At 71.4% G+C, this 55,217-nt stretch carries 52 protein-coding genes and 2 pseudogenes (2 of these 54 cut by a window edge); 29 read left to right on the plus strand and 25 right to left on the minus strand.

The features are described 5' to 3' along the window. Together BLW17_RS14015 and BLW17_RS14020 are read left to right on the plus strand one after the other, a co-directional pair. Positions 1-485 carry the 3' portion of an ActR/PrrA/RegA family redox response regulator transcription factor gene (locus tag BLW17_RS14015; RefSeq protein WP_036732341.1) on the plus strand. The gene continues 70 nt to the left of window position 1, outside the view, so the window shows 485 of its 555 coding nt (coding positions 71-555); its start codon lies off the left edge, out of view; its stop codon occupies positions 483-485. A 74-nt stretch (positions 486-559) separates the two neighbouring features. Further along, entirely contained in the window at positions 560-907 is a 348-nt protein-coding gene (locus BLW17_RS14020) for an H-NS histone family protein (RefSeq protein ID WP_036732320.1), read from the plus strand. Positions 908-935: 28 nt separating this feature from the next. Here the strand turns inward: BLW17_RS14020 and BLW17_RS14025 are convergent, their stop codons facing one another. The 3 genes from BLW17_RS14025 to BLW17_RS14035 form a co-directional block, all read right to left on the minus strand. Continuing rightward, on the minus strand, positions 936-1,517 hold the full coding sequence (locus BLW17_RS14025; protein ID WP_036732322.1) for an HD domain-containing protein: 582 nt from the start codon (positions 1,515-1,517) through the stop codon (positions 936-938). Positions 1,518-1,723: 206 nt separating this feature from the next. Continuing rightward, a complete protein-coding gene (secB, locus tag BLW17_RS14030; RefSeq protein WP_036702211.1) occupies positions 1,724-2,257 on the minus strand; it encodes a protein-export chaperone SecB in 534 nt (177 codons plus the stop codon). Between the two features lie 118 nt (positions 2,258-2,375). Continuing rightward, entirely contained in the window at positions 2,376-2,924 is a 549-nt protein-coding gene (locus BLW17_RS14035; protein ID WP_036732324.1) for an FxsA family protein, read from the minus strand. Positions 2,925-3,042: 118 nt separating this feature from the next. Here BLW17_RS14035 and BLW17_RS14040 point away from each other — a divergent pair, with 118 nt between their 5' ends. The 6 genes from BLW17_RS14040 (at position 3,043) to pnp (ending at position 10,154) form a co-directional block, all read left to right on the plus strand. Then, entirely contained in the window at positions 3,043-3,696 is a 654-nt protein-coding gene (locus BLW17_RS14040; RefSeq protein WP_036732326.1) for a Tim44/TimA family putative adaptor protein, read from the plus strand. A 93-nt stretch (positions 3,697-3,789) separates the two neighbouring features. Next, positions 3,790-4,371, plus strand: coding sequence for a Smr/MutS family protein (locus BLW17_RS14045; RefSeq protein WP_139306035.1), 582 nt, complete (start codon positions 3,790-3,792; stop codon positions 4,369-4,371). A gap of 126 nt (positions 4,372-4,497) precedes the next feature. Next, complete coding sequence (locus BLW17_RS14050) at positions 4,498-5,475, plus strand: calcium-binding protein (RefSeq protein WP_139306036.1); 978 nt, start codon at positions 4,498-4,500, stop codon at positions 5,473-5,475. A 224-nt stretch (positions 5,476-5,699) separates the two neighbouring features. Next, positions 5,700-5,969, plus strand: coding sequence for a 30S ribosomal protein S15 (gene rpsO, locus BLW17_RS14055; protein ID WP_036705206.1), 270 nt, complete (start codon positions 5,700-5,702; stop codon positions 5,967-5,969). A 229-nt stretch (positions 5,970-6,198) separates the two neighbouring features. Then, positions 6,199-7,332, plus strand: coding sequence for an alpha-D-ribose 1-methylphosphonate 5-triphosphate diphosphatase (locus BLW17_RS14060; RefSeq protein ID WP_036732329.1), 1,134 nt, complete (start codon positions 6,199-6,201; stop codon positions 7,330-7,332). A 674-nt stretch (positions 7,333-8,006) separates the two neighbouring features. After that, entirely contained in the window at positions 8,007-10,154 is a 2,148-nt protein-coding gene (gene pnp, locus BLW17_RS14070; RefSeq protein WP_036705200.1) for a polyribonucleotide nucleotidyltransferase, read from the plus strand. Between the two features lie 285 nt (positions 10,155-10,439). On the opposite strand, the pseudogene BLW17_RS18975 reads toward pnp, so the two are convergent. Beyond that, positions 10,440-11,105: pseudogene (locus tag BLW17_RS18975) on the minus strand (copper homeostasis protein CutC); the annotation flags it as partial. Here BLW17_RS18975 and BLW17_RS14080 point away from each other — a divergent pair. The 3 genes from BLW17_RS14080 to BLW17_RS14090 all read left to right on the plus strand — a co-directional run bounded on the left by BLW17_RS14080 (position 11,083) and on the right by BLW17_RS14090 (position 16,799). Continuing rightward, complete coding sequence (locus BLW17_RS14080; protein ID WP_074826929.1) at positions 11,083-12,012, plus strand: ROK family protein; 930 nt, start codon at positions 11,083-11,085, stop codon at positions 12,010-12,012. The pseudogene BLW17_RS18975 and the gene BLW17_RS14080 sit on opposite strands and share 23 nt — an antisense overlap. A 117-nt stretch (positions 12,013-12,129) precedes the next feature. Beyond that, positions 12,130-13,659, plus strand: a complete 1,530-nt coding sequence (locus tag BLW17_RS14085) for an efflux RND transporter periplasmic adaptor subunit (RefSeq protein WP_139306037.1) — start codon at positions 12,130-12,132, stop codon at positions 13,657-13,659. Then, on the plus strand, positions 13,659-16,799 hold the full coding sequence (locus BLW17_RS14090) for a multidrug efflux RND transporter permease subunit (RefSeq protein ID WP_052176592.1): 3,141 nt from the start codon (positions 13,659-13,661) through the stop codon (positions 16,797-16,799). Before BLW17_RS14085 ends, BLW17_RS14090 begins: the two co-directional genes overlap by 1 nt. Before the next feature lie 54 nt (positions 16,800-16,853). Here BLW17_RS14090 and BLW17_RS17900 read toward each other — a convergent pair whose 3' ends face one another. The 3 genes from BLW17_RS17900 to BLW17_RS14110 form a co-directional block, all read right to left on the minus strand. After that, positions 16,854-17,813 carry a calcium-binding protein gene (locus BLW17_RS17900; protein ID WP_052176593.1) on the minus strand — a complete coding sequence of 320 codons (960 nt, stop codon included), beginning with the start codon at positions 17,811-17,813 and terminating at the stop codon, positions 16,854-16,856. A gap of 261 nt (positions 17,814-18,074) precedes the next feature. Further along, the gene (locus BLW17_RS14105; protein ID WP_083388384.1) at positions 18,075-19,826 is read right to left on the minus strand and encodes a DUF4139 domain-containing protein; all 1,752 of its coding nucleotides are present in this window, start codon (positions 19,824-19,826) and stop codon (positions 18,075-18,077) included. Positions 19,827-19,974: 148 nt separating this feature from the next. Next, positions 19,975-20,997, minus strand: coding sequence for an aspartate-semialdehyde dehydrogenase (locus BLW17_RS14110; protein ID WP_036703142.1), 1,023 nt, complete (start codon positions 20,995-20,997; stop codon positions 19,975-19,977). A gap of 129 nt (positions 20,998-21,126) precedes the next feature. Here BLW17_RS14110 and BLW17_RS14115 point away from each other — a divergent pair, with 129 nt between their 5' ends. The 5 genes from BLW17_RS14115 (at position 21,127) to BLW17_RS14135 (ending at position 26,943) form a co-directional block, all read left to right on the plus strand. Next, complete coding sequence (locus BLW17_RS14115; protein ID WP_036735548.1) at positions 21,127-22,548, plus strand: leucyl aminopeptidase family protein; 1,422 nt, start codon at positions 21,127-21,129, stop codon at positions 22,546-22,548. Beyond that, positions 22,548-23,408 (plus strand): C40 family peptidase, encoded by an 861-nt coding sequence (locus BLW17_RS14120; RefSeq protein ID WP_052176555.1) that lies wholly within the window; start codon positions 22,548-22,550, stop codon positions 23,406-23,408. The genes BLW17_RS14115 and BLW17_RS14120 overlap by 1 nt, the downstream gene beginning before the upstream one ends. 71 nt (positions 23,409-23,479) lie before the next feature. Continuing rightward, positions 23,480-24,541, plus strand: a complete 1,062-nt coding sequence (locus BLW17_RS14125) for a saccharopine dehydrogenase (protein WP_036735550.1) — start codon at positions 23,480-23,482, stop codon at positions 24,539-24,541. Further along, positions 24,538-25,680: a saccharopine dehydrogenase C-terminal domain-containing protein gene (locus BLW17_RS14130; protein WP_036735552.1), complete on the plus strand. Its 1,143-nt coding sequence runs from the start codon at positions 24,538-24,540 to the stop codon at positions 25,678-25,680. Before BLW17_RS14125 ends, BLW17_RS14130 begins: the two co-directional genes overlap by 4 nt. A 75-nt stretch (positions 25,681-25,755) precedes the next feature. After that, positions 25,756-26,943, plus strand: coding sequence for a PQQ-dependent sugar dehydrogenase (locus tag BLW17_RS14135; protein ID WP_036703149.1), 1,188 nt, complete (start codon positions 25,756-25,758; stop codon positions 26,941-26,943). A 101-nt stretch (positions 26,944-27,044) separates the two neighbouring features. Here the strand turns inward: BLW17_RS14135 and BLW17_RS14140 are convergent, their stop codons facing one another. Both BLW17_RS14140 and mutL read right to left on the minus strand, forming a co-directional pair. After that, positions 27,045-27,392 (minus strand): DUF3775 domain-containing protein, encoded by a 348-nt coding sequence (locus BLW17_RS14140; protein ID WP_036703151.1) that lies wholly within the window; start codon positions 27,390-27,392, stop codon positions 27,045-27,047. Positions 27,393-27,538: 146 nt separating this feature from the next. Next, entirely contained in the window at positions 27,539-29,359 is a 1,821-nt protein-coding gene (gene mutL / locus BLW17_RS14145; protein WP_036735554.1) for a DNA mismatch repair endonuclease MutL, read from the minus strand. Positions 29,360-29,495: 136 nt separating this feature from the next. Here mutL and BLW17_RS17470 point away from each other — a divergent pair, with 136 nt between their 5' ends. Further along, complete coding sequence (locus tag BLW17_RS17470) at positions 29,496-29,672, plus strand: hypothetical protein (RefSeq protein WP_197055303.1); 177 nt, start codon at positions 29,496-29,498, stop codon at positions 29,670-29,672. A gap of 70 nt (positions 29,673-29,742) precedes the next feature. Here BLW17_RS17470 and BLW17_RS14150 read toward each other — a convergent pair whose 3' ends face one another. The 5 genes from BLW17_RS14150 to purH all read right to left on the minus strand — a co-directional run bounded on the left by BLW17_RS14150 (position 29,743) and on the right by purH (position 35,696). Further along, positions 29,743-31,044 carry a M16 family metallopeptidase gene (locus tag BLW17_RS14150; protein ID WP_036735557.1) on the minus strand — a complete coding sequence of 434 codons (1,302 nt, stop codon included), beginning with the start codon at positions 31,042-31,044 and terminating at the stop codon, positions 29,743-29,745. Continuing rightward, positions 31,041-32,681 carry a M16 family metallopeptidase gene (locus BLW17_RS18845; RefSeq protein WP_083388385.1) on the minus strand — a complete coding sequence of 547 codons (1,641 nt, stop codon included), beginning with the start codon at positions 32,679-32,681 and terminating at the stop codon, positions 31,041-31,043. Before BLW17_RS18845 ends, BLW17_RS14150 begins: the two co-directional genes overlap by 4 nt. Before the next feature lie 141 nt (positions 32,682-32,822). Further along, on the minus strand, positions 32,823-33,323 hold the full coding sequence (locus BLW17_RS14160; RefSeq protein WP_036712932.1) for a DUF3035 domain-containing protein: 501 nt from the start codon (positions 33,321-33,323) through the stop codon (positions 32,823-32,825). Between the two features lie 124 nt (positions 33,324-33,447). Then, positions 33,448-33,966, minus strand: a complete 519-nt coding sequence (lspA, locus tag BLW17_RS14165; protein ID WP_074826959.1) for a signal peptidase II — start codon at positions 33,964-33,966, stop codon at positions 33,448-33,450. A 143-nt stretch (positions 33,967-34,109) separates the two neighbouring features. After that, the gene (purH, locus tag BLW17_RS14170) at positions 34,110-35,696 is read right to left on the minus strand and encodes a bifunctional phosphoribosylaminoimidazolecarboxamide formyltransferase/IMP cyclohydrolase (RefSeq protein WP_036736306.1); all 1,587 of its coding nucleotides are present in this window, start codon (positions 35,694-35,696) and stop codon (positions 34,110-34,112) included. 151 nt (positions 35,697-35,847) lie between these two features. Here purH and hslU point away from each other — a divergent pair, with 151 nt between their 5' ends. The 3 genes from hslU to BLW17_RS14185 all read left to right on the plus strand — a co-directional run bounded on the left by hslU (position 35,848) and on the right by BLW17_RS14185 (position 38,673). After that, a complete protein-coding gene (gene hslU, locus BLW17_RS14175) occupies positions 35,848-37,146 on the plus strand; it encodes an ATP-dependent protease ATPase subunit HslU (RefSeq protein ID WP_036702590.1) in 1,299 nt (432 codons plus the stop codon). Between the two features lie 81 nt (positions 37,147-37,227). Next, entirely contained in the window at positions 37,228-37,422 is a 195-nt protein-coding gene (locus tag BLW17_RS14180; RefSeq protein WP_197055311.1) for a PLD nuclease N-terminal domain-containing protein, read from the plus strand. Between the two features lie 51 nt (positions 37,423-37,473). Further along, on the plus strand, positions 37,474-38,673 hold the full coding sequence (locus BLW17_RS14185) for a PDDEXK family nuclease (protein WP_052176622.1): 1,200 nt from the start codon (positions 37,474-37,476) through the stop codon (positions 38,671-38,673). Here BLW17_RS14185 and BLW17_RS14190 read toward each other — a convergent pair. The 7 genes and pseudogenes from BLW17_RS14190 to hslV form a co-directional block, all read right to left on the minus strand. Continuing rightward, complete coding sequence (locus tag BLW17_RS14190; protein WP_036736308.1) at positions 38,635-39,198, minus strand: lipocalin family protein; 564 nt, start codon at positions 39,196-39,198, stop codon at positions 38,635-38,637. The two genes, BLW17_RS14185 and BLW17_RS14190, sit on opposite strands and share 39 nt — an antisense overlap. 69 nt (positions 39,199-39,267) lie before the next feature. Continuing rightward, positions 39,268-39,912, minus strand: coding sequence for an RluA family pseudouridine synthase (locus BLW17_RS14195; RefSeq protein WP_036736310.1), 645 nt, complete (start codon positions 39,910-39,912; stop codon positions 39,268-39,270). Further along, entirely contained in the window at positions 39,909-40,532 is a 624-nt protein-coding gene (locus BLW17_RS14200) for a LysE family translocator (RefSeq protein ID WP_074826962.1), read from the minus strand. Before BLW17_RS14200 ends, BLW17_RS14195 begins: the two co-directional genes overlap by 4 nt. Continuing rightward, the gene (locus BLW17_RS14205) at positions 40,529-40,912 is read right to left on the minus strand and encodes a GFA family protein (RefSeq protein WP_036737073.1); all 384 of its coding nucleotides are present in this window, start codon (positions 40,910-40,912) and stop codon (positions 40,529-40,531) included. The genes BLW17_RS14200 and BLW17_RS14205 overlap by 4 nt, the downstream gene beginning before the upstream one ends. A gap of 112 nt (positions 40,913-41,024) precedes the next feature. Beyond that, positions 41,025-41,333 (minus strand): annotated as a pseudogene (locus BLW17_RS17475) (GFA family protein); the annotation flags it as partial. Then, entirely contained in the window at positions 41,314-41,766 is a 453-nt protein-coding gene (locus BLW17_RS14215; protein ID WP_036737071.1) for a GAF domain-containing protein, read from the minus strand. The pseudogene BLW17_RS17475 and the gene BLW17_RS14215, both read right to left, overlap by 20 nt. A 60-nt stretch (positions 41,767-41,826) precedes the next feature. Continuing rightward, positions 41,827-42,384 (minus strand): ATP-dependent protease subunit HslV, encoded by a 558-nt coding sequence (gene hslV / locus BLW17_RS14220; protein ID WP_036711517.1) that lies wholly within the window; start codon positions 42,382-42,384, stop codon positions 41,827-41,829. 128 nt (positions 42,385-42,512) lie between these two features. On the opposite strand from hslV, the gene BLW17_RS14225 reads away from it, so the two are divergent. Together BLW17_RS14225 and BLW17_RS14230 are read left to right on the plus strand one after the other, a co-directional pair. After that, a complete protein-coding gene (locus tag BLW17_RS14225) occupies positions 42,513-43,406 on the plus strand; it encodes a hypothetical protein (protein ID WP_036734422.1) in 894 nt (297 codons plus the stop codon). Positions 43,407-43,482: 76 nt separating this feature from the next. Next, entirely contained in the window at positions 43,483-44,700 is a 1,218-nt protein-coding gene (locus tag BLW17_RS14230; RefSeq protein ID WP_036734419.1) for an NAD(P)/FAD-dependent oxidoreductase, read from the plus strand. A 4-nt stretch (positions 44,701-44,704) separates the two neighbouring features. Here the strand turns inward: BLW17_RS14230 and BLW17_RS14235 are convergent, their stop codons facing one another. From BLW17_RS14235 to BLW17_RS14250, 4 genes are read right to left on the minus strand one after another with little or no spacing between them, the layout of a single operon-like run. After that, on the minus strand, positions 44,705-45,649 hold the full coding sequence (locus tag BLW17_RS14235; protein ID WP_052176462.1) for a YihY/virulence factor BrkB family protein: 945 nt from the start codon (positions 45,647-45,649) through the stop codon (positions 44,705-44,707). Then, the gene (gene dnaQ, locus BLW17_RS14240) at positions 45,646-46,359 is read right to left on the minus strand and encodes a DNA polymerase III subunit epsilon (protein ID WP_036734416.1); all 714 of its coding nucleotides are present in this window, start codon (positions 46,357-46,359) and stop codon (positions 45,646-45,648) included. The genes BLW17_RS14235 and dnaQ overlap by 4 nt, the downstream gene beginning before the upstream one ends. After that, a complete protein-coding gene (gene coaE, locus BLW17_RS14245) occupies positions 46,352-46,948 on the minus strand; it encodes a dephospho-CoA kinase (RefSeq protein WP_036734413.1) in 597 nt (198 codons plus the stop codon). Before coaE ends, dnaQ begins: the two co-directional genes overlap by 8 nt. Next, the gene (locus tag BLW17_RS14250; RefSeq protein WP_081969166.1) at positions 46,945-47,826 is read right to left on the minus strand and encodes a shikimate dehydrogenase; all 882 of its coding nucleotides are present in this window, start codon (positions 47,824-47,826) and stop codon (positions 46,945-46,947) included. Before BLW17_RS14250 ends, coaE begins: the two co-directional genes overlap by 4 nt. 450 nt (positions 47,827-48,276) lie before the next feature. Between BLW17_RS14250 and BLW17_RS14255 the strand changes: the two genes are divergently transcribed. The 7 genes from BLW17_RS14255 to BLW17_RS14285 form a co-directional block, all read left to right on the plus strand. Then, on the plus strand, positions 48,277-48,729 hold the full coding sequence (locus BLW17_RS14255) for a CopD family protein (protein ID WP_414811501.1): 453 nt from the start codon (positions 48,277-48,279) through the stop codon (positions 48,727-48,729). A 136-nt stretch (positions 48,730-48,865) separates the two neighbouring features. Beyond that, positions 48,866-50,137 (plus strand): transcription termination factor Rho, encoded by a 1,272-nt coding sequence (rho, locus tag BLW17_RS14260; protein ID WP_036702603.1) that lies wholly within the window; start codon positions 48,866-48,868, stop codon positions 50,135-50,137. Between the two features lie 7 nt (positions 50,138-50,144). Beyond that, positions 50,145-51,398 (plus strand): tRNA uridine-5-carboxymethylaminomethyl(34) synthesis GTPase MnmE, encoded by a 1,254-nt coding sequence (gene mnmE, locus BLW17_RS14265; protein WP_036734411.1) that lies wholly within the window; start codon positions 50,145-50,147, stop codon positions 51,396-51,398. 9 nt (positions 51,399-51,407) lie between these two features. Continuing rightward, the gene (gene mnmG / locus BLW17_RS14270) at positions 51,408-53,264 is read left to right on the plus strand and encodes a tRNA uridine-5-carboxymethylaminomethyl(34) synthesis enzyme MnmG (protein ID WP_036734409.1); all 1,857 of its coding nucleotides are present in this window, start codon (positions 51,408-51,410) and stop codon (positions 53,262-53,264) included. Next, positions 53,261-53,833 (plus strand): 16S rRNA (guanine(527)-N(7))-methyltransferase RsmG, encoded by a 573-nt coding sequence (gene rsmG / locus BLW17_RS14275; RefSeq protein ID WP_074826938.1) that lies wholly within the window; start codon positions 53,261-53,263, stop codon positions 53,831-53,833. The genes mnmG and rsmG overlap by 4 nt, the downstream gene beginning before the upstream one ends. Further along, positions 53,830-54,618 (plus strand): ParA family protein, encoded by a 789-nt coding sequence (locus BLW17_RS14280; RefSeq protein ID WP_036734405.1) that lies wholly within the window; start codon positions 53,830-53,832, stop codon positions 54,616-54,618. The genes rsmG and BLW17_RS14280 overlap by 4 nt, the downstream gene beginning before the upstream one ends. After that, a protein-coding gene (locus BLW17_RS14285; RefSeq protein ID WP_036734403.1) for a ParB/RepB/Spo0J family partition protein crosses the window boundary here: on the plus strand, positions 54,611-55,217 show its 5' portion. It continues 272 nt past the right edge of the window; the window shows 607 of its 879 coding nt (coding positions 1-607); it begins with the start codon at positions 54,611-54,613; its stop codon lies off the right edge, out of view. The genes BLW17_RS14280 and BLW17_RS14285 overlap by 8 nt, the downstream gene beginning before the upstream one ends.

Genomic DNA, 55,217 nt, shown 5'->3' on the forward strand with positions numbered 1-55,217 from the left:
TCGTGACCCGGCTGGCCCGCGCGATGGAGCGGCGGGGCTTCCAGCCGCGCATCGCCACCAGCGTCGCCGCCGCGCGCGAGGCGCTCGCCGCGGGTTGCCCGGCCTATGCGGTGGTGGACCTGCGGCTCGAGGATGGCAGCGGGCTCGACGTCGTGGATGCGCTGCGGTCGGGGCGCGAGGATGCGCGGATCGTCGTGCTCACGGGATATGGCGCGATTGCGACCGCGGTGGCGGCGGTGAAGATGGGGGCCACGGATTACCTGTCGAAACCCGCCGACGCCGACGAGATCACGACTGCATTACTGACCGAGGAATCCGCATTGCCGCCGCCGCCGGAAAATCCGATGTCGGCCGATCGGATTCGCTGGGAACATATCCAGCGGGTGTTCGAGCAATGCGACCGCAATGTCAGCGAAACCGCGCGGCGGCTGCATATGCACCGCCGGACATTGCAAAGAATACTTGCGAAACGCAGTCCGCGCTGAAATACGTTAATTAAGGCAATGTCGGATGGTCCGATATTGTCTGCATTAATGAACAGCCAGACAGGTGAACCAGCTTGGAAGATTTCGATATCGACTCGCTGTCGCTCGAGGATCTTCGCGGACTTCGTGCCCGTGTCGATCGGGCGATCAGCTCGTTTCAGGACCGCAAACGCAAGGAAGCGATGGCCGCCGTCGAGCAGGCGGCGCGCGAACATGGTTTTGCGCTCAACGAGCTGACGGGGAAAACCGGCGGGCGCAAAGGCCGCCGCACGTCCGAAGGGGCCGCGTCGCGCCCCGCCGGAGAGGCGAAATACGCCCACCCCGAGGACAATACGCAAACCTGGTCGGGGCGCGGACGCCGCCCGCGCTGGGTGAGCGAGCATCTCGACGGCGGCGGATCGCTGGAGGACCTGGCGCTCTGAGCGCGCCCATGGCGGGCGCCTGAGGCGCTCAGGGCTGGTGCCGCCGGTCGGCGCCAGCCATCAACTCGGCGAACCGCGCGAGATAGGCGGCGCGGGTCTCGACCGGGGGACGCAGGCGGATCTTGAGCCCGGCGGTGTCCACCCCGCGCGGCAGCGGGAACAGCCGGTCCGCTTCGGCGGGGCTGAAGCCCGCGATCTCGACCGCCTCGAGCCGGGCGGAAATGCGGTCGGCGGTCTTGATCCGCTTGCGGATTAGCGCGGGAATGGCGGCGGGCAGGCCGAAACGGCGATGCACGGCGGCGGAAATCCGCGCATCCATTTCCCCGTATTCCACCCCGAGCGCCGCCTTGACCGGCGAGATCATGTCGCCGATCACATATTCCGGCGCATCATGCAGCAGCGCCGCCAGACACCAGCGCGGATCGGCGCCGGGATCGAGCCGGGCGAATATCTCTTCCACCAGCAGCGAATGTTCGGCGACCGAATAGGCCCAGTCGCCGCGGGTCTGGCCATTCCAGCGGGCGACGAATGAAAGCCCGTGGGCAATATCGGCGATTTCGATATCGACCGGCGTCGGATCGAGCAGATCGAGGCGCCGTCCCGACAGCATTCTTTGCCACGCCCGTTTCGGCGGACGTTTCAGCGGCAATTTCCCGGTAGGCCCCGAGGGCGCACTCATGAAACTTCCCCCGTGGGCGCGCAGGGCCGAAAGACGGCCCTGCACAGACCATATGATGTTCGCTTGATGTTCATGCAGCGTTCATGCACAGTTCATGCGAACGCCGTTCGCACAACGAACGGCCGCGCCATCGCCGCTCAGGACAGCGGCGCGCCCTCGGGGCGGGTGGCCTGGGCGGCGGCGCGGCGCTGCGCCTCTTGCCGGTAGAGGGCCACGAAGTCGACCGGGTCGAGGTTGAAGGGCGGGAAGCCGCCGTCGCGGGTCACGTCCGACAGGATGCGGCGCACGAAGGGGAACAGGATGCGCGGGCACTCGATCATCAGGAACGGGTGCATCTGCTCTTCCGGCACGCCCTCGATGTGGAACACCCCGGCGTAGTCCAGCTCGCACAGGAACAGCTTGGCCTGGTCGTTGGTGTTCACCGAGGTGACGCGGTACTTGCAGATCACCTCGTACTGGTGGTCGGGCTGGCGCTTGCGGGCGTCGAGGCTGACCTGCACCTGGATCTCGGGCGAGACCTCGCCGGCGATGCCCTTCTGCGCGACGATGTTCTCGAACGAGAGGTCGCGGATGAACTGGGCGAGGATGTTCAGCCGGACCTGGGGCTCTTGCTGGGCCTCGGTCTCGGCGGGGGCGGCGGTCGCGGCGCCGTTGGCGGTTTCGTCGGTCATCGGTCGATCCTTGCTGCGAGTTGGGGCCTTCCCGGGCGGGGGCCATCCTGGGCAGGGGCGACCCCTGCCGGGCGTGCGGGACAGTCGCGCCGGGTGTTAGCACCCGCGCCCGCGCCGCTCAATGCCGCGTCCACCCCGAGGGCGGTTGCGGGCGGCCCGAGGGGCGCGGGGGCGGCGGCGCCGCGTCGTCGTCGATCACCACGTAGTCGGCGTCGATCACCGTGCCTCTATAGGGGCCGCGGGGTGCGCCGCCCGGCGGCCCGGCGCGGTGCCAGTCGGCCGCCGGGCCTGCGCCGCCGTAGCCGAAGCCCGCCCCGGCGACCCGGATGCGCCGCCCCAGCCGGCCGATGACCCAGCCCCGCACCGCCGGGATCAGCAGCGCGATCCCCATGAGGTCGGTCACGAACCCCGGCGTCACCATCAGCGCCCCGGCCAGCAGGATCAGCGCCCCGTGCGCCAAGGGCGCGGTCGGGTCGCGCAGGTCGCGGAAGGCGCGCTGCAGGTCGGCCAGCGCCGCCGCCCCCTGCTGGCGCATGAGCCAGCTGCCCGCGACCGCCGACAGCACCACCAGCCCGATCGTGGGCCACAGGCCGATCAGCCCGCCCATCTGGATGAACAGCGCGATCTCGACGATCGGCAGGACGAGAAAGGCAAGCAGAAGCCACATCGGCGAAACCCTCGGAAACCTTGGCGCATCGGGCGCGCAACTGGACTCGTGCACCGCTCGTCCCTACATAGTCTGACGTCCCCGCGCCACCAATGCCCACCCAGTCCGAAGGCCGCCCATGTCGAACTCGCTGATCCAGATCCTCGTGCTCGGGGCCATCGCCGTCTTCCTGATCATGCGGCTGCGCAACGTGCTGGGCACCCGCGACGGGTTCGAGCCGCCGCGCGAGGCCGCCCAGCCGCAGGCGCTGCCGCGCCGGGCCGGGCCGGTCCCGGTCGAGCCCGAGGCGGGCGACGTGCTGGACCACGCCGAGCCGGGCAGCCCCGCCGCCGCCGCGCTGACCGAGATGCAGCGGACCGAGCCGGGGTTCGCGGTCGGGCCGTTCCTGTCGGGCGCGCGGCAGGCCTATGAGATGATCCTGACCGCCTTCGAGCGCGGCGACCTGACCGAGGTGCGGGCCTTCCTCGCCCCGCAGGTGGCCGAGGCCTTTGAGGCGGTGATCGCCGACCGCAAGGCCCGCGGGATCGTGACCGAGGTGCAGTATCTGGGCACCCGCGAGACGGCGCTCGACGGGGCCGTGTTCGACCCGCAGAGCCGGGTGGGCGAGGTCTCGGTGCGCTTCGTGGGCGAGCTGATCGCCGCCCACCGCGACGCCGAGGGCAACGTCGTCGACGGCGACCCCAAGGCGGCGCGCAAGCAGCGCGACGTGTGGACCTTTGCCCGCCGGATGGGGCAGGACGACCCCAACTGGCAGCTCGTCGCCACGGCCTGAGCCGTGGCGCGGCGGCGCGGAAGCCGGTCCGGCGGCGGTTTGTCGGACGAGGATGCCGCCCTGTGGCGTCAGGTCGCCGCCAGTGTCACCCCGATGGAACGCGCCGCGCGCGACAAGCTGCGCCAGCGGGCCGAGCCGTTCGGCGCGCCGGTCGATGGCGTGCCCGCGCCGGTGCCGGTGGCGCCGCGCCTTGCCCCTCCGCCGGCGGTGACGCGGGCGCCGGTGCCGGCGGGGTTCCGGGTCGGGGCGCTGGCGCCGGTGGCGCGGACGGCGAAGCCCTCGGCTGCGGCGGCGACCTCGCCGGGTGAGCGTTTGCGCGCCGAGCCGTTGCGGATGGATGCGCGGACGCACCGCGACCTCGTGCGCGGCAAGCTGAAGCCGCAGGCGCGGCTGGACCTGCACGGGCTCACGCTGGCCGCCGCCAAGGGCGAGCTGGCCGGGTTCATCCTGTCGGCGCGCTCGGCCGGGCTGCGGCTGGTGCTGGTGATCACCGGCAAGGGGCGCGGCGACCTGGGGCCGCTGCCGACCCGCTCGGGCGCGCTGCGCCATGAGGTGCCGCACTGGCTGGGGATGGCGCCGATGGCCGGCGCGGTGATGCAGGTGGTGCCCGCCCATGACCGGCACGGCGGCGGCGGGGCCTATTACGTCTGGCTGCGGCGGTTGCCTCAGGGCTGAGGCGGCGGGCGGGCGGTCGGGGCGGATGTTAACGCTTTTCTAACCTTTGGCTCGGCGGCGGGCGGCGGGGCGGCTATAACGGCGGCAAGGGCCGTCTGTTTCCGGCCGCGACTCGGGGTGTTCACGATGCTGCTGTTGATGGGGTGCGCGGGCCTGATGCTGCTGGCCCTGACGTTCGACCACGCCGCCGGGGACGAAGCCGACGACGACGCCGATCACGACGCGGGCGAGGCGACCGACCCCGGCGCTGCCGAGGGCGGGGCCGATGGCGGGGCCGACGGCAGCGATCCCGACCCGGATGGCGGGGCCGGCGAGGCCCCCGGCGACGCGCCGGGCGGGGCGCCGGACGGGCCCGAGGCGCCGATCCTCGGCAGCGACGACAGCGACTGGCTGGCCGGGACCGACGCCGACGAGCGGCTGGACGGGCGCGGCGGCGACGACGACATCCGCGCCGGGGCCGGCGACGACCTGATCGCCGGCGGGGCGGGCGATGACGTGATCTACGGCGACTACAGCCTCGGCCAGTTCGGCGACGACACGCTGCGCGGCGGGCACGGCGACGACCTGCTGGCCGGCGACGGCGGCGACGACTGGCTGCAGGGCGGGACCGGCGACGACACGCTGCTGGGCGGTGACGGCGACGACCGGGCCGAGGGCGGGGTCGGGGACGACTGGCTGTCCGGGAACGCCGGGGACGATACGCTGCACGCGGGCGCGGGGGCGGACGACCTGTCGGGGGATGCGGGCGACGACGTGCTCGACGCGGGCGAGGCCGACGGGGTGCGCGACTGGCTGCACGGCGGCGAGGGCGACGACACGCTGACCGGCCACGCCGACGACTGGCTCGAGGGCGGGGCGGGGGCGGACCGGTTCACCCTGCCCGGCGATGCGGTGGGCAGCGGTCCGGCGACGCTGGCCGATTTCCGCGCCGACGAGGACCGGATCGAGCTGGTGGTGCCGCAGAACCGCCTGGCCGATGCGCAGGTGACGGTCGAGCCGCAGGATGACGGCACGGCGCTGGTCTTGCTGAACGGCGAGCCGGTGGCGATGGTGCTGGACGGCCGCGGGCTCGAGGCCGGGATGATCGGGGTGCGGGCGGCGTGAACGCGGCCCCGGCGGGGCGCCCGGCCCGGCCGCCGGCGGGCACTCGGGCCAGACAGACGCCGGGCGCGGGAAGGGCGGACGGGCGCGAATCGGCTTTCCTTTGCGGGCCCGCTGCCCTATAGCCGCGCGATCCGCGATCGGCGCATCGCGGCCAACCCTCCACGGGCCAGCGCTGGACGACATCCCGGGCTGTGCCATTCACCTTTCGTCAACAGGAGACCCCGATGTCGATCACCGTCGAGGACAAGGCCCGCGTCATGGGCGAATATGCCACCAAATCCGGCGACACCGGCTCGCCCGAAGTGCAGGTGGCCATCCTCAGCTCGCGCATCGCGACGCTGACCGAGCACTTCAAGACCCACAAGAAGGACAACCACTCGCGGCGTGGCCTTCTGAAGCTGGTGGCCCAGCGCCGCAAGCTGCTGGACTATCTGAAGAAGAAGGACGAGGCGCGCTACACCGCGCTGATCGGCCGCCTGGGCCTGCGTCGCTGAGCGCTGCCGCAAGGTTTCCCGGAAACGCCCCGCCGCAAGGTCGGGGCGTTTTGCTTTTTGGGGGGTGTGTGGGGGGCGTCGCCGGCCGGGGCTGTGCCCCGGGCCCCGGGATATTTGGGTCCAGCCCGAGAGGGGACGGGATTTTCGCCGTCGCCGCGTCAGGTCGCGTCTGGGCGGCGGCGTTGACAAACCCGCGTGCGGCCCGCAGTCGGGTGTCGCGTCCTGTGGAGTGGCCATGACCATCCTTGCCAACGCCCGGCTGATCCTGCCCGACCGCGTGCTGCGCGGCGGGGTCGAGATCGACGGCGACCGGATCGCGCGGATCACCGAGGGGGACCGGGTGCCGGCGGGCGCCATTGACTGCGGCGGCGACCACCTTTCGCCCGGGCTGGTCGAGCTGCACACCGACAACCTCGAGCGTCACATCCAGCCGCGGCCCGGCGTGGACTGGCCGCACGCCGCCGCTTTCCTCGCCCATGACGGAGAGCTGGCGAGCGTCGGGATCACCACCGTCTTCGACGCGCTCAGGGTCGGCTCGATCGGCAAGCCGGGCACCCCCTCTGGTCCCTATGCGCGGGCGCTCTCGCGCGAGATCGCGGCGCTGTCGGGCGAGACGCGGATCAGCCACGCCCTGCACCTGCGGGCCGAGATGTGCTCGGAAACGCTGGTCGAGGAGCTGGCGGCCTTCGGCCCCGGCGACGGGGTGCGGCTGGTCAGCCTGATGGACCACACGCCGGGGCAGCGGCAGTTCCGCGACATCGGCAAGCTGAAGGAATACGAGCAGGGCCGGAACGGCCTGAGCGACGCGGCCTTCGCGGCGCTGGTCGAGCGGCTTGGCGCGATCAGCGCCCGGCACGGGGACGAAAACCTGCGCGCCGCGGTGGCGGCGGCGGGCGCGCTGGGCGCGGTGCTGGCGAGCCACGACGACACCACCGCCGGGCAGGTCGCCGACAGCGCGGCGCTGGGCGTCCGCCTGGCCGAGTTTCCCACCACCCTCGAGGCGGCGCAGGCCTGCCGCGACCACGGGATCCTCACCATCCTCGGCGGACCGAACCTGATCCGGGGCGGCAGCCATTCGGGCAACGTCGCGGCCGAGGCGCTGGCGGGCGAGGGGCTGCTGGACATCCTGTCCTCGGATTATGTGCCGGGCAGCCTGATCCTCGGGGCGGCGCGGCTCGCGCAGTTCTGGGGGGACGTGCCGCAGGCCTTCGCCACGGTGACGGCGACCCCGGCGCGGGCGACGGGGCTGGCCGACCGCGGGGCGCTGGCGGAGGGGCTGCGCGCCGACATCGTGAGGGTGGCGGGGCTCGAGACAACCCCGCGGGTGCGCGGAGTCTGGGCCGGCGGTAGACAGGTCGGGTAGGACTGCTGGGAATGCTCGAAGGTGTCCGATTTCGGCCCAACAAGAAATGGCCGGACAGCCTATCTTGTGTTCATTTACCCGAACACAACAAGTGCTGGACTCAGAAAAATGAGTCGATGTAAAAGGATAGCCGCAGGGTGGACTAGACCCTGCGGCTTTAGCAACCCGCCGTTGGCTGGCGGTGATTTAGGATATCCTCAGGCGCTCTTGCCATACGGGGAGTCCGACTGTCAAGCGTCATGCCAACGGTCCCATAAGGACTACTAAGATGCGAACTTCACCCGAAGTTACGTTCGATATGGCGACTCAGTTCTGGTTGATGCGTTGGTCGGGCATGAATCAGCACGACATTGCTGCGAAGTTTGGTGTGAACCAAGGCCGAGTCAGTGAAGTGCTTTGCGGACATCGCCAACCCGGCAGCGAGAGCGCAGCCCGACACGTGGCGTAGTTGAGATTGGGGCGGCTTCGGTCGCCCCTTTCTCTTTCTAGATTTAGACGAAGAGATTGCTCTCGTCTGCGCCGTGCTTTCCAAGCGGGCCATTTTCCTGTACACCCCGCCAATCTGTGACGTGAGGCCCGCCCCCGGCCTCGTGCAAAGGATAGGGGGCGGCGGCAATGGGGCCGCCATGCACACACGGGCGGCCGCAGGGGCGGCGCGTCCATGAGGAAACCAGATGTTTGATGAAATTCGGAAATCCATCCAGTGGGGTCAGGAAACCCTGACGCTGGAAACGGGCAAGGTTGCCCGCCAGGCGGACGGCTCGGTGATCGCCACGCTGGGCGAGACCAGCGTCATGGCCAACGTGACCTACGCCCGCGAACCCAAGCCGGGGCAGGATTTCTTCCCGCTGACCGTGCACTACCAGGAAAAATACTATGCCGCCGGCAAGATCCCGGGCGGCTTCTTCAAGCGCGAGGCGCGGCCGACCGAAAAGGAAACGCTGACCTCGCGGCTGATCGACCGCCCCGTGCGGCCGCTCTTTGCCAAGGGCTTCAAGAACGAAGTGCTCGTCATGTGCACCGTGCTGAGCCATGACCTCGTGAACGACCCCGACATCGTGGCGATGATCGCGGCCTCGGCGGCGCTGACCATCTCGGGCGTGCCGTTCATGGGCCCAATCGGCGCGGCGCGCGTCGGCTTCTCGAACGGCGAATACGTGCTGAACCCCGAGGTTCAGGACATGGACAACCTCAAGGGCAACCCCGACCAGCGCCTCGACCTCGTCGTGGCCGGCACCCGCGACGCGGTGATGATGGTCGAGTCCGAGGCCTATGAGCTGACCGAGGAAGAGATGCTCGGCGCCGTCAAGTTCGGTCACGAGCAGATGCAGCCGGTCATCGACCTGATCGTCGAGCTGGCCGAGGCCGCCGCGAAAGAGCCCTTCGACTTCCAGTCGCCGGATTATTCCGAGCTCTACGCGCGCGTGAAGTCGCTGGGCGAGACGGACATGCGCGCCGCCTATGCCATCAAGGACAAGGGCGAGCGCCGCGACGCCATCGAGGCGGCGCAGGTCAAGGTCCGCGAGGGTCTGACCGAGGACGAGCTGGCGAACCCGAACCTCGGGTCGGCGATGAAGAAGCTCGAATCGGGCATCCTGCGCGGCGACATCATCCGCGGCGGCACCCGCATCGACGGGCGCGATACCAAGACCGTGCGCCCGATCGACACCGAGGTCGGCATCCTGCCGCGCACCCACGGCTCGGCGCTGTTCACCCGCGGTGAGACGCAGGCGCTGTGCGTGACCACGCTGGGCACCGGCGACGATGAGCAGATCATCGACGCGCTGCACGGCAACTTCCGCTCGAACTTCCTGCTGCACTACAACTTCCCGCCCTATTCGGTGGGCGAGGTGGGCCGCGTGGGCAGCCCCGGCCGGCGCGAGATCGGCCACGGCAAGCTGGCCTGGCGGGCGCTGCAGGCGGTGCTGCCGACGGCGACCGACTTCCCCTACACCATCCGCCTGGTGAGCGAGATCACCGAGTCGAACGGCTCGTCGTCGATGGCGACGGTCTGCGGCTCGTCGCTTGCCATGATGGACGCGGGTGTGCCGCTGAAGGCGCCGGTCGCGGGCGTGGCGATGGGCCTGATCCTCGAGGATGAGGCGAACTGGGCAGTGCTGACCGACATCCTGGGCGACGAGGACCACCTCGGCGACATGGACTTCAAGGTGGCCGGCACCGAGAAGGGCATCACCTCGCTGCAGATGGACATCAAGGTCCAGGGCATCACGCCCGAGATCATGGAAAAGGCGCTGGCACAGGCCAAGGACGGGCGGATGCACATCCTGGGCGAGATGGCCAAGGCGCTGTCCGAAGGCCGCCGCGAGTTCTCGGCCCATGCCCCGCGCATCGAGACAATGACCATCCCGACCGACAAGATCCGCGAAGTGATCGGCTCGGGCGGCAAGGTGATCCGCGAGATCGTCGAGACCTCGGGCGCCAAGGTCGACATCAACGACGACGGCACGATCAAGATCGCCTCGGCCAACGCCGATTCGATCAAGAAGGCCTACGAGATGATCCACTCGATCGTGGCCGAGCCGGAAGAGGGCAAGATCTACACCGGCAAGGTCGTCAAGCTGGTCGATTTCGGCGCCTTCGTGAACTTCTTCGGCAAGCGCGACGGTCTGGTGCACGTCAGCCAGATCGCCGGCAAGCGGCTGAACCACCCGAACGAACTGCTCAAGGAAGGGCAGGAGGTGAAGGTGAAGCTGCTGGGCTTCGACGATCGCGGCAAGGTCCGTCTGGGCATGAAGATGGTCGATCAGGAGACCGGCGAGGAGATCTCCGAGCCGAAGCGCGAGTCCGCCGACGCGGAGTGATCCGCCCCTGAGCTGAAACGAGAAAGGCCCCGGTTCGCCGGGGCCTTTTTCATGCGGCGGACGCAGGGAGCCGTTGCGGGCCGGGTCAGCGGGGCGACTGGTCCCCTGCGGGTTCGGGGCCGCGCACCGCCTCGACCAGCGCCCGGATCGCCGCAGGGTCGGTGGCATCCGCTCGGGCGCGATCCGCAGCGCGCCGAGCGGCCCGGCGACCGGCCGCATTGCGCTGCATGAGGCGTGGAGCGCGTCCACCCCCGCAGCCATCAGCGCGGGCGCGTTCCCCGCGCTGACCCCGCCCCCGGCCATGATCGCCACCCGCCCCCGGGCCGCATCCACCAACGCGCGCAGCCCGGCGGTGCCCTCAGCCGCGGTCGCTGCGTGGCCGGCGGTCATGATCCGCGCCACGCCCAGCGCCACGCAGTCCTCGAGCGCCGCGCGCCGGTCGGGCGTCACGTCGAAGGCGCGGTGGATCGTCACCGCCATCCCCCCGGCCGCCGCGATCAGGGGGCCGAGCGCCGCACGGTCGAGCCGCCCGTCCGCGTCCGTCACCCCCAGCGCCACTCCCCAGAGCCCGGCCTGCCGGGCGGCGCGGATGTCGTCGCGCATCACCGCCAGCTCGGCCGCGTCATAGCGGAAGTCGCCGGGCCGGGGGCGGATCATCGCCGCCACCCGCACGCCGCAGCGTGCCGCCCGCGCCATCAGCCCGGCCGAGGGCGTCAGCGCGCCGAGCGCCAGCCCGCCGCACAGCTCGATGCTGTCCACGCCCGCGGCGGCGGCGGCGTCCAGCCCGGCGGGGTCGTCCACCACGATCTCGATCTCGACGGCCATGCGCGCTCCCTTCGTTCGGCCTTCACTCGGGCGCCGGGCGGGATTTGGCAAGCGCCGGGCGGCGGGATAGAGGAAGGGGGCGGCAACGGGCGGGGGAAGCGGGATGATCAGCGGCGGGCTCGACATCGGCGGGACCAAGATCGAGGCGCGGCTCTTCGACGAGGGGATGGGGCTGCGCGACAGCCGCCGGGTGCCGACGCCCCGCGACAGCGCCGACAGCTTCTTCGCCGCGCTGGCCGGGCAGGTGGCGTGGCTGCGCGCGCAGGCGGGCGCGGACCTGCCGGTGGGGATCGCCATGACCGGGATGGTCGAGCCCGAAACCGGGCTGGCGCAGACCGCGAACCTGCCGATCTCGGGGCAGCCGATGGCGGCACGCCTGACCGAAGCGGTGGGGCGGCCGCTGCCGGTGATGAACGATTCGATGGCGCTCGCCTTTTCCGAGGCGAACGGCGGCGCGGCCGAGGGCGCGGCCGCCGCGGTCGGGCTGATCCTCGGCACCGGCGTCGCGGCGGGGTATTGCGTCGATGGCGCCCCGGCGCCCCGGTTCGGCGGGATCGCGGTGGAACTGGGGCACAGCGGGATGCCGGGGCGGGCGCTGGCCCGGCACGGGCTGGGGCTGTTCGACTGCGGCTGCGGGCGCGTGGGCTGCATCGAGAGCTACGTCGCCGGTCCCGGCCTGACGCGGCTCGCCGCGCATCTGGGGCTGGGGGCGCTGCCGGCGCCCGAGATCGCAGCCCGGCTGGCCGCGGGCGACGCCGGGGCCGAGCGGGTGATGGCAGTCTGGGCCGACCTCGCGGCCGAGGCGCTCGAGGTGTTGCAGATGACCATCGACCCGGACGTGGTGGTGCTGGGCGGCGGGGTCTCGCAGATTCCCGGCGTCGTCGCGCGCCTGACCGCCGCCCTGCCCGCGCGGCTGATGCCCGGCGTGCCGCAGCCGCAACTGCGCCTGGCGCGGTTCGGGGATGCGAGCGGGGTGCGCGGCGCGGCGCTGCTGGCCCGGCGCATCGCCGAGGGGACGTTGCCGCCGGTGTGACCGGACGCCTTCGGCACCGCTCGTCCGTCCTTGCCGAACGGCCGCGCCGATCACAAGGCCGTCCCGCGGCGCAGTCTGGCCCTTGTGGCCGGGCGTCCCGGCTGCAATCCTGCGGCCATGCGCGCCCCCCTCCGCTCGACCCCCGCCCTTCTGCTGGCTGCCGCGTTCCTCGGCGGTCTGGCCAGCCTCTCGCCGCTCGTCCTCCCCGGCCCGGCCGTGGCGCAGGGGGCGCCCGGCGGTCCGGGTGGACCCGGCGGGGCGCCGCGGCAGGTGGGCGTCACCACCCTGTCGCGCAGCACGGTCCCGGTGCGGATCGAGCTGCCGGGCCGCGCGGTGGCCTTTCACCAGACCGCCATCCGCCCGCAGGTCGGCGGCGAGATCACCGAGATTGCCTATCGCCCCGGCGAATCCGTCACCACCGGGCAGGTGCTGTTCCGGCTGGACGACGACCAGCGCGCGGCCACCCTGTCGGCGGCCGAGGCCGCGGTGACCAGCGCCCGCGCCGCCGTGGAAGGCGCGCAGGCGACGGTCGGGCGCTATGACCGCCTGCAGGGCACCGGGGTCAGCCGGGCCGAGCTCGAGACCGCGCAGGTGGCGCTCGCCAACGCCCGCGCGAGCCTCTCGGCGGCCGAGGCCGAGCGCGACATGGCGCAGCTGGCGGTGGACCGCTCGGACATCCACAGCCCGATCGACGGGGTGGCCGATCTCGCCACCGTCTCGGTCGGCGATCTCGTGACCGCCAGCCAGAGCGACGCGCTGACCACGGTCACGCAGCTCGACCCGATCTACGTGGACGTCTCGGAAAGCCGCGCCCGCTTCTTGCGCCACAACGCGCGGCGCAGCGAGGGCACGCTCGACCGCCCCGAGGGGATCGAGGCGCAACTCATCCTCGAGACCGGGCAGGTCTACGAGGGCGCGGGCGAGATGGTGACGCCGGGCACGACCGTGTCGGCGACCACCGGCACGGTGCCGTTCCGGTTGCAGTTCCCCAACCCCGACCGGCTGATCCTGCCCGGGCAGTTCGTCCGGGTGCGGCTGACCATCGGCACGGTCGACGGCGTGCTGGTTCCCCAGCGCGCCACGCGCCGCTCGGCCAGCGGGGCGCTGACGGCGTTCCTCGTGCGCGACGGGCGCACGGTCGAGGTGACGCTGACCGAGGTCGGCACGCACGAGAACGCCTGGATCGTGACCGAGGGCGTGGCCGCGGGCGACGCGCTGGTGCTGGACGGGCTGACGAACCTCAGGGCCGGGGTCGAGGTGACGACCGTGCCGGTGGTGATCGACGCCGAAGGGGTGGTGCGCGATGCCGCCGCCGAGGGCGCTGCGGCGACGCCGGAGGCGGGGACGGGGACCGGCGCCCCGGCTGCGGCGGGCGCACCGGACGCGGCGACGCCTCAAGCGGGAACGGAAGCTGCGCCGGCGGCGGCCGGCGCCCCGGAACAACCGGCGGCCGCAGCGGCGGGGACTGACGCCGCAGCGGCCGCGGCAGGTGCGCCAGAACAACCGGCCGCCACGGCGGCTGACGCCGCGCCGGCCCCAGCCACCGCCGACCAACCGGCCCCCGCGGCCCCGGCGGCTCAATCCGCCCCCGCGGCCAGCACGGCCGCCCGGCCGACCGCGCGGCCGCCCGCCACGGCGACCAACTGATGGCGCAGTTCTTCATCCATCGCCCGGTCTTCGCCTGGGTGCTGGCGATCGTCACCATGCTCGCCGGGATCTGGGCGGTGCTGCAACTGCCGGTCTCGCAATATCCCGACATCGCCCCGACCACCGTCCGCATCTCGGCCAGCTACAGCGGCGCCACCGCCGAGGCGGTGCAGAACTCGGTCACCACGCCCATCGAGGACACGCTGACCGGGCTGGACGGGCTGTTGTATTTCGAATCCGCCTCGTCGCAGGGGCGGGCGTCGATCACGCTGACCTTCGACGACAGCGTCGATCCGACCGACGCGCTGAACGACGTCCAGTCGCGGGTGCGCAGCGTCGAGGCGCGGCTGCCCTCGGCGGTGCAGACCGCCGGGGTCTCGGTCACCCGCTCGTCCTCGTCCATCCTGCTGGTCGGCGCGCTCGTCTCGACCGACGGGCGCTATTCGACGCTCGAGCTCGGCAACCTGCTGGAAGAGGTGGTCGAGGGGCCGGTCAAGCGCGTGCCGGGCGTGGGCGGGATCAACGTCTTCGGCTCGGGCTACGCGATGCGCATCTGGCTCGACCCGCTCAGGCTGGCGCAGTTCCAGCTGACGCCCTCGGACATCACCGCGGCGGTGGCGGCGCAGAACGCCACCGTCTCGGTCGGCGCGCTCGGCACCCAGCCGGTGGTTCCGGGCCAGCAGTTCACCGCCACGATCACCGCCCAGAGCCAGCTCACCAGCGTCGAGGATTTCCAGCGCATCCTGCTGCGGACCGGCGCGGACGGCGCCTCGGTCTGGCTGGGCGACGTGGCCGAGATCGAGATCGGCCAGCAGAGCTATGGTTCGAACAGCCGGTTCTCGGGGCAGAACGCCTCGGGGTTCGGCGTCAACCTCGAGACCGGGGCCAATGCGGTGGACACCGCGTCGGGCGTGCGGGCGGTGCTGGACGGGCTGCAATCGGCGCTGCCCGAGGGGGTCGAGGTGCGGGTGGCCTATGACACCTCGCCCTTCGTCGAGGAATCCATCAACAAGGTCTATCACACGCTGATCGAGGCGGTGGTGCTGGTGATCGGGGTGATCCTGATCTTCCTGCAGAGCTGGCGGGCGACGATCATCCCGGTGGTGGTGGTGCCGGTGGTGCTGCTCGGCACCTTCGGGGTGCTCTATGCGCTGGGGTATTCGATCAACACGCTGACGATGTTCGCCATGGTGCTGGCCATCGGCCTTCTGGTCGACGACGCCATCGTGGTGGTCGAGAACGTCGAGCGGATCATGCGCGAGGACGGGCTCGACCCGGTGCGGGCGACCGAGATCGGGATGCGGCAGATCACCGGGGCGCTGATCGGCATCGCCGTGGTGCTGTCGGCGGTGTTCCTGCCGATGGCGTTCATGGCCGGCTCGACCGGGGTGGTCTACCGGCAGTTCTCGGTCACGATCATCACCGCCATGGCGCTGTCGCTGGCCGCGGCGCTGATCCTGACGCCGTCGCAGACCGCCTCGCTGCTGCGGCCGCACCGCGAGGGCAAGGGCTTCGCCCCGGCGCGCTGGTTCAACCACGGGTTCGACCGACTGACCGACGGCTATGCCGCTGCGGTGGCGCGGATCGTGCGGCATCCGGTGCTGGTCCTCGTGGTGCTGGCGCTGCTCAGCGCGGGGGTGTGGGCGCTGTTCACGCGGATGAACTCGACCTTCCTGCCGACCGAGGACCAGGGCGTGATGATGGCGCAGGTGAACCTGTCCGAGGGCACCACGGCGCAGCAGACCCTCGCCGTGGTGGAGGAGATCGAGCACTACCTGCTGACCGAGGAGCCGGCGGTCGAATCGACCTTCGGGGCGCTGGGGTTCGGGTTCTCGGGCAGCGGCCAGGGGCGGGCGATGCTCTTCGTCAAGCTGCGCGACTTTGCCGAGCGCGGCGACCCCGACCAGTCGGCCGCGGCCGTGGTGCGGCGCGCCAACGCCCGCTTCGGCGGCCATCGCGCCGGGCGGGTGATTTTCATGCAGCCGCCGCCGATCCAGGGCCTGGGCAATCAGGCCGGGTTCCAGATGTATCTGATCGACCAGTCGGCGCAGGGCACGGACGCGCTGCGCACCGCCGTCCAGACACTCGAGACCCGCGCCGCGACCGACCCTCGGCTGAGCAACGTGCAGGGCCAGGGCGACCAGGACGACGCGGCGCTGCGGCTCGACATCGACGCGCAGCGGGCCGAGGCGCTGGGCTTGAGCCTCTCGGACGTGAACGGGATGCTCTCGACGATCTTCGCCGGGCGCGAGGTCAACGACTTCGCCATGGGCGCCACGCTGCGCCCGGTGATCGTGCAGGGCGGCGCGCCGTTCCGCATGCAGCCCGACGACCTCGAAAGCTGGTACGCGCGCAACGTGCAGGGCGAGATGGTGCCCTTCAGCGCCTTCATGTCCACGCGCTGGGTGCCGGTGGCGCCGCGGCTGGCGCGGTTCGAGGGCTCGGACGCGATCTCGGTCTCGGGCAGCGAGGGCGCGGGCTGGACCTCGGGTCAGGCGATGGAGGCGATGGAGGAGCTGGTGGCCGAGCTGCCCGGCGGCTGGGGCGTGGCCTGGACCGGCCTCAGCTATCAGGAGCGGCAGTCGGGCAATCAGGCGCCCTATCTCTATGCGCTGTCGGCGCTGGTGGTGTTCCTGTCGCTGGCGGCGCTGTACGAAAGCTGGACGGTGCCGTTCTCGGTGATGCTGGCGGTGCCGGTCGGCGTGCTGGGCGCGGTCGCGGCGGCGCTGCTGTTCGGACAGTCGAACGACGTCTATTTCAAGGTCGGCATCCTCACGACCATCGGGCTCGCGGCCAAGAACGCCATCCTGATCGTCGAGTTCGCGCGCGAGCTCGAGTTCGCGGGCCGCAGCACCGCGCAGGCGGCGGTCGAGGCGGCGCGGCTGCGGCTGCGGCCGATCCTGATGACCTCGTTCGCCTTCATCCTCGGGGTGACGCCGCTGGCCGTGGCGAGCGGCGCGGGTGCGGTGGCGCAGAACTCGATCGGGATCGGGGTGATGGGCGGGATGATGGCGGCGACGTTCCTCGGCGTGTTCCTCGTGCCGGGGTTCTATGTCGCGGTGCGGCGCTTCAGCGGCAACCGGCCGCTGCGAAACCCGGACGCGCCGGCCGCCGCGCCGCCCGCGGCGCCGGCGGAATGAACGGGGGCCGCCCCGGATGAGGCGGCCCCGCTGGTCTTTCGGTCTCAGAGCGGCTCAGAGCAGGAACTCGTCCCCGCTGTACTGATTGGCGGTGATCGCGCCGTCGGCGATGACGAGGGTGAAGTCGGCCACCCCGTCGTTGTTGACGTGGCCGTTGATGACCGTGTTGCCGTTGACCTCGCTCAGCGCGATGGTCCCGGCGGCGCGCGACGCGCTCCACACGAAGGCCTGGTCGCCGGCGAGCGTCAGGTTCGCGTCGATGCCGCGCAGGTCGAGCACGTCGCCGCCGGTCACGCCCACGCCCTCGAACGCGATAGCGCCATCGGCGCCGGCGATCACGTCCACGCCGTTGGTGTTGTTCGATTCGGCGTGCGACAGGAACCGGAAGGTGTCGGCCCCGGTCCCGCCGTAGAGGTTGTCCGCCCCCAGCCCGCCGAACAGGATATCGTTGCCGGCCTGCCCGCGCAGCGCGTCGGCGCCCGCCTGCCCCTGCAGCACGTCGCCCAGATCACCGCCCAGCAGAGTGTCGTTGCCGGCGCCGCCGATCAGGTTGTCGTTGCCGCCCAGACCGTAGATCACGTCGTCGCCCGCCATGCCGTGGATGGCGTCATTGGCCGAGGTCCCGGTCACGCTGTCGTTCGCGTTGGAGGCATAGCCGGCCGACACGGTCAGGGTGTAGCTGCCGATCGCGTTGTTGCCGGTCTCGCCCACGCCCAGCGTATAGGTGCCGGTCCCGCCCGCGGCGATCTTGAAGGTGATCTGGCCGTCGCGGTTGGTGCCGGGGGTCGAGTCGTTCGGCGGGTTGATGTCGTCGTTGTACATCAGCCGGGTGCTGCCCGAGTAGAGCGAGATGTTCGGGTCGACGAGCGAGCCGCTGCCGCTCGAGGCGCCCTTGGCCGCGACCGAATAGGTCAGCCCGGCGATGAAGGTCGTGTTGAAGGTGTCGTAGTCGCCATTGTACGAGATCGATCCGGTCCGCGAGGTGCCGGTTCCGATGAGACCGTTGTAAGCCATTCTGCTCGAACTCCGCAGGGGTAGCGCCATGATCGGCGCGGGACAGTCTAGACGCCGGCGCGATCAACCCGGCATCACCTTGCGGCGCGCCGGGCGTGATCGCCGGGTCTGCGCGGATGAACGCGGCCGGGCCTGACCCGTTCGCTCACATTCAGGTGTCGAGACGGGCGCGGCCCGGATCGGCAGGTTCCGGCCCGCGCGCCGGGCGGCGAGGGCGGAAACCTGCCCGGTGAGGGGCGCTATCGGGTCGCTGAAAGGGCGCTATTCGACGAGCACCTGACCCTCGGGCCAGCGCATCGTCGTGGTCAGGGTGATCTCGCGCACCGCGTGCGGGGCGACGTCGGTGTGCCAGACGAGCACGCCGCGCTGGCCCTCGGGGTCGGTCTCGTCCGGGGCCGGGTTCGCCTGCCACTCGACCCTGAGGTCGTCCTGGGTGCTGACCGGCACCCGGTCCACCACCCGCAGCGGCCACGCCTCGCCGGTCAGGTTCTCGATCCTGAGGGTCGCGGTCTCCTCGCGCAGGTTGGCGCTGCGGATCAGGCCGCGGGTGCCCTCGGACTGCTCGGGCACCCGCCGCTCGACCCTGAGGCCGTCGATGGGGCCGAAGCCCAGCCGGATGTAGTCGCCCGCGGCAATCAGCGGCAGCGCCGTCTCGCCCACCCGCGCGCCGTCGGCATAAAGCGTCGCGGCGCCCGGCAGGATCAGCTCGGGCAGCGGGTTCTTGCCCTCGGCCCGCAGATAGGCGCTGTCATCGTAGAGCGGCACGGCCTCGGCCACGACCTCGACCGGGATCGCCTGCGCGTCCATTCCCAGCCGCACCGCGTCAGCGCCGGTGCGGATCGTGACCGGCGTCGGGTAGCGATAGACGACCGTCGCGCCGATCCGGTCCAGCGCCGCGTTGCCGACCGCGGCGCCCTTGCCCATGCTGCGCACCGCCATCTCGGGCATCGGCGCGGCGGGGGCGTAGCTCGGCATGGCATCCTGCATCGGGACGGCGCTCACCGCGCCATCCTCGACCCGCGGGAACCACGGGTCCACCGGGGTCGCCTGAACCTGCCCCGAGGGGCGGGCGGTGGAGAGCGTCAGCGCCGCCCCCGTCCAGTCCTCGCCCGTCGATTGCGAGACCATCAGCCCGCGGTCGAGCGTGATCGTCCCCGCCGTGCCGCCGGTCCGCGCCAGCCGCAGGTCATAGACCGGGGACCAGCTGGCCGCGCCGGTCTGGTGGGTGATCGTCAGGTCGGCGGGGCCGTGCAGGTCCAGCTGGACGATCAGCGCGGCGGGCGGGGTCTCGGGCGTCTCGAGCGCCGCGAGCGCGGCGCGGGCGCGGTCGAGGGCCTTCACGTCCTCGTCGCGGCCGACTTCGGCGGCGGCGGCCTCGGTTTCGGCGGCGACCATCTCGCGCCGGGCGGCGACGAGCCGGGCGGCCACGGTGTCGGCGAGCGCGTTCACGTCGCCCGAGGTTGCGTTGTCGGACTGGCCGAGGGCGCGGAGGAAGGCGACGGTATCCTCGGCCGCCTGCGCGCCGGCGCGGATCGCGGCAGTGGCGGCGTCGCGGTCGCGCAGCGCGGCCTCGAGCCGCTGCACCTCTTCGCGGGCGGCGCGGACGGCGTCGGTCTCGGCCAGATCGCCGGGCAGGGCGCGGTCGGATTGCAGCGCGACCGAGCCGACCGTGGCGCCGGTGGCCGCGACGCGCAGCGTGGTGGCGTCGATGCCGGGCGGCAGGTCGGTGACGATCAGCTCGCGCACGCCCGGGGCGGCGTCGAGGTGCAGCGCCCGGGTCACCGTGGCGCCGTCGGGGTAGAGCGTGACCTCGCGCACCGGGGCGCTGGCGCGGATCGGCTCGGCGGCGGGGGCCACCGGGGCCGGCGGGATGGCCGCGGCGGGGATCGGGGCGGGCAGCGCCGTCGGGGCCGGGGCGGCGGTCTGGGCCGAAAGCGGCAGGGCGGCGCAGGCCGGGACCAGCGCGGCGGCCAGGATCCGGCGCAGCGCCGGCGAGGTGGGGGAGAGCGGCATCGGGGCGATCCTCTCGCGCGGGGACGGGTCGGCCCACAGGGTCCGACCGATCCCGCCACAACGCAAGAGGGCGCCCGTCCGGGGCGCCCTCACGTCTGCGATGGGTCAGGCGGGGGCCGCCGATGCGGGCGGCGCGGGCCGGTCGGCCTCAGCCCTTCTTCAGCACCCGGTTGCCCAGCAGCTCGGCGATCTGCACCGCGTTCAGCGCCGCGCCCTTGCGCAGGTTGTCGCTGACCACCCACAGGTTCAGCCCGTTCTCGACCGTCGGGTCCTGGCGGATGCGGCTGACGAAGGTGGCATAGTCGCCCACGCACTCGATCGGGGTGACGTAGCCACCCGGCTCGCGCTTGTCGATCACCATGACGCCCGGCGCCTCGCGCAGGATGTCGCGGGCCTCGTCCTCGTCGAGGAAATCCTCGAACTCGACGTTGACCGCCTCGGAATGGCCGACGAACACCGGCACCCGCACGCAGGTCGCCGTGACCTTGATGCGCGGGTCCATGATCTTCTTGGTCTCGGCCGTCATCTTCCATTCCTCCTTGGTGTCGCCACCCTCGAGGAACACGTCGATCTGCGGGATCACGTTGAACGCGATCTGCTTCTGGAACTTCTTCGGCGGCACGTCCGAGGTCGGGTTGTAGACCGCCTTGGTCTGTTCCCACAGCTCGTCCATCCCCTCTTTCCCGGCGCCCGAGACGGACTGGTAGGTCGAGACGACGACGCGCTTGATCCGCGCCCGGTCGTGCAGGGGCTTCAGCGCCACCACCATCTGCGCGGTCGAGCAGTTGGGGTTAGCGATGATGTTCTTCTTGCCGTAGCCCTCGACCGCGTCCGGGTTCACCTCGGGGACGATCAGCGGCACGTCGGGGTCGTAGCGGTAGAGCGACGAGTTGTCGATCACGACGCACCCCTGCGACGCCGCGATGGGGGCGTATTTCTTGGTCGGCTCGGACCCGATGGCGAACAGCGCGATGTCGCAGCCGGTGAAGTCGAAGCCCTCGATGTCCTTGGTCTTCAGGGTCTTGTCGCCATAGCTGACCTCGGTGCCGAGGCTGCGGCGCGAGGCCAGCGCCACGACCTCATCGGCGGGAAACTGGCGCTCGGCCAGGATGTTCAGCATTTCGCGGCCCACGTTCCCCGTGGCGCCCGCGACGACGACCTTGTAACCCATCTGGGGAATCCTTTCGCTTTCAGCCGGCCGCGCTTAGCGGAAACCGGGGGGAAAGTGAATATGTCGTGCGCTGTGCGACGGGGCCGCGTGTCCCCTGCGCGTCTGCGCCCACCCCGAGGGAAACGCCTGATGACCATCGCTTCGCCCGAACCCGAGTTTGCCGCCCCCGACGCCGCGGCGCGTCCGCTGTGGCTGGTGCCGCAGGGCGACGATGGGCCGCTGTGGCCCGAGGGGGTCGAGACCGGCTTTGCCGCGGCCAGCGGGTTCGCCGCCAGGCCGGGGCAGCTCTGCCTGCTGCCCGGGCCGGACGGGGTGGGGGGCGCGCTGTTCGGCATCGGCAAGCCCGCCACCCCCGCCGACCGCCCGGCGCGCGAGCGCTTCACACTGGCCCGCGCCGCCGAGGCGCTGCCCGCCGGGGCATGGCGGATCGAGGGCGCGCCCGCGTCCTATGACCTGATCCACGGGGCGCTCGGCTGGCTCTTCGCGCAATATCGCTTCGCCCGCTACAAGACCGCCGAGCCGCCCAAGGCGCGGCTGGTCTGCCCCGAGAGCGTGGACCGCGACGCGGCGCTGGCGATGGCGGCGGGCGAGTATCTGGCCCGCGACCTCATCAACACGCCGGCCGCCGACATGGGGCCGGCTGAGCTCGAGGCCGCCGCCCGCGCGCTCGCCGACCGGCACGGCGCGGCGGTCGAGGTGATCTCGGGCGCGGCGCTGGCCGAGGGCTATCCGATGATTCATGCCGTGGGCCGCGCCGCCGGGCCGGGGCGCGCGCCGCGGCTGATCGACCTGCGCTTTCCGGGCGCGGGGCCTGCGGTCACACTGGTCGGCAAGGGGGTGTGCTTCGACACCGGCGGGCTCGACATCAAGCCGTCGTCGTCGATGGGGCTGATGAAGAAGGACATGGGCGGGGCGGCGAACGTGCTCGGCCTCGCCGAGACGCTGGCGCGGATGGGCCGCGCGGGCGGGCTGCGGGTGCTGATCCCGGCGGTCGAGAACAGCGTCGGGTCCGACAGCTTCCGGCCCGGCGACGTGCTGACCAGCCGCAAGGGGCTGACGGTCGAGGTCAACAACACCGACGCCGAGGGGCGGCTGGTCCTCGCCGACGCGCTGGCGCTGGCGGCCGAAGAGGCGCCGGCGGTGCTGATTTCCATGGCGACGCTGACCGGCGCCGCGCGGGTGGCGCTGGGGCCGGACCTGCCGCCGTTCTTCTGCGACGACGAGGCCGCGGCCGAGGCGCTGCACGGCGCCGGGCGCGATCACGCCGACCCGATCTGGCGCCTGCCCTTCTGGGAACCCTACGAGGCGATGATCGAGCCTGCCATCGCCGACCTCGACAACGCGCCCTCGGGCGGGTTCGCGGGGGCGATCACCGCGGCGCTGTTCCTGCGGCGCTTCACGGAAGGCGCGGGCACCTACGCCCATTTCGACATCTACGGCTGGCAGCCCGCCGCCGCGCCCGGACGGCCGAAGGGCGGCGTCGGTCAGGGGATGCGGGCGATCCTCAACGCGCTGCCCGCGCTGACCGACCGCGCGACGGGGGCGCGCTGATGGACCCGCGCCTGACCCCGGCCACCGACCGCGTGGCGCTGGCCGGCGCCGGGATCGCGCGGCCCACGCTGACCGAGGGCACGGCGATGCGCGTCGCGGTGCCGCTGGTCGATCTGGACCGCGAGCCGAACGGCCGCCGCGACCGCCAGCTCGTCTTCGGCGCCGACGTGACGGTGATCGAGCGCCGCCACGACCGCGCCTTCGTGCAGGCTGCGGCGGACGGCTATTGCGGCTGGATCGGCATGGCCGCGCTGACGGCCGAGCGGCCCGCGATCACCCACCGGGTCGCCGCGCCCGCCACCCACATCTACCCCAAGGCCACGATGAAAGAGCGTGAGAGCGCCAGCCTGACGCTCGGCGCGCGGCTGGCGGTGGCGGGGATCGCGGGCGGGTTTGCTGAGCTTGTCACCGGCGGGTTCGTCCCGGTCCAGCATCTGACCGACACCCCCGCCGACGACCCGGCGGCGGTGGCGCTGAGCCTCGTCGGCACCCCCTATCTGTGGGGCGGCAACTCGCGCGGCGGGATCGACTGTTCGGGGCTCGCGCAGGCGGCGCTGTGGGCGGCGGGGATCGCCTGTCCGGGCGACAGCGACCTGCAGCGCGCGGCCTTCCCCGAGGTCGAGGACATCCGCCGCGGCGACCTGCTGTTCTGGCCGGGCCATGTGGCGATGGCGCTGGACGCCGGGCGGATGGTCCACGCCACCGCCTCGGCCATGGCGGTGATCGTCGAGGACATCGCCGCCGCCATCGCCCGCATCGACGCGGCCGGCGACGGGCCGTTCCTCGGCGCCCGGCGGCCCCCGGCGGGCGGGGCCGCGCAGGGCGCCCCCTCGCTGGACGGGCGCGTCGCCTTTCCGTAAGCCTCGGCCAACAGCCAACTGGCAACCGCAAACTGGCAACCGCCAGCCCGCCAGCATCGGGAGAGTTCAGCATGACACATCTGTGGGTCCGGGCCGAAAGCCGCCCCAACGAGGACCGCGTCGGCATCACCCCCGAGGGGGTGCGCGACCTCATCCGCCGCGGCTTTGCCGTGACGGTCGAGGACAGCCCCCGCCGCATCCTGCCGACCGAAGAGTACCGCCGCGCCGGCGCCACCATCGCCCCCGAGGGATCGTGGGTCGAGGCGCCCGCCGACGCCATCGTCTTCGGCCTCAAGGAGCTGCCCGAGGACGGCACCCCGCTCACCCACCGCCACATCATGTTCGGCCACGCCTTCAAGGGCCAGCCGGCGGGGCAGGAGCTGCTCAAGCGGTTCCGCGCGGGCGGCGGGCGGCTCTATGACCTCGAATATCTGCTCGACGACGACGGGCGGCGGCTCGCGGCCTTCGGCTACTGGGCGGGCTACGCGGGGGCGGCGGTGGCGCTGAAATGCTGGGCGGCGCAGGCGCATGGCGGCATCTGCGGCCCCGTCCACCCGTTCCCCAACAAGGAAGCGCTCGCCGCGAGCCTGCGGGCCGAACTGGACGGCACCGGCCGGGTGCGGCCGCGCGCCATCGTCATCGGCGCCAAGGGCCGGGTCGGCACCGGCGCCGCCGACCTCTGCGCCGAGATGGGGGTGCGGGTGACCAAGTGGGACATGGCCGAGACCGCCCACGGCGGCCCCTTCCCCGAGATCCTGCTGCACGAGGTGTTCCTCAACTGCATCCTCGCGCAGCCCGGCTGCCCGGTGTTCGTGCCGGAAAGCGCCGTGAACCCCGGCCGCGCGCTGACGGTGATCGGCGACATCGCCTGCGACCCGACGAGCGAGTTTTCCCCGATCAAGGTCTATGACCGCACCACCGACTGGGCCGCCCCCGCGCTGCGGGTGGCCGATCGGCCGCCGCTCGACGTGACGGCGATCGACAACCTGCCCTCGATGCTGCCGCGCGAATCGAGCCAGGATTACGCGGCCCAGCTTCTGCCGGTGCTGCGCCAGCTCGACGCCATCGACGCGGGCCCCTGGGGCCGGGCGGCGACGATCTATGACACCCATCTGAAAGGGCTTTCGGCATGACGATTCACTGGGTTGGCACCGGGCTTTCGGCGATCCCCGGCCTGCGCCGCCTGCTCACGGGCAAGACGCCGGTCGTGGTGTGGAACCGCACGGTGGAGAAGGCCCGCGCCGCGGTGGGCGATCTGGCCCAGGACATCCGCGCCTATGACCCGCAGGCGCTGACCGAGGCGCTGGCGGCGGGAGACGTGGTCGTCTCGATGCTGCCGGCCGACCAGCACCCGGCGCTGGCCCGGATCTGCGTTGAAAAGCGGGCGCATTTCGTCAGCTCGTCCTACATCTCGCCCGAGATGGCGGCGCTCGAGGCGGCGGCCGAGGATGCGGGCGTGGCGCTGGTCAACGAGGTCGGGCTCGACCCCGGCATCGACCACCTGATGGCGCATGAGCTGGTCGCGGATTACCGGCAGGTCGCGCAAAAGGGCGACGCGGTGAGCTTTACCAGCTACTGCGGCGGCATCCCCCGCCACCCCAACCCGTTCCGCTACAAGTTCTCGTGGTCGCCGCTGGGCGTGCTGCGGGCCCTGCGCTCGCCGTCGAAGTCGATCCGCGACGGGGCCGAGCGGGTGGTGGACCGCCCCTGGCACGCCATCGATCCCTATGACGCGCCGCTGCCCGTGCCTGAGCGGTTCGAGGTCTATCCCAACCGCGACTCGACCGCCTTCATCGACCCCTACGGGTTCGACCGCGAATGGACGCTCAGGGATTTCGTCCGCGGCACCATCCGCCTCAAGGGCTGGTCCGAGGCGTGGTCCGAGGTCTTCGCCGAGGTCGAGGGGCTGACCGGCCCCGAGGGCGACGTGCGGCTGCGCGAGATGGCCGAGGGGTTCTGGGACGCCCACGCCTATGCCGAGGGCGAGCCGGACCGCGTGGTGCTGTTCGTCCGGCTGGCGGCCGAGCGCGACGGGGCGCGGGTCTATGACCGCGAGTGGGTGCTGGACGCGCAGGGCAACGACCGCGGGACCGCGATGGCGCAGCTCGTCTCGATCCCCGTGGCGCTGGCGGTCGAGGCGGTGCTGCGCGGCGACTTCGCCCCCGGCGTCCACGCGGCGCCCTCGGCGCCCGAGGCGATTGCCGGCTGGCTGGTCGAGGTGGGCGAGATCGCCGACCACATGGCCAAGGTGGACCACCTGTCAAAACCGTGATCCGCGCGTGAGACCGAGGGGGGAACGCACCCGGCCTGCTGACGTTGCCTGAGTGAATTGTTCAGGAGATTTTGCATGGCCCGCTTTGCCCCCTCGTTCCTCACGACCGCCGCCGCGCTCGGCCTGATGGCCGGGGCGGCGCTCGCGCAGGATTTCAACGCCGCCCCGCCGAATGCGCCCAATCAGCAACCGGCCTTCGAGGGCCAGACCCGCGCCCCGGTGATCGCCGACACGGTGGCGCTCAAGACCGAGACGGTGGTGGACGGGCTGTCGCACCCGTGGGCGCTGGCGCTTCTGCCGGACGGGGCGTGGCTGGTGACCGAGCGGCCGGGGCGGCTGCGGATGGTCGGCGCCGACGGCACGCTGTCCGAGCCGATCGCGGGCCTGCCCGAGATCGACGCCAAGGGCCAGGGCGGGCTGCTCGACGTGATGGTCGGGCCGGACTTCGCCAGCGACCGGCGGCTGTGGATCAGCTATGCCGCGCCGGCCGAGGGTGGCAACCAGACCGCCGTCGCCACTGCGAAGCTCTCGGCGGACGGCCGCAGTCTGGAAGAGGTCAAGGAGCTGTTCCGCCAGATCCCGGTCTATGACGGCGACAAGCACTTCGGCAGCCGCCTGCTGCTCGACGGGCAGGGCGGGCTGATCGTGACGCTGGGCGAGCGCTCGGACGTACCGATCCGCGACAGCGCGCAGGCCGACGACAACCACCTGGGCAAGATCGTCCGCATCGACCCGCTGACCGGCGCTCCGATGGGCGCCGGGATCGGCCTGCCCGAGACCCACGCCAAGGGCTTCCGCAACGTGCAGGCGGCGGCGTTCGACAAGCAGGGCCAGCTCTGGACTGTCGAGCACGGGCCGAAGGGCGGCGACGAGCTGAACCACGTCGAGGCGGGCAAGAACTACGGCTGGCCGGTCATCACCTACGGCGTGGCCTACAGCGGCGCCGACATCAACGCGGGCAAGACCGCGCAGGAGGGGATGGAGCAGCCGGTCTATTACTGGGACCCGGTGATCGCCCCCTCGGGGATGGCGTTCTACGACGGCGCGATGTTCCCCGACTGGAACGGCAGCGCGCTGATCGGCGCGCTGCAGGCCGGCGGCGGGGTCGTGCGGCTGACGCTCGACGGCGGCAAGGTGTCGGGCGAGGCGCGCTATCTGAACGGGATCGGCCGGGTCCGTGACCTCGCCGTGGCCCCGGACGGGGCGCTGATGCTGATCACCGACGCCGACAACGGCGCCGTGATCCGGGTGTCGAAGGAGTAAGGCAGGGGGCGCTCGCGCCCCCTCGGCCGCGTGCCGCGGCCTTCACCCCCTGAGGATATTTGGGTCCAGCCCGAGGCGGTCTCGGGCCGGGGGTGGGGGCGTCAGCCCTTCAGCAGGTTGTCGGCCTCGTCGCCGGGCGAGAGGCCGAGCGCCTCCATCCCCGCCTCGAGGTGGTCGGCGAGTTGCGGCTCGCCCATCAGGTAATCCTCGGTGGGCGTGGTCTTTTCGGCCTTGGCCGTCGCCACCGCCTCGGACAGGTCGTCGGCATCGAAGGTGCCACGGCCGATCCACATCACCGCGGTCAGGGCCGCCTGCTCGTCGTCGTTCAGGTCGGCGATGAAATCGCGCAGCTCATAGGCGTTGCGCCCGCCGCGCCCGTCGAGGCCCTGATCGTAGTCGCGCGCCCGGATGACGACGAAGGCGATCTTGTCGGCGCTGATCTCAAGCATGGCGCGTCAATCCTCTCTGCGGCCCCGGACAGGGTGCCCCGCTTGTCGCCCGAACCCCGCCGCCCGTCAATCCGCGCGCGGCTGCGGTTCTTCCTTGTGCAAATATCCTGGGGTGAGCGCCGCAGGCGCGAGGGGCAAAGCCCCTTCTAGCGCCCGAACAGCCGCTCGATGTCGGTAAGCTTGAGCTCGACCCAGGTCGGGCGGCCGTGGTTGCACTGGCCCGAACGGGGCGTGCGCTCCATCTCGCGCAGAAGCGCGTTCATCTCGTCCCCGCTCATCCGCCGGCCCGAACGCACCGAGCCGTGGCAGGCCATCGACGACAGTACCGCGTCGAGCCGCGCCTGCACCCGGTCGCTCGCGCCCGCGTCGGCGAGGTCGTCGGCGATGTCGCGCATGAGTGCGGCGGCGTCGATCCGGCGGAGCGCCGCGGGCACCTCGCGCACCGCGACGCAGCCGGGGCCGAAGGGCTCGATGACCAGCCCGAGGCGGGCGAGCGGGTCCGCCGCCTCCAGCACGCGTGCGGCCGCGTCGCCCAGATCGACGATCTGGGGGATCAGCAGCGCCTGCCCCGGCACCGGCGCGCCGGCGGCCTGCGCGGCCTCGGCCTGGGCCTTGAGGCGTTCGTAGACGAGCCGCTCGTGGGCGGCGTGCTGGTCCACGATCACGATGCCGTCCGCGGTCTGGGCGATGATCCAGTTCTCGTGCAGCTGCGCCCGCGCCGCGCCGAGCGGGTGCTGGCTTGGGCTGTCAGGCGCGGCTTCGGTGGTGTCGGGCTCGATCCGGGCGGCCGCTGGGGCGAAGTCGGGCGCCGCTTCGGACAGGCCGGGGGCAGACCCCAGCGGGGCCTGCGCGGCCCAGCCCGCCGCCAGCGCCGCGGGGCGCAGCGGCGTCTCGGGGCGGAAGGCGCCGAGCACCGCGGTCCCGCCGGTCGAGGCGGCGCGGTGCCCCGCCCCCGCCATCGCGTGCCTGAGCGCCGAGACGACCAGCCCGCGCGCGGCCTCGGGCGTGCGGAAGCGCACCTCGGCCTTGGCCGGGTGCACGTTCACGTCCACCCCCTCGGGGTCGCAGCTCAGATACAGCACCGCCGCCGGGTGGCGGCCCGCGGCGAGCACGTCGAAATACCCTGCCCTCAGCGCCCCGGTCAGCAGCTTGTCGCGCACCGGGCGGCCGTTGACGTAGAGATGCTGCGCCACCGCCGCGCCGCGCGAATAGGTCGGCAGCGCGGCGAGGCCCGTGAGCCGCAGCCCGTCGCGCTCGGCGTCGAGCGCCACCGCGTTCTCGACGAACTCGCGCCCCATGACCCGGCCGATGCGGGTGGACAGCGCCGCATCGCCCGTCTCGGGGTCGGCGCGGAACAGCACCCGGTCGGCGTCGGCGTCGGTCAAGGTAAAGCCCACGCCGGGCTCGGCCATGGCCAGCCGGCGGATGACCTCGGCGATGGCCTGGGTCTCGGCCCGGTCGCCGCGCAGGAACTTGAGCCGGGCGGGGGTGGCGAAGAAGAGGTCGTGCAGTTCGACCACCGTGCCACGGTTGCCGGCGGCGGGTCGGACCTCACTGATGCGGCCGGCGGCGACCTCGATGCGGGCGGCCTCGGCCCCCGCGGCGCGGCTGGTGAGGGTGAGGCGGCCGACCGCGCCGAGGCTCGGCAAAGCCTCGCCGCGGAAGCCGAAGCTGCGGATGTTGAGCAGGTCCGAGCCGTCGATCTTCGAGGTGGCGTGCCGCGACAGCGCCAGCGGCAGGTCGGCGGCGGTCATGCCGCAGCCGTCGTCGGCGACCCGGATCAACCGCTTGCCGCCGCCGGAGATGGTCACGTCGATGCGCCGGGCCCCGGCGTCGAGCGCGTTCTCGACCAGCTCCTTGACCGCCGAGGCGGGACGCTCGACCACCTCGCCGGCCGCGATACGGTTGGCGGCGGCCTCATCCAGTTGGCGGATGACCGGGCGGATGTTGGGGTCATGGCGCGTCATGACCCCAGATATAGCAAGAATCGCGCTGTCCGCGAAAGCGATTCCTGAGCCGACGGCCGGTCCGGGAACCGGGCGCGCGCGGCGCGGCTTTAGGTCACATCAGACCTCACTCATGCGCCCAACAAGGATGAACGCCATGAAAACCCTGACCCTCGCCGCGCTGGCCACCGCCACCCTCGCCCTGGCCGCCTGCGGCCCCGATGCGGGCACCCGCGCCACCACCGGCGCTGCGACCGGCGCGGTCGTGGCCGGTCCCGTTGGCGCCGTCGCGGGTGCTGCGCTGGGTGGCACCGGGGCCGTTCAGGTCCGCTGACCGGCGTCCATCGCCAACGATACGGCCGCCGCCCCTGAAGGACGGCGGCCGTTTTCGTTGCGCAGGCGCGTCAGAGCCCTTCGGGCCGTCCGACCAGCACGAAGCTCAGCCGCGCGGGGTCGAGCAGGCGTTGGGCCACGCGGTTCACGTCGTCGACCGTGACCGCCTCGATCTGCGGGTTGCGGGTGTTCACGTAGTCGCGCGGCATCCCCATGAGCTGCATACCGGTCAGGATCCCGGCGATCTTGCCGTTCCCGTCGAAGCGCAGCGGGTATTCGCCGGTCAGGTAGGTCTTGGCGTCGGCGACCTCGCGATCGGTGACGCCCTCGCGGATCTTGCCCCAGACCTCACGGACCAGCGCCACGGCCTCTCCCGTCCGGGCGTTGGCGGTGGCCATGCCGCCCTGCCAGCTTTCGCCGAGCACCTGATTGGCGAGGCCGGTGCCGACGCCGTAGGTCAGCCCGCGCTTTTCGCGGATCTCGTCCATCAGCCGCGACGAGAACCCGCCGCCGCCGAGGATGTGGTCGAGCACGAAGGCCGCGAAGTAGTCCTTGTCGCTCATCGGCAGGCCGGGCTGGGCAAAGGCCACCACGGTCTGCGGGCTGTCCCAGTCGATCACCGTCGTCTGGCCGTCGAACTGCGGCGTGGCCGCGGGCGGCAGCGGCACGGACGCCATGGCGGGCAGGTCGCCGAGGATGCGGTCCACCAGCGCGCCGAGCCCGGCCGCGTCGATGTCGCCGGCGGCCGAGACGATGACGCGGTCACGCGCCAGCACCCGGTCCTTGGCGGCGCGCAGGTCGTCCACGGTCAGCGCGGCGACGCTGTCCTCGGTCCCATTGAGCGAGCTGCCATAGGGGTGGCTGCCCCAGAGGCGGGCGGCCATGGCCTTGGCGGCGATGGCGTTCGGCTCGCTCGCCTCGGCGCGGATGATCGACTGGACCTGCGCGCGCACCCGCTCGACCGCGTCGGTGTCGAAGCGCGGCGCGGTGAGCGCGTCGCGCACGAGGTCGGCAGCGGCGTCGCGGTTCTCGGTCAGGGCCCGCAGGCTCACGGTCAGCGCGTCGTCGCCGACGTTGAAGCTCGCGCTGGCGCCGAGCGCCTCCATCGCCTCGGCCCACTGGGTCGCGTCGCGGTCGGCCGCGCCTTCCTCGAGCAGCCCGGTCATCAGGTTGACGGCGCCGCGCTTGCCCTCGGGATCGACCGAGGCACCGCCGCGGAAGGCGATGTTGAGGGCCACGAAGGGGATCGAGTGATCCTCGACCAGCCAGGCCCCGACCCCGCCGGGCGAGGTCACCTGCTGGATGTCGATGGCCCGTGCCGGCAGCACGGCGAGAAGCGTGAGGGCGGCGGCGGTGACGAGCGCGCGGATCATTGCTGCACCTCGGCGGCAGGGGTTTCGGGGGCGGCGCCGTCAGGGGCGGCGGTCCCGTCAGGCGGGGGTGGCGGGGCGCCGGGGGCCGCCGTCGGGTGCGGGGTGTCGGCAGGGCCAGGCGCGGCGGTTTCGGGTGCAGTGTCCGCGGTGTCGGGGGCGGGTGCTGTGGCGCTGTCGTCCGTGGCTGGCGCGTCGGCCGCGGGGGAGCGTTCAGCGGCCGAGTCCGGCACGGCAGCGGCGGCCGGGACGTCGGCAGCCGGCGCCTCCGTCGCCACCGCTCCGGCCTGCTCAGCCCCCTCGCCCGCCGGCGCGGGCAGCAGATGGGCCGTCACCGCGCCCTCGCGGCGCAGCGCGAGGCGGGCGGCGGCCTTCACGTCCTCGACCGTGACCGCGGCGAGAAGGTCCGGCCAGTCGTTCACATCCTCGACCGTCAGCCCGATCGCCAGCCCCTGCCCGTAATCATAGGCGCGCCCGTGGGCCGAATCGCGCTCGTAGATCCGGGCGGCGCGGAGCTGCGTCTTGACCCGGTCGAGCTGCGCCGGGTCCGGCCCCTCTGCCAGAAATTCGTCGAGGGCCGCGTCCAGCGCTGCCTCGGCCGCCGCCTTGGCGGCCTGAGTGTCGGGCTGTGGCGGATAGACCATCGTCACCGCGAAGGTCGTGGGATCGACGGTCAGCCCGTCGTAGCTCGCCCCCGCCCACAGCGCCTTGCCGGTCATCACCAGCTTGCGTCCCAGCACCGAGGTCTGCGGCGAGCCGCCGAGCAATTCGGCCAGCACCGACCGCGCCGCCGCCTGCTTCTGGTCGCCGGCATTGCGCTCGGGCACGATCACGCTGCGCGAGATCGTTGGCTGCGGCACGCGTGGGTCGGCCATCTCGATCACCCGCGACGCCCGCTGCACCGGCTCTTGCGGGCGGGCGGTGCGTTCGGCGCCCGGCCGGGCCGGGATCGGGCCATAGTGCTTTTCGGCGAGGCTGCGGACCTCGTCCGCGGTCACGTCGCCCGCCACGACCAGCACCGCGGCGTTCGGCGCGTAATGGGCGCCGTACCACGCCAGCGCGTCGTCGCGGGTCAGCCCCTCCATCTCTTGCCGCCAGCCGATCACCGGGCGGCCATAGGGGTGGTTGTAGTACTGCACCGCCGCGCGTTCCTCGGCGAAGAGCGCGCGGGGGTCGCTGTCGGTGCGCTGCGCGCGTTCCTCGAGCACGACCTGCCGCTCGGCCTGCCAGTCGTCCTCGCCAATGCGGAGGTTGGCCATGCGGTCCGCCTCCATCCCCATCACGAGGTCGAGGCGGTCGGCGGCGATGCGCTGGAAATAGGTGGTGAAGTCGTACGAGGTGAAGGCGTTGTCCATGCCGCCGTTGGCGGTCACGGTCTTGGACAGCTCGCCCGCCGCCAGCTTGTCGGTGCCCTTGAACATCAGGTGCTCAAGGTAATGCGCGATCCCCGACTTGCCCGGCGTCTCGTCGGCCGAGCCGATGCGGTACCAGACCATCTGCACCACGACCGGGGCGCGGTGATCCTCGATCACCACCGCCTCCATCCCGTTGGGCAGGGTGAAGTGGCTCACGCCCGGCGGCATCTCGGCCAGCGCGGGCGAGGCAGAGATAAGCAGGACGGCGAGGAGCGTGCGGCGCATGGGCGACCCCTTCAGGTCATCAACGGGAAGGCCAGAGGATGACCGCAGCCGGCGAGGCGCACAACCCGTCGCCCGATCACTGCCGCTTGAGGGGCCGCCCGGTTGCGGGGGCCCGTGCGCGCCCGGACGCCCGCGGCCCGCTCAGCGCGGCGGGGCGCTGGGGGTCTGGACGCCGGTGCGGCGCCAACGCTCGAGCTCGGCCCAGCTGTCGAGCGTCTGCGGCCGGTAGGCGCGGTAATAGACGTTGGTGCGGGCCACGATCTCGAGCAGGCGGCGGCCGTGGCGGGCGCGGTATTGCGCATCCTCGGCGGCGGTGACCTGGCGGATGCCGGGCGTGACACCGGCCCGCGCGGCATGGGCGAGCAGCGCGCCGTCCCCGGCCCCCACGCCCTGCGCGGCCAGCTGGCCCGGGTTGCCGCCGAGGGCGGCGACGGCGTCAGCCTCGGGGTGCGGGTCGGTGATGTTCGCGCCGCCCGGCGTCGGCGCGGGCAGCTGCGCGAGGTCCGGCGGCAGTTCGAGCGGGCGGGTCGGGACGATGGCGAATTCTTCGGGGCCGTCGTCGCTGGCGAGCGTCATCAGCTTGCCCTCGTTCGAGCAACCGGCGAGCGCCAGCGCGCAGATGGTCAGCAAAGCGGCCCGCATGATCTCACGTCCTGTCCCGTTTCCGGCCTTCTAGCGCGTCCGGGGCGGTCCGTCACGGGTCTTGTGGCGGTGCTGAGGGCGCGTGAGCAGGAATCGGCGGCAGGGGGTGGCGCGGCCGCCGCAGTCAGTCGCCGCTTCCGGGCCGGCGCCGCGGGCGCGGGGCGGGGGCGGGCGGCGGCGCGGGTTTCGGCCCCGGCTGGACGATCAGCCCCAGCGCCCCGGCGAAGATGGCGATGTCGGCCACGTTGAAGCTGTAGGGGTTGCGCCAGCCCGGCAGGCTCATGTTCAGGAAATCCGCCACCGCGCCATAGGCCACGCGGTCGATGACGTTTCCCAGCGCGCCCCCGACCAGCAGCCCCGCCGCGACCTGCGCGAGCGTGCCGGGCCGCAGCCGCATCAGCCACACCGCGACGCCGACGCAGATCGCCAGCGCCACGCCGATCAGCACCCAGCGCATGAACTCGGCGTCGGTGCCGAAGAGGCCGAAGTTCACCCCCTGGTTCCACGCCATCCTGAGGTTCAGCCACGGGTCGATCACGTCGATCGCCTGCACCTCCTTGAGGTTCAGGGCCTGCACGACGATCCACTTGCTGAGCTGGTCCAGCGCCAGCACCCCGAGCGTCACGCCCAGCGCCCACCACAGCTTGCGCGGCGGCGGGGGCGGCGGTTCGGCCTTGAGCACCCGGCGCTTCTTCGGCGCGGTGCCGTCGGCGGCCGGCAACCGGCGCCGGGCGGGCTTCTTCGCGGGCTCGCCCGCGGCCGCCGGAGGGGTGGGCGTGTCGCTCATCAGTGCCGGAAGTGCCGTTGCCCGGTGAAGACCATCGCCAGGCCGAGCCGGTCGGCGGCCGCGATCACCTCGGCGTCGCGCATCGACCCGCCGGGCTGGATCACCGCGCGGGCGCCGGCGGCGGCCAGCGCCTCGATCCCGTCCGGGAAAGGGAAGAACGCGTCCGAGGCGACCGCCGCCCCCTCGGTCAGCGGCTGCGCGAGGCCCAGCGCCTCGGCCATGTCCTCGGACTTGCGGCGGCCGATGCGGGTGGAATCGACCCGGCTCATCTGCCCGGCGCCGATGCCCACGGTGGCGCGGTCCCTGGCATAGACGATGGCGTTCGACTTGACGTGCTTGGCGACCGTCCAGGCGAACATCAGGTCGTCGAGTTCCTCGGCCGAGGGCTGGCGCTGGGTCACGACCTTCAGCGCCTCGCGCGCCACATGACAGTTGTCGCGGCCCTGGACCAGGAAGCCGCCGGCGACCTGGCGGACCGTCTCGCCCCCCGCGCGCGGATCGGGCAGCCCGCCGGTCGTCAGCAGGCGCAGGTTCTTCTTGGCGGCAAAGACGGCGCGGGCGGCCTCGGTCGCGTCGGGGGCGATCACGACCTCGGTGAAGATCTCGGTGATGGCGCGGGCGGTCGGCTCGTCCAGCGTGCCGTTCAGCGCGATGATCCCGCCGAAGGCCGAGGTGCGGTCGCAGTCAAAGGCGCGCCCGTAAGCCTCGGCGAAGCTCGTGCCCAGCGCCACGCCGCAGGGGTTGGCGTGCTTGATGATCGCCACCGCGGGGGTGGCCGGGTCGAACTCGGCCACCAGCTCGAACGCGGCGTCGGTGTCGTTGATGTTGTTGTAGGACAGCTCCTTGCCCTGCCACTGGCGGGCGGTGGCGACGCCGGGGCGCCCCGTCCCGTCGGTATAGAAGGCCGCCGTCTGGTGCGGGTTCTCGCCGTAGCGCAGCGTCTGCGCCAGCGTCCCGGCAAAGGCGCGCCGCCGCGGGGCGTCCTGCCCGATGGCGCCCGCCATCCACGCCGACACCGCCGCGTCATAGGCCGCCGTCCGGGCATAGGCCGCCTGCGCCAGCCGCTGGCGGAAGGCGAGGGTCGTCGCACCGTCGTTCGCATCGAGCTCGGCCAGCAGGGCGTCGTAATCCTCAACATCCACCACGGTGGCGACGAAGCCGTGGTTCTTGGCCGCGGCGCGGATCATCGCCGGGCCGCCGATGTCGATGTTCTCGACCGCCTCGGCATAGTCGGCCCCGCGGGCGACCGTCGCCTCGAACGGGTAGAGGTTCACCACCAGCAGGTCGATCGGCGCGATGCCGTGCGCGTCCATCGCCGCGACGTGCTCGGGGTTGTCGCGCAGGGCCAGCAGCCCGCCGTGCACCGCCGGGTGCAGCGTCTTGACGCGGCCGTCCATCATCTCGGGGAAACCCGTGACCTCGGCCACGTCGCGCACCGTCAGACCCGCGGCGCGCAGCGCGCTCGCCGTGCCGCCGGTCGAGAGCAGCTCGACCCCGCGGGCGGCCAGCGCCCGGGCGAAATCCTCGAGCCCGGTCTTGTCCGAGACCGACATCAGCGCGCGCTTGAGGGGGGTGCGGTCGGTCATGGCGGGCTCCGGCTATGGCGTCGCGCGTGACCTAGCCTGACCGGCGCCGCCCGTCCAGCCGCCGCTCTCTTCGCGGGGGTGGCCGGGGGACGGACATTTGAAACCGCCCGGCCGCCCGCCTAAGTCAGCCCGCAAGCAGAACGAGGATGCCATGACCGACCTCACCCCCCGCCAGATCGTGGCGGAACTGGACCGCTTCATCATCGGCCAGGCCGACGCCAAGCGCGCCGTCGCCGTGGCGATGCGCAACCGCTGGCGGCGCCAGCAGCTTGCCCCCGAGCTCAAGGCCGAGGTGCATCCCAAGAACATCCTGATGATCGGCCCCACCGGGGTCGGCAAGACCGAGATCAGCCGGCGGCTGGCCAAGCTCGCCGGGGCGCCCTTCGTCAAGGTCGAGGCGACCAAGTTCACCGAGGTCGGCTATGTCGGCCGCGACGTCGAGCAGATCATCCGCGACCTCGCCGACGCCGCGATGGTCGAGACCCGGGCGCGGATGCGCGACGACGTCACCGCCCGGGCCCGCGCGAGCGCCGAGGACCGGGTGATCGCCGCGCTGGCGGGCGATCAGGCGCGCGAGCAGACCCGCGAGATGTTCCGCCGCAAGCTCAAGGCGGGCGAGCTGGACGACACGGTGATCGAGCTTGAGCTGACCGACACCTCGAACCCACTGGGGATGGAGATTCCGGGCCAGCCCGGCATGGGCCAGATGATGGACCTCGGCGCGCTGATGAAGGCGTTCGGCGGCCGCAAGACCCGCCGCAAGGTGACCGTCGCCCAGTCCTACGACCTGCTGATCGCGGAAGAGGCCGACAAGCTGATCGACGACGAGCGGGTCAAGACCGCCGCGCTCGAGGCGGTCGAGCAGTCGGGGATCGTGTTCATCGACGAGATCGACAAGGTCGCTACCCGGGCCGACACCCGCGGCGGCGAGATCAGCCGCGAGGGGGTGCAGCGCGACCTGCTGCCGCTGATCGAGGGCACCACCGTGTCCACGAAATACGGCCCGGTCCGCACCGACCACATCCTGTTCATTGCCTCAGGCGCGTTCCACGTGGCGAAACCCTCGGACCTGTTGCCCGAGCTGCAGGGCCGGCTGCCGATCCGGGTCGAGCTGCGGGCGCTGACCGAGGCGGATTTCGTCCGCATCCTGACCGAGACCGACAACGCCCTGACCCGGCAATATGCCGCGCTGATGGGGACCGAGGGGGTCGAGGTCGCCTTTACCGACGACGGGATCGCGGCGCTGGCCCGCATCGCCGCCGAGGTCAACGGCAGCGTCGAGAACATCGGCGCCCGGCGGCTCTACACGGTGATGGAGCGGGTGTTCGAAGAGCTGTCCTTCGCCGCCCCCGACGCCGGCGGCCAGCGGGTGACGGTGGACGCGGGCTACGTCGAGGCGCAGCTCGGCGACCTCGCCCGCTCGGCGGACCTGTCGCGCTACGTGCTCTAACTGCGACGGAACCGCACGCCGCGGGGGCCGTTGTGCGGTCGGACCCGCGGCGTGGGCGCGGATCGAAGCGGAGGCAGGATGATGAACATTTTCAGCGGCATCGGCGGGATCATCCTGTTCGCGCTCGACATCTGGGCGATCGCCTCGGTGATCAACTCGAACGCCGAACGATCGTCAAAGATCATCTGGACGCTGGTGATCGCCTTCCTGCCGGTGATCGGGCTGATCGCCTGGTGGTTCATGGGGCCGAAGGCGAATTATCAGGGGCGGGTGTAGACGCGCGGATCGTCAGTTGACGGGAGCCCCCGGCCCCGGAACATCTGCGCCATGACCGCGCTTCTCATCTCTCCATCCGGCCCCGCCACGCTTGAGCGTGATGATCTGGTGTCGGGGCTCTCCGAACACTGGCTGCAGGAGTTGCTGCACGGCCATCCCCAACTCATCCCGCTGGACGAGATCGAACCCGGCACAGGCCGCTTCATCCCGGTGGTCCGCGAACTGGCGATCCCCAAGCCCGGCGGGACCGTCTTTCTGGACCTGTTCGGTCTGACCGCGTTCGGTCGTCCAGTGCTGATCGAGTGCAAGCTCTGGCGCAATCCGCAGGCACGGCGCGAGGTCATAGCCCAGATCCTCGAATACGCGGCGCTGCTGCGGCGGTGGAGCTATGCGGACCTGACCGCCCGGCTGAAACCCAGGCTGGAGCCGGTGCTGGCGGCCCAGCAGAACCCGCTGTTCGAGCTTGCGCGCCGTGGCGGCTCGCCCCTGTCCGAAGCCTCCTTTACCGACGCGGTGTCGGCGAACCTGCGGCAGGGAGACTTTCACCTGCTGATCGCCGGTGACGGCATCCGCGAGGACATGATGGCCATCGCCGAGCACATCGGCGATTCGGGAGCCCGTCTGGCGCTGATCGAGTTTCGCCGCTGGTCCGACGGCAACGGCAATATCGTCGTCACCCCTCACGTGCCGTTCCGCACGCAGGTCGTCCGCCAGCGGGTGCTGGTCGATGGCACAGGAGCCGCGCTGACGATTGAGGAGGAGGGTGCCGAGGACCGGATCGCTGCCGCACCCGACACGGCCCCGACAGTCGCCTCGCCCGAGCGACAGGCCACCCTCGCCGCAAACCGGGCGTTCTGGCAGCGGTTCATCGACACGTGCCGGTTCGACCACCCGGATCAGCCGCCACCCCGCCATGGCGGCAACAACTGGGCCAAGATTCCCCTGCCCGAGCCGGCGCGCTGGATCACGGCCTATCGCTGGAATGACCCGCGCTGGAAGGGCCGCGCAGGTCTGACGCTGGTCGAGCAGGAGGGTGCTGACCTCTTTGCGCGCCTTGCTGCCATGGCCCCGGAGATCGAGATGGAAATGGCGCCCTTCCCCGTGCGGTGGGGCGCGATCCTCAATCCAAGCCGGACATGCTTCAGCCTAGATGAGCCAGAGGGTTGCACAGACACGATCGGATGGTTGTGTGCCGCGTCAAACCGGATGGTGTCAGTTCTTCGCCCGGTGCTGGCCGACCTCAAGGGCTGAGTGGCTGACCCGGATCAACCCGTTCACATCGAACCCCTTGTCCCGCGCCAGCCCGACCAGTCGGTCGTAGGTCGCCTGATCCATCCGCGGCTCGCGGGCGAGGATCCACAGATAGCCGCGGTTCGGGCCCGAGATCATTGCCCAGCGGTACGCCTCGTCCAAGGCGAAGACGTGGTAGCCGCCGGGAAAGCCGGGGAAGAAGGTGACGCCGAGGCTCGCCACGTCGGGGGCGCCGAGGAAGCGGGCGGTGCCCTCGATCGAGCGCCATTCGCCGTCCTTGCGACCGCGGTTCAGCACCCGGACCGAGCCGTCGGGGTTCAGAGTGTAGTCTGCGGTCACGTCGGTCATGCCGCGCTCGAAGCGGTGGTCGAGGCGGGCGATCTCATGCCAGCGGCCCATGTAGCGCTGGGCCTCGAAGCCGGTCACCGGCTCAATCCCCGCGGGGACGCGGGTCATCACCGCGCGCGAACAGGCAGCGGCCGCGGCGAGGGCGGCAAGGCCGATGGCGAGGGTGCGGATGCGCATGGGTGACCTCCCGTTGTTTGGCGCTCAACGCGCGGGGCGGGGGTTTGGCTGCATCCGCGTCAGCGCGGATCAGAACGGGACGTCGGCCGAGAAGGTCATGGTGACGTTCGAATCCGGGTGGCGCAGGCGCAGCGTCTCGGCGTGCAGCATCAGGCGGGGAAACTCGGCCGCGGCGCCCGTGGCATAGAGCGGGTCACCCAGGATCGGGTGGCCGAGATGGGCCATGTGCACCCGCAACTGGTGGCTGCGGCCGGTCAGGGGGGTGAGGCGCACCCGGGTCTCGTCGTCGCCCGCGCGGATCACCCGCCAGTCGGTCTGCGCCGGGCGGCCCTCGGGGTGGATCATCTGCCGCGGGCGGTTCGGCCAGTCGACCATCAGCGGCTGGTCGACGGTGCCCGTGCGGCCCTCGACTCGGCCCCAGACGCGGGCGACGTAGGATTTCCGCACCCCCCGCGTCTCGAACTGGCGCGACAGGTGGCGCTGGGCGTGGGGCGTGAGGGCGAAGACCATCACCCCCGAGGTGTCGAGGTCCAGCCGATGCACCAGCAGCACGGTGGGAAACGCCACGCGCAGGCGGGAGATCAGGCAGTCGGCGCGATCCTCGCCGCGGCCGGGGACCGACAGCAGCCCCTCGGGCTTGTCCACGACGAGGATCTGGTCGTCGTCGTGGATCAGCCGCGGCTGGGCCTCGGTCGGGCGATAGACGAAGCTCACCGCGCGACCAGCCGCAGGGCGAGCCCGGCGAACATCACCGTGGCGATGCGGTTCAGCACCCCCAGATGCGCCCCGAGCCGCGCCCCGAGCCATCCGGCGACGAGCCCGTAGCCCATCGTCACCAGCGTGCCGGTGAAGGCGAAGATCAGGCCCAGCGCCAGCAGCTGGTGCCAGATCGGGCCATAGTCGGGGCGGGTGAACTGCGGCAGGAAGGCCAGCAGGAACAGCACCGGCTTGGGGTTGAGAAGGTTCGACAGCGCCCCGCGCCGGATCACGTTCCACGGCCGCACCGCGCCGCGGGCCGCGCCCTGCGGCGCGGCGTGCCAGCTTTTCCAGGCCAGCCACAGCAGATAGCCCGCGCCGATCCACTTGATCGCGGTCAGCGCGGCCGGATGCGCGGCGATCACCGCCCCCAGCCCGGCGGTGGCCAGCAGCACATGGACCACCACCCCCATGCCGACCCCCAGCCCGGCCAGGGCGCCCGCCCGAGGTCCCCCCTGCAGCCCGCAGGCGGTGGCGAAGAACACGTCCTGCCCGGGGGCAAAGTTCAGCACCAGCCCGCCGGCGACAAAGCCCAGCAACTGCGCCAGCGGGATTTTGGCGAGCGTGTCCCAGATCATCCGGTCGACCCGCGCGGGAATTGCGGCAGGCCGTCGGCGATGTCGTAATAGTCGCCCTTGTCGCCCACCCAGACATGCCGCAGCAGCCGCATCCCCGCGGGCGGGTCCAGCGTCCCGGCGGAAATCTCGGTGTCCCCGGTCGCGACGGTGCGCCAGAACAGCGACGACCCGCAGGTAGGGCAGAACCCCCGTTCGCCCGTTTCGGACGAGCGGTACCACGTCACCGGGCCCTCGATTTCGACATGGCCCGCGTTCAGCCCCGCCCAGACATGGCCCGACCAGCGCCGGCACTGGCTGCAATGGCAGGCGACGATGCCCTCGGCCGGGCCGTCGAGTTCGAAGCGGACCGCGCCGCACAGGCATCCGCCGCGCAGGGTCATTGCTGCGCGTCCTGTGGCAGGCGTCGGCGATGTCGTAGTAATCGCCCTTGTCGCCGACCCAGATGTGGCGTTCGAGCCGCAGCCCGGTCGGCGCGTCGATGCAGCCCAGCGCCACGTCGGTGTCGCCGCGGCCGATGGCGCGCCAGAACATCGACGACCCGCAGGTGGTGCAGAAGCCGCGCTCGGCCTTGTCGGACGAGCGGTACCAGCGGATGTGCTCGGCCCCCTCGATGGTCAGCCGGTCGTCGGGGACCGGGACGGCGGCCCAGACATGGCCCGACCAGCGCCGGCACTGGCCGCAGTGGCAGGCCGCCACATCGGGCAGCGGGCCGCGCATGGTGACGCGGATCGCGCCGCAGAGACAGCGCGCGGTGCGCCGGGCGTCGGGGTCAGAGCTTGCCTCAGAGCGTGCCAAAGACATCCTGCATCATCCCTTCGAGCGCCGCCTGGTCGGCGGGTGTGAACGCATCGGGGCGGTCGCTGTCGATGTCGAGCACCCCGATCAGCCGCCCGGCCCTCCCGAACACCGGCACGACGATCTCCGACCGGGTCGAGCTCGAGCAGGCGATGTGGCCGGGGAAGGCCTCGACGTCGGGCACGAGCTGGGTCTCTCCGGTCCGGGCGGCGGCGCCGCAGACGCCGCGCTCGAACGGGATCGTCAGGCAGCCATGCCCGCCCTGGTAGGGGCCGACCTTCAGCACCCCGGGGGCGGTGACGCGGTAGAAGCCGGTCCAGTCGAAGCGGTCGTCGGCGTGGTGCAGCTCGCCCGCGACGGTGGCCATCAGCGCGACCTGGTCGGTCTCGCCTTCGGTCAGGGCGCGGATGCGGGTGCGCAGGTCGGTCCAGTCGGTCATGGCGCTCAGGCTAGCGGCTTCCGGCGCGGCCGGGAAGCGGGGGATGCGGGGGGGGGGGGGTCAGCCGGCGATCGTCTCGACGGTCAGGTTGCCGTTGGTATAGACGCAGATCTCGGCCGCGATCGCCATGGCGCGGCGGGCGATGGTCTCGGCGTCGAGGTCGGTCTCCATCAGCCCACGGGCCGCGGCGAGCGCGAAGTTCCCGCCCGAGCCGATGGCGGCCACGTCATGCTCGGGCTCGAGCACGTCGCCCGCGCCGGTCACGACGTAAAGCTGGGCGCCGTCGGTGACGATCAGCATCGCCTCGAGGTTGCGCAGGTACTTGTCGGTGCGCCAGTCCTTGGCCAGCTCGACGCAGGCGCGCTGCAGCTGGCCCGGCGCGGCCTCGAGCTTCTTTTCCAGCCGCTCGAGCAGGGTGAAGGCGTCGGCGGTCGAGCCGGCGAAGCCCACCACCACGTCGCGCCCGCCCGGCGAGAGGCGGCGGACCTTGCGCGCCGTGCCCTTCATCACCGTCTGCCCGACGCTGACCTGCCCGTCGCCGGCGACCACCACCTGCCCGGCCCGGCGGACCGCGAGGATCGTCGTGCCGTGCCAGCCGGGAAACCTGTCGTCGCTCATGCCTGCGCCTCCGTTCGTTCTGCCGGGTCAGATAGGGGCGCGGGCGCGCCGGCGCAACGCGCGCTTCCGAAGCGGCGCAGCGGGGCCTAGGGTGGCGGCGCCCAGCCACCCCTCGTGACGGCCGATCCATGCCCACCCTGCGCGTCTATCTGCACGGCTCGATGCTGCGCACCGCCCGGGCCGGGACGTTCCCGGCGATGGCGGTGCTGCAGGCAGCGGCCGAGTCGCGCGGCTGGCGGGTGGCGTTCGAGCCGGCGGGGCCGGCTGCCCAGCAGGTGCCGCCGCCGGCCGGCGACTTTGCGTTGCTTCACATGAAACGTCCGCTGCATCCGCGGACCCTGACGCTGCGGCGGGCCTATCACTACCCGTTCTGGCGGATCGAGCCGGTGGCCGAGCGCTGGCGCTTTGCCGTCGCCCGCGCCGTCTTCGATCCGGCCGAGGTGGATGGTGAGGCCGCCGCGGCCTTCGTGCGCCGGCTGCGGGCGCGGGTGCTGCCCGGTCCGCCGCCGACCCGGGACGGGCCGATCCTCGTGCCGCTGCAGGGCCATCTGCGCCGGCACCGCTCGTTCCAGTCGATGAGCCCGGTCGAGATGCTCGCCGCGGTCTGCGCCACGGGCGAGCCCGTCACCGCCACGCTGCACCCGCGCGAACGCTACGATGCCGAGGACCACGCCGCGCTGGCGGCGCTGGCGGCGCGCTACCCCCGGCTGACGATCGGCGGCGACACGCCGGCGCTGCTGCGCACGTGCCGGTTCGTGGCGACCCAGAACAGCGCCGTGGCGTTCGACGGGCTGATCCTTGGCAAGCCCGCGGTGCTCTTTGCCCAGATCGACTTCCACCACGTCGGGCTCAACGTGGCCGAACTGGGGGCCGAGGCGGCGCTGGCCGCAGCCGCGGCCGCGGCGCCGGATTTCGCCCCCTATCTCTGGTGGTTCCTCAAGCGCCACAGCATCGACGCCCAGGCGCCTGACGCGGGCGAGCGGATGCTGGCGGCGATGCGGGCCGGGGGCTGGCTGCTCTGACCGCGCTGCCCTTGCGCCGCCCCGCCCTGCGCGGCAGGGTCTGGCGCGGCAGCGCGCAGCAGAAAGGGCCGGGGGCATGGCGGAACGGGTGGTCATCGTCGGGGCCGGTCAGGGCGGGCTGCAGGCGGCGGCCTCGCTCAGGGCCGAGGGGTTCGCCGGGCCGGTCACGCTCATCGGCGACGAGCCGGGCCTGCCCTACCAGCGCCCGCCGCTCAGCAAGGCCTACATGAAGGACGGCGACGCCAGCCGCCTCGCCCTCAAGCCCGAGAGCTTCTTTGCCCAATCCGACATCGACTATCGCCCCGCCACCATCGTCGCTGCCATCGACCGGGCGGCGGGCGAGGTCGTGCTGGCGGGCGGGGCGCGGGTCGGCTTCGACCACCTGATCCTCGCCACCGGTGCCCGCAACGCGGTGCCGCCGCTGCCGGGGCTCGATCTGCCCGGGGTGCATGGGCTGCGGGGGCTTGCCGACGCCGCGCGGCTGCGCGACGCGATGGGGCGGGCGCGGCGCGCGGTGGTGATCGGGGGCGGGTTCATCGGGCTCGAGTTCGCGGCCGTGGCCGCGGCGGCCGGGGTCGCGGTCACGGTGCTCGAGGCCGCCGACCGGCTCATGGCCCGCGCCGTGACCCCGCCGACCTCGGCGCGGTTCCTCGACTTTCATCGCGGTGCGGGGGTGGACGTACGGCTTTCGACGCTCGGCGCGGGCGTGGCCGGCACCGATGCGGCCGAGGGCGTCGTGCTGACGGACGGCACCACGCTGACGGCCGACCTGGTGCTGCTCGCCACCGGGGTCCGGCCGAACGTGGAACTCGCCGCCGAGGCGGGACTCGCGGTTGCCAACGGCATCGTCGTGGACGGGCATCTGCGGACCGCCGATCCGCGCATCTTCGCCATCGGGGACTGCGCCAGCTTCCCGCTCGACGGCCGCGCCACGCGGCTCGAGTCGGTTCAGGCGGCGGCCGACCACGCCCGCCACGTCGCCCGCAGCATCGCCGGGCAGGACCAGCCGCCCTATGCCGCGCTGCCGTGGTTCTGGTCCGACCAGGGGCCGCTGAAGCTGCAGATCGCCGGGCTCTCCGAGGGCTGGGACGACACCCACGCACTGCGCGATGCCGAGGGCGCGGTGGACACGGTGCTGGTGTTCCGCGCCGGCCGGCTGATGGCGGTCGAGACGGTGAACCAGGCCGGCCGCCACATGGCGGCGCGCAAGCTGCTGGCGGGCCCACCGCTCATGCGCGAGACGCTGGCCGCAGCGGATTGGGACCTGCGCGCGGTGCTGGCGGCGGCGGGCTGAGGGGTCAGCCCGTCGGCTCGGACGCGGCCTTGGCGGCCGCCGCCCGTTCTTGCGCCATCTCGCGGGCCAGCGCGCGGGCCTTGCGGGCCTGGACGAAGCGGCGGTGACGGTCCAGCTCGACGTTGATCAGCGCGCCGAGCATCACCGAGAACCCGGCGAGATAGAACCACATCAGCAGCGCCACCACCGCCCCGATCGAGCCATAGATGCGGTTGTAGCTGTTGAAGCTGGCGAGGTAGGCCGAGAACCCCACCGACGCCGCGCCCCAGGCGAGGGCCGCGAACAGCGACCCCCAGGTGAAGATCGGCGTGCGCGGGGTTTTGACGTTGGGCCCGTAGCGGTACAGGATGCCGATCCCGATCATCACGATGGCGAACATCGCCACCCACGGCACCGAGCTGACCAGCCAGCTGCGCAGCGGGCCGTAGTCGAGGAAGTTGAATGCCAGCGGGACGATGACGATGGTGGCAAGCCCCATCAGCACCACGCCGACGATGGCGAGCGTCAGCACATAGGCCAGCACGAACCCGGTCAGGGTCGAGTGGGACCGCACCCCGTAGGCCGCGTTCAGCCCGCGGACCAGCGCGTCGACCCCGGCCCGCGCGGCAATGGTCGCCACCACGAACGAGATCGCCGAGGCCCAGCCGAGCTGGGTGCGCCCGCCCGAGGTCAGGGCGTCGATCTGCGAATGCAGGATCTCGGCCGCGCCGCCGGGGATGAAGTCGTCGACGTAGCGGTCGTAGTCCTGGATGATCGCCGGATCGAACCACAGCCCCCACAGCGCGATCAGCGCCGCCATGCCGGGAAACACCGCGAACATCGCATAGAATGCCACGCCCGCGGCGATCAGGCCCATGTGGATCTTGTCCATCCGCTCGAACAGCGCGGTGATGAAATGCCAGCTGTCGTGCATGTAATCGACGAACCAGCGGAACGCGGAACGGATCATGGCGCGCCTCCGGCTGGCAGATAGCGGTGCCACAGCGCCTTTTCCCCCATCCGGGCGACGAAGGCGGCGTGGGCGGTGATCTCGGCCGCGGTGAGGCGGGGGGCGAGCGGCACCGGGCGCGGGGCGCGGGGGCCGGTCGAGACCTGCTGCTGCGCCTCGGTGCGCTGTCCGGGGCTGGCGACGAGGACGAGGTCCGGCTGGCGGCCGCCGATCAGCTCGAGATAGACCTCGGCCAGCAGCTCGCTGTCGAGCAGCGCACCGTGCAGCGTGCGGCCCGAGTTGTCGATTCCCCAGCGCCGGCAGAGTGCGTCGAGCGACACCGGCGCGCCCGGAAACTTCTCGCGCGCCATCGCCACCGTGTCGAGCGCGCGGCTCATCGGCAGTGTGGGGCGGCCGGCGCGGCGAAGCTCCCAGTTGAGGAATTTCATGTCGAAGGGCGCGTTGTGGATGATCAGCCGGGCGTCGCCCACGAACTCGACGAAATCGGCCACGATCTCGGCAAAGCGCGGCTTGTCCGAGAGGAAGGCCGAGGTCAGCCCGTGCACGGCCAGCGCGTCGGCCGGCATGTCGCGCTCGGGGTTGATGTAGACGTGGAAATGCCGGCCGGTCGGCAGGTAGTTCATCAGCTCGATGGCGCCAATCTCGACGATGCGGTCGCCGGTGTCGGGGTCGAAGCCGGTGGTTTCGGTGTCGAGGACGATCTCACGCATGGGCCGCCCCGCTGGCGATGTCGTGCAGGATGGCGGCGACGGCGGCCTCGGCCTCGTCCAGGGTCTCGGTCGGGACGATCCAGTCGGCGCGGGCGCGTTTCTCGGCGTCCGGCATCTGCCGCGAGAGGATCAGCCCGAGCGTCGCGTCGGTCATGCCCGGCCGGGCGAGCACCCGCGCGCGCTGCACCTCGGGCGGGGCCGACGCGACCACGACGCCGTCCAGCCACGCCTCGGCCCCCGTCTCGAACAGCAGGGGGATGTCGAGGAGGACCACGGGCGCGGCGGCATGGCTGTCGATGAAGCTGCTGCGATCGGCGGCGACGAGCGGGTGGACGATGACCTCGAGCTCGGCCAGCCGGTGGGGCTCGGCGGCGAGGATGGTCTTGAGCGCGCCGCGGTCGATGCCGGTTTCGTCCAGCGCGGCGGGGAAGCGCGCGGCGACCGGGGCGACGGCCGCGCCGCCCGGCTGATAGAGCCGGTGCACGGCCGCGTCGGCGTCCCACACGGGCACGCCGCGGGCTGCGAACATCGCCGCCGTGGTGGTCTTGCCCATCCCGATTCCGCCAGTCAATCCGAGAAGATAGGTCATCCGAGCACCGCCTCGCGCAGGGCCTCGTCGACCTCGGGCTTGACGCCGAACCAGCGCTCGAACCCCGGCGCGGCCTGGTGCAGCAGCATCCCCAGCCCGTCCACGGTGCGGCAGCCGCGGGCGCGGGCGGCGCGCAGGAAATGGGTGTCGAGGGGCGTATAGACGAGATCGGTCACCAGAGCCTCCGGCGAGAGGGCGTCGAGCGGCAGGCGCAGGGGCTGGGTGCCCTCCATCCCCATCGAGGTCGAGTTGACGACCGTGGCCGCGCCTTCGAGCATGTTGCCGGTCTGTGCCCAGTCGTAGACGACGACGCGGGCGCCGAACTCGGCGCGGATCTGGTCGGCGCGGATGCGGGTGCGGTTGGCGATGCGCAGTTCCGGCACCCCACATTCGAGCAGCGCCGCCACCACGGCCCGCGCGGCGCCGCCGGCACCGATCACCGCGGCCGGCCCGGCGCTCGCGCTCCAGTCCGCGGCGTGCTGCTGGAGGTTGGCGATGAAGCCGTAGCCGTCGGTGTTGTCGGCGTGGATGCGCCCATCGGGGCGGAAGATCAGCGTGTTCGCCGCCCCGATCAGCGAGGCGCGGTCGGTGACGATGTCGGCGAGCGCGAGCGCTGCTTCCTTGTGCGGGATGGTCACGTTGCAGCCGACGAAGCCGGCGCGCGGCAGGGCGTGCAGGACCTGGCCCAGATGTTCGGGCGCCACGGCGAGGGGGACGTAGTGGCCCGCGATCCCGTAGCGGCGCAGCCAATGGGCGTGCAGCCGCGGCGAGCGGGAGTGGGCGACCGGCCAGCCGATCACCCCCGCCAGGGGGATCGTCGCTGCGGGGGTCTGCGGCGGTGCAGGGTCGCGGGGGCTGGCATCCGGTGCGGCGCTCATCGGTCCTCGGCGGTCAGGCTGGGTCCAATCCTTACCCCCGGCGACCGTGAGTGGAAAGCATGTGGAGGACTCTGGGGATAGCTGCGGTATCCGACGTGGGGTCGCGTGCGGAGAAAGCGGACCGTTGCAAGGCAGACGGCCGGACGGGCGCGGATCGGGGCGCTGGATCGCGCGGTTTTCCACACGTGCAAAACCGGGACCGCGGTTTCCCACCGGCTGTGGAGATCGGAGTTATCCACAGGGGCGCGTGTGGCAATAAGCTACTGATCTGAAATGAGAGTTCTCAAACTCGTTCAGAATTATCCGAAGGTTTTTCCGCGTCGTCTAATCTGTGGAAAAGAGGGAGTGTGGACCCGGAACTCGCATATCCGCAGGCCCTACTGAATCATCATCCTTTCTTCTTCTCTTTTCTTTTGAGATAGCAGGGCCGTCCTTGAACCTGGCGGCACCATGATCTCTGACTGGCTGGCGACCCTTTATCCGTGGATCAAGTCGTTCCACGTGATGGCTGTGATCTCGTGGATGGCGGGGCTGTTCTACCTGCCGCGGCTCTACGTCTATCACGCCGAGCGCGGGCGCGGGGCGGGGGTCGAGCCTGACGACAGCTTCGCGGTCATGGAATTCAAGCTGCTGCGCGTGATCATGGGACCGGCGTCGATCGCCACCTGGATCGCCGGTCTGGCGCTCGTCTTCACGCCGGGCATCGTGGACTGGTCGATGATCTGGCCCTGGACGAAGGGAGCAAGCGTCATCGCCATGACGCTGTTCCATCACTGGCTGATGATCCAGCGCCGACGGCTTGGCGCCGGGCAGGGCCTGACCGGACGGCAGTACCGGATGATGAACGAGGTCCCGACCCTGCTGATGGTCGTCATCGTGTTGTCGGTGATCGTCAAGTTCTGAGCGGCGGCGGCGCGGTTTGACTCAGGGCCGGGTTTCGGCTATGTGCCGCCGGCGCGCCGTCCGGCCCGCATCCTCCTGACCCCGAGTCCCAGTCGCTGCGTCCTGCCGGGCGTTCGGCTGCCCGCATGGTGAACCGATGAGCGACGAACGTCTCAACCTGGCCGATCTCAAGGCCAAGAGCCCCGCCGACCTGCTGTCGATGGCGGAGGAATGGGAGATCGAGAACGCCTCGACCATGCGGAAGGGCGAGATGATGTTCTCGCTGTTGAAGGAGCATGCCGAGGAAGGGTTCGACATCGGTGGGGACGGGGTGCTGGAGGTCGTGCAGGACGGGTTTGGCTTCCTGCGCTCGCCCGAGGCCAACTATCTGCCGGGGCCCGACGATATCTACGTGAGCCCGGACATGATCCGGCAGCACAGCCTGCGGACCGGCGACACCGTGGAGGGCGTCATCCGGGCGCCGGGCGAGAACGAGCGGTATTTCGCGCTGACGCGGGTCGAGAAGATCAACTTCGAGGATCCGGAAAAGGCGCGCCACAAGGTGGCGTTCGACAACCTGACGCCGCTTTACCCGAACGAGCGGCTGAAGATGGAGCTGGACGATCCGACGGTGAAGGACCGCTCGGCGCGGATCATCGATCTGGTCGCCCCGATCGGGAAGGGGCAGCGCTCGCTGATCGTCGCGCCGCCGCGGACCGGCAAGACGGTGCTGTTGCAGAACATCGCCCATTCGATCGAGCGCAATCACCCGGAATGTTATCTCATCGTGCTGCTGATCGACGAGCGGCCGGAAGAGGTCACCGATATGCAGCGCTCGGTGAAGGGCGAGGTGATTTCCTCGACCTTCGACGAGCCGGCGACGCGGCACGTTGCGGTCAGCGAGATGGTGATCGAGAAGGCCAAGCGGCTGGTCGAGCACAAGCGCGATGTCGTGATCCTGCTCGATTCGATCACCCGTCTGGGGCGGGCGTTCAACACCGTCGTGCCGTCGTCGGGTAAGGTGCTGACCGGGGGTGTGGATGCGAACGCGTTGCAGCGGCCGAAGCGGTTCTTCGGCGCGGCGCGGAATATCGAGGAGGGCGGGTCGCTGACCATCATCGCGACGGCGCTGATCGACACCGGCTCGCGCATGGACGAGGTGATCTTTGAGGAGTTCAAGGGCACCGGCAACAGCGAGATTGTGCTGGACCGCAAGGTGGCCGACAAGCGCGTCTTCCCGGCGATGGACATCCTCAAGTCGGGGACGCGGAAAGAGGAGCTGCTGGTCGATCAGAAGGACTTGCAGAAGACCTATCTGCTGCGTCGCATCCTGAACCCGATGGGAACCACGGACGCGATCGAGTTCCTGATCTCGAAGCTGAAGCAGACGAAGACCAATTCCGACTTCTTCGAGTCGATGAACGCCTGAGCATGGGATGGAGACGATCTACGCCGAAGCGACGCCTCCTGGTCGGGGCGGGGTCTCGATCGTCCGCCTGAGCGGACCGCGGGCGCGTGAGATCGGCGAGGCGCTGGCGGGGTCGCTGCCGCGTGCGCGCATGGCTTATCGCCGTGCGGTGCGGGACGAGGGGCTGATCGACGAAGCGTTGGTGCTGCGGTTCGACGCCGGCGCGAGCTTCACCGGCGACGAGGTGGTCGAGTTCCAGGTGCATGGGGCGCCTGTCATCGTGCGGCGGTTGCAGGCCGCGCTGAGTGCGCGGGGCGCCCGGCTTGCCGAGCCGGGCGAGTTCACCCGGCGGAGTTTTCTCAACGGAACCATGGCGTTGAGTGGCGTCGAGGCGCTGTCGGACCTGCTTGCGGCCGAGACGGAGGCGCAGCGTGTCCAGGCGATGCGCGTGGTGTCCGGGGAGCTGGCGGCTTGGACCGCTGCGCTGCGCGAGAAGCTGATCCGGGCGGGGGCACTGATCGAGGCGAGCCTCGACTTTGCGGATGAGGAGGTGCCGGAGGACGTGCCGGCGGAGGTCTTTGAGCTTTTTGCGGAGGTGCGGGCCCAGATCGGGCGGCAGATTCTCGGCGTCCCGGCGGCGGAACGGATCCGGGCAGGGTTCGAGGTCGCGATCGTCGGGCCCCCGAATGCCGGGAAGTCGTCGTTGATGAACCGCATTGCCGGGCGCGAGGTGGCGTTGGTCAGCGACGAGGCAGGGACGACGCGGGACGTGCTGGAGTTGCAGACCGAATTGGGCGGGCTGGCGGTGACGTTCCTCGACACGGCGGGGCTGCGCGAGGCGGAGGACAAGGTCGAGCGGATGGGGGTCGCGCGGGCGCGTGACCGGGCGGCCGCGGCGGACCTGAGGGTGATCCTGCGGGGAGAGAACTCGGCGGATGAGCCGCTGCGCGTGCCGGGGGATATCGTCGTTCGGTCGAAGGCCGATCTTGGCGCGGGCGATATTTCGGCCGTGACGGGCGCGGGGGTCGATGCGCTGTTGGCGCGCGTGGCCGACGAGTTGACGGGGCGGGTTGCCGGGGCCGGTTTGGTCAGCCGGCATCGGCAGGCTGAGGCGTTGCGTGATGCTCATGCGGCGCTTGGCATGGCGGATCACACCATGCCGCCGGAAATCCTCGCCGAGCTGGTCCGCAATGTGTCCGCGCGGTTGGCCGAGGTGGTTGGACGGGTGGCGCCGAATGATTATCTGGACGAGGTGTTCTCGTCTTTCTGCATCGGAAAGTAGGGGTTTCACGTGAAGCATTTTGATGTCGCCGTGATCGGGGCTGGCCACGCTGGGCTGGAGGCTGCTGCTGCTGCGGCCCGCCTCGGCGTGTCCGTTGCACTGGTAACGATGCGGGCGGACGATGCTGGAAGCATGTCGTGCAACCCTGCGATTGGCGGCCTGGGGAAGGGCCATCTTGTGCGCGAAATCGATGCGCTGGACGGGCTGATGGGGCGGCTTGCCGATGCCGCCGGGATCCAGTTCCGCTTGCTCAACCGGCGCAAGGGGCCGGCCGTTCAGGGGCCTCGGGCGCAAGCCGACAGGGGCCTGTACCGCGCCGCCGCCAGCGAGGGGCTGGCCAGCTATGAGGGCATTGAACTTGTCCTCGGGGAAGTCTCCGGGTTGCAGATTGGCGACGATGGTGTGGAAGGCCTGATCCTGGCGGACGGGACGGAAATTGCGGCGGACGCGGTCATCGTGACTGCCGGGACGTTCCTGAACGGCATCATCCATGTGGGCGACGTATCGCGCCCCGCGGGTCGTTGGGGCGGGCAGGCTGCACAGGGGCTTGGCGGCGCGCTGCTGGCCCTCGGCCTGCCGCTGGGGCGCCTGAAGACAGGGACGCCGCCCCGTCTGGCCCGCAACAGCATCGCCTGGGATGAGCTTGACCAGCAGCCCGGGGACGACGATCCCGCGATGCTTTCGTTCCTGAGCGAGGCCCCTGTCGCCCCGCAGGTGTCCTGCGCGATCACGCACACGAACGCGGCCACCCACCAGATCATCCGCGACAACCTCGGGCGGTCGGCCATGTACGGCGGTCGTATCGACGGGATCGGGCCGCGATACTGCCCGTCAATCGAGGACAAGGTCGTCCGCTTCGCCGACAAGGACTCGCATCAGATTTTCCTTGAGCCGGAAGGGCACGACAGTCCGCTGGTCTATCCGAACGGCATCTCGACATCACTGCCCGAGGACGTGCAGCTTGCCTATGTAAGGTCTATCCGCGGCCTGGAGGCCGCCGAGATCGTGCAGCCAGGCTATGCCGTCGAGTATGACTATATCGACCCTCGCGCACTTAAGCCGACGCTCGAACTGCGTGCCGTGCGGGGTCTGTACCTGGCTGGCCAGATCAACGGCACCACCGGCTATGAAGAGGCGGCGGCCCAGGGACTGGTCGCTGGCATGCACGCGGCCTGCGCGATTACGGGCCGGCCCCCGGTCCCGTTCAGCCGCTCCAACAGCTACATTGGCGTGATGATCGACGACCTGACCACCCGCGGTGTCACCGAGCCTTACCGGATGTTCACCTCGCGGGCCGAGTTCCGGCTGTCCCTACGCAGCGATAACGCCGACCGGCGGCTCACTCCGGCGGGGATTGAAACCGGTCTCGTCGCAGATGACCGCCGTGCTGTGTTCACGGAGAAGTTTCTCCGCTATCAGAGCCTCCGCTCGCTGACCGAAAGCATCTCGCTGACGCCGACCGATCTGGCGGCAAGGGGTTTTCCGGCCCGGCAGGACGGTCAGCGCCGCACCTTGTTCACGCTGCTGTCGCAACCCGACCTCGATCCCTCGATCGTCCTTGATGCCTTGGCAGATAAAGGCGCCGCCGACCCCACCGCGCTGGAGATGGTCCGAGCCGACGCCCTCTACGCTCAGTTCGCCGAACGCCAGGACCGTGACGCGGACGCCCTTCGTCGTCTGGAGGCCATCGCGATCCCCGACTGGCTTGACTTCAGCGCGATGCCCGGTCTGTCCAACGAATTGAAATCCAAACTGACCGCGCACCGCCCGGCCACCGTGGCGGCGGCGGGCGCCATTGAGGGGATTACCCCAGCGGCGTTGACGCTCATCCTCGCCCATATTCGTGCTGGCCGGTCGGCGGCATGAGTGCTTCACGTGAAGCACGACTGGCGACCTACGCGAGCCTGATCCGCAAATGGAACCCGGCGATCAACCTCGTTGCACCTGCGACACTCGCCAACCTCGAGGAACGCCACCTTGCCGATAGCGCCCAACTGGCGGACCTTGCGCCTGCCGACGGCGACTGGCTGGACATCGGTAGCGGCGGCGGTCTGCCCGGCCTCGTCGTGGCAATCTGCCACCCTGAACGACCGACCCGGCTCGTCGAATCCGACCGCCGCAAGGTTGCCTTCCTGCATTCCGCCATCCGCACCCTCGATCTCCCCCAGTGCGAGGCCGTTGCGGCGCGCATCGAAACTCTCGCCCCGGCCAATGCCCGCCACCTCAGCGCCCGTGCGCTTGCCCCCTTGAGCCGCCTCGTGCCATATCTTGACCGGCATCTGGCACTGGGCGGGACGGGTTGGCTGATGAAGGGGCGCAACTGGCAGGCGGAACTCGAGGCTGCGGGCCCACTCCCTAACTACCGCGTCATCGCACACCCGAGCGTGACCGACCCCGAGGCCGCCATTCTGCAACTCGACAGGCTTTCCGCGTGACCGACCGTCAGATCATCGCCATCGCCAACCAGAAGGGCGGGGTCGGCAAGACCACGACGGCGATCAACCTCGGCGCGGCGCTGGCTGAACTGGGGCGCAGCGTCACCATCCTCGACCTCGACCCGCAAGGAAATGCCTCGACCGGCCTCGGCATTCCCGCCCACCAGCGGCAACCGAGCAGCTACGACCTGCTGATCGGCGACGCCCGCCTGTCTGACTGCATTCGTCCGACGGCCCACCCCGGCCTGAGCGTCATCCCGGCGACCGCCGATCTCGCGTCGGCAGAACTCGACATCGCCGACCGCGCTCGGCGCGTCCAATTGCTCGCCGACGCGCTGACCGATGCCGAAGGCACGGTCCTCATCGACTGCCCGCCCGCCCTCGGCCTCCTCACCCTCAACGCGATGGTCGCCGCCGACAGCCTCGTCGTCCCCCTGCAGGCCGAGTTCTACGCCCTCGAAGGCCTCTCGCAGCTGATGCTCACCGTCCGCCAGGTCCGCAGCAGCGCCAACCCGCGACTACGGATCGAGGGCGTGCTGCTCACCATGTCGGACTCGCGTAACAACCTCTCCCAACAGGTCGAGGCCGACGCCCGCGAAACCCTCGGCCCGCTGGTCTTCGACACCGTCGTCCCCCGCAACGTGCGCGTCTCCGAATCGCCCTCGCACGCGCTGCCGGTCATCCACTACGACCCCGCGTCCAAGGGCAGCGCCGCCTATCGCGCCCTCGCGCGCGAGATCACCGCCGCCGCCGACCGCCGCAGAACGGAGCCCGCCCATGGCTGACGCCCGCCCCCGCAAAGCCAGCCTTGGCCGCGGCCTGTCCGCCCTGATGGCCGACGTCGACCTGACCCCGGGTAGCAGCCCGCAGCCGACCCGTGCGATTCCGGTCGAACAGATCACGCCCAACCCCGACCAGCCACGCCGCGTCTTCGACCCCGACGCGCTCGCCGAACTCGCGGCCTCGCTCAAGAACCGCGGCGTGCTGCAGCCGCTGATCGTCCGTCCGCACCCGACCGAGCCGGGCCTCTACCAGATCGTCGCCGGCGAACGCCGCTGGCGCGCGGCCCAGATCGCGCAACTCCATGAACTTCCAGTGATTATCCGCGAACTGGACGACACCGAGGTGCTCGAGGTCGCACTGATCGAGAACATCCAGCGCGCCGACCTCAACGCCATCGAGGAGGCCGCCTCGTTCCGCCAGCTCATGGACCGCTTCGGCCACACCCAGGACAAGCTGGCCGAGGCGCTCGACAAGAGCCGCAGCCACATTTCCAACCTGCTGCGCCTCCTGAACCTGCCCGAGCAGGTCCAGACCTTCGTCCGCGACGGCAAGCTGAGCGCAGGCCACGCCCGCGCCCTGATCACGACGCCCGACCCGGTCG

This window comes from Paracoccus sanguinis, assembly GCF_900106665.1.
Taxonomy (GTDB): domain Bacteria; phylum Pseudomonadota; class Alphaproteobacteria; order Rhodobacterales; family Rhodobacteraceae; genus Paracoccus; species Paracoccus panacisoli.

Bases quoted from the DNA above. Each gene is read 5' to 3' on its own strand.
- BLW17_RS14185 (WP_052176622.1), top strand. From the start codon at position 37,474: ATGACCGCGCTTCTCATCTCTCCATCCGGCCCCGCCACGCTTGAGCGT.
- BLW17_RS14110 (WP_036703142.1), bottom strand. From the start codon at position 20,997: ATGGGTTACAAGGTCGTCGTCGCGGGCGCCACGGGGAACGTGGGCCGC.
- BLW17_RS14190 (WP_036736308.1), bottom strand. From the start codon at position 39,198: ATGCGCATCCGCACCCTCGCCATCGGCCTTGCCGCCCTCGCCGCGGCC.
- hslV (WP_036711517.1), bottom strand. From the start codon at position 42,384: ATGAGCGACGACAGGTTTCCCGGCTGGCACGGCACGACGATCCTCGCG.
- secB (WP_036702211.1), bottom strand. From the start codon at position 2,257: ATGACCGACGAAACCGCCAACGGCGCCGCGACCGCCGCCCCCGCCGAG.
- BLW17_RS14090 (WP_052176592.1), top strand. From the start codon at position 13,659: ATGGCGCAGTTCTTCATCCATCGCCCGGTCTTCGCCTGGGTGCTGGCG.
- BLW17_RS14205 (WP_036737073.1), bottom strand. From the start codon at position 40,912: ATGACCCTGCGCGGCGGATGCCTGTGCGGCGCGGTCCGCTTCGAACTC.
- BLW17_RS14120 (WP_052176555.1), top strand. From the start codon at position 22,548: ATGGACCCGCGCCTGACCCCGGCCACCGACCGCGTGGCGCTGGCCGGC.
- BLW17_RS14040 (WP_036732326.1), top strand. From the start codon at position 3,043: ATGTCGAACTCGCTGATCCAGATCCTCGTGCTCGGGGCCATCGCCGTC.
- BLW17_RS18845 (WP_083388385.1), bottom strand. From the start codon at position 32,681: ATGCGCCGCACGCTCCTCGCCGTCCTGCTTATCTCTGCCTCGCCCGCG.
- BLW17_RS14130 (WP_036735552.1), top strand. From the start codon at position 24,538: ATGACGATTCACTGGGTTGGCACCGGGCTTTCGGCGATCCCCGGCCTG.
- mutL (WP_036735554.1), bottom strand. From the start codon at position 29,359: ATGACGCGCCATGACCCCAACATCCGCCCGGTCATCCGCCAACTGGAT.
- BLW17_RS14180 (WP_197055311.1), top strand. From the start codon at position 37,228: ATGAACATTTTCAGCGGCATCGGCGGGATCATCCTGTTCGCGCTCGAC.
- BLW17_RS14105 (WP_083388384.1), bottom strand. From the start codon at position 19,826: ATGCCGCTCTCCCCCACCTCGCCGGCGCTGCGCCGGATCCTGGCCGCC.
- BLW17_RS14150 (WP_036735557.1), bottom strand. From the start codon at position 31,044: ATGATCCGCGCGCTCGTCACCGCCGCCGCCCTCACGCTTCTCGCCGTG.
- BLW17_RS14125 (WP_036735550.1), top strand. From the start codon at position 23,480: ATGACACATCTGTGGGTCCGGGCCGAAAGCCGCCCCAACGAGGACCGC.
- rsmG (WP_074826938.1), top strand. From the start codon at position 53,261: ATGAGTGCTTCACGTGAAGCACGACTGGCGACCTACGCGAGCCTGATC.
- BLW17_RS14235 (WP_052176462.1), bottom strand. From the start codon at position 45,649: ATGATCCGTTCCGCGTTCCGCTGGTTCGTCGATTACATGCACGACAGC.
- BLW17_RS17470 (WP_197055303.1), top strand. From the start codon at position 29,496: ATGAAAACCCTGACCCTCGCCGCGCTGGCCACCGCCACCCTCGCCCTG.
- BLW17_RS14215 (WP_036737071.1), bottom strand. From the start codon at position 41,766: ATGACCGACTGGACCGACCTGCGCACCCGCATCCGCGCCCTGACCGAA.
- purH (WP_036736306.1), bottom strand. From the start codon at position 35,696: ATGACCGACCGCACCCCCCTCAAGCGCGCGCTGATGTCGGTCTCGGAC.
- BLW17_RS14160 (WP_036712932.1), bottom strand. From the start codon at position 33,323: ATGCGGGCCGCTTTGCTGACCATCTGCGCGCTGGCGCTCGCCGGTTGC.
- BLW17_RS14080 (WP_074826929.1), top strand. From the start codon at position 11,083: ATGATCAGCGGCGGGCTCGACATCGGCGGGACCAAGATCGAGGCGCGG.
- rpsO (WP_036705206.1), top strand. From the start codon at position 5,700: ATGTCGATCACCGTCGAGGACAAGGCCCGCGTCATGGGCGAATATGCC.
- rho (WP_036702603.1), top strand. From the start codon at position 48,866: ATGAGCGACGAACGTCTCAACCTGGCCGATCTCAAGGCCAAGAGCCCC.
- BLW17_RS14225 (WP_036734422.1), top strand. From the start codon at position 42,513: ATGCCCACCCTGCGCGTCTATCTGCACGGCTCGATGCTGCGCACCGCC.
- BLW17_RS14255 (WP_414811501.1), top strand. From the start codon at position 48,277: ATGATCTCTGACTGGCTGGCGACCCTTTATCCGTGGATCAAGTCGTTC.
- BLW17_RS14045 (WP_139306035.1), top strand. From the start codon at position 3,790: ATGGAACGCGCCGCGCGCGACAAGCTGCGCCAGCGGGCCGAGCCGTTC.
- BLW17_RS14085 (WP_139306037.1), top strand. From the start codon at position 12,130: ATGCGCGCCCCCCTCCGCTCGACCCCCGCCCTTCTGCTGGCTGCCGCG.
- BLW17_RS14250 (WP_081969166.1), bottom strand. From the start codon at position 47,826: ATGAGCGCCGCACCGGATGCCAGCCCCCGCGACCCTGCACCGCCGCAG.
- BLW17_RS14050 (WP_139306036.1), top strand. From the start codon at position 4,498: ATGCTGCTGTTGATGGGGTGCGCGGGCCTGATGCTGCTGGCCCTGACG.
- coaE (WP_036734413.1), bottom strand. From the start codon at position 46,948: ATGACCTATCTTCTCGGATTGACTGGCGGAATCGGGATGGGCAAGACC.
- BLW17_RS14140 (WP_036703151.1), bottom strand. From the start codon at position 27,392: ATGCTTGAGATCAGCGCCGACAAGATCGCCTTCGTCGTCATCCGGGCG.
- BLW17_RS14025 (WP_036732322.1), bottom strand. From the start codon at position 1,517: ATGCTGTCGGGACGGCGCCTCGATCTGCTCGATCCGACGCCGGTCGAT.
- BLW17_RS14230 (WP_036734419.1), top strand. From the start codon at position 43,483: ATGGCGGAACGGGTGGTCATCGTCGGGGCCGGTCAGGGCGGGCTGCAG.
- BLW17_RS14035 (WP_036732324.1), bottom strand. From the start codon at position 2,924: ATGTGGCTTCTGCTTGCCTTTCTCGTCCTGCCGATCGTCGAGATCGCG.
- hslU (WP_036702590.1), top strand. From the start codon at position 35,848: ATGACCGACCTCACCCCCCGCCAGATCGTGGCGGAACTGGACCGCTTC.
- BLW17_RS14200 (WP_074826962.1), bottom strand. From the start codon at position 40,532: ATGATCTGGGACACGCTCGCCAAAATCCCGCTGGCGCAGTTGCTGGGC.
- pnp (WP_036705200.1), top strand. From the start codon at position 8,007: ATGTTTGATGAAATTCGGAAATCCATCCAGTGGGGTCAGGAAACCCTG.
- BLW17_RS17900 (WP_052176593.1), bottom strand. From the start codon at position 17,813: ATGGCTTACAACGGTCTCATCGGAACCGGCACCTCGCGGACCGGATCG.
- BLW17_RS14115 (WP_036735548.1), top strand. From the start codon at position 21,127: ATGACCATCGCTTCGCCCGAACCCGAGTTTGCCGCCCCCGACGCCGCG.
- mnmE (WP_036734411.1), top strand. From the start codon at position 50,145: ATGGAGACGATCTACGCCGAAGCGACGCCTCCTGGTCGGGGCGGGGTC.
- dnaQ (WP_036734416.1), bottom strand. From the start codon at position 46,359: ATGCGTGAGATCGTCCTCGACACCGAAACCACCGGCTTCGACCCCGAC.
- BLW17_RS14135 (WP_036703149.1), top strand. From the start codon at position 25,756: ATGGCCCGCTTTGCCCCCTCGTTCCTCACGACCGCCGCCGCGCTCGGC.